This is a genomic window from Maribacter sp. 4G9, from assembly GCF_002742265.1.
Classification (GTDB): Bacteria; Bacteroidota; Bacteroidia; order Flavobacteriales; family Flavobacteriaceae; genus Maribacter.
This window is the reverse complement of sequence record NZ_MDGL01000076.1, coordinates 1-57,671: the sequence shown is the minus strand read 5'-3', so window position 1 is coordinate 57,671 and position 57,671 is coordinate 1. Positions and strand designations below refer to the sequence as shown.

Sequence of the window (57,671 nt, the reverse complement as noted above, 5' to 3'; positions counted from 1 at the left end):
CAAGGCTTCCTTTCCACACAATAAAGTTCCATTCCCTGTTGTGGTAAGTACATCATTGGTCAAATAGGAAAGTACAGCATCGTTGTTGTATGTTTTAAGTGCCATATTGGATGCATTTCTAGCGGCCCTATTTTGTTCTTTTTCCGTTTGGGAGTAGAGTCTCGAGGAAAGTATTAGCATACACACTACGAGTAATGCCACAATTCTTGTTCTGTTCATCTGTGTTCCTGTTTTAAGATTACTTAACGACACTTAATTCAAGTTTAAAAATCGTGCGGCATTATCATAGAAAATACCCTCTTTATCCTTTTCGGTTAGGAACTCAAGGCTGTTTAGGAAATTGATTGATTTTTCAATGGCATAAGGCCACACCATTTGGTCCGACCCGAACATCACCCTGTCCAAATAACCCGCATGTTTTGCATTCTTTAGAAATTCCATAACCGTGCGCTGGGTATTGGGCTCCACCCAAAGCATTACGGCAATATCTGTATATAACTGGGGGTAATAGGCCATAAGCCGCAAAGCATGTTCATGCCACTCTTCCCCACCGTTGTGCATTAAATACATTCTCATCTTGGGATACTTTACCAAAACATCTTCGATCAAATATGGATCGCCCATACTCAACCTTGCTTTTGGGGACCAGGAATAAGTACCGCCAGGGTCGCCCCCACCAGTATGTACGGCAACGGGGATATCGTACTTTTCACAAATACGCAAATAAGGCTGCCAAATGGGATTGCTTAGTGTTGTACCACCGTAATACGCTCCAATTTCCCCAAAAACTTCAATTTCCTTATCCTTAACCATTTGCTCGAACTTAAGACTGTCCAAGCCATAATCATCGGGTGAAAAAATCAAGATCCCCTTGACTACCCGATCAGTGTCATCCTTTGCGGCCCATTCATCCACACTTTGGGGATTACCGCTCACCACAGCTTTCACAATATTCCATTTTTTAAATGCCTCGAACGTCTCAACGCGATGTTCTTCTGCATTTGCCGCACTTTTTTCACCGTAATGATCACTTGTGGGCTCACGTTCACCAAAATCGGATTCGGAATACGAATGAATGTGCATATCAATAATTCTGGTCTGGGAGAATGCGAGTGAAAACTGTACTATGGAAGCCAGTAGTATAAAAATGGGTCTTTTCATGATGGTTGGTCTATTTTGTTACCGAACAATTATATATGCGCATACGTACGCCAGTATCTTTTTGAGGGTAAGTTCCTTAAAACTCCCACAAAAAATTTGTTTGAGCAAGGAAAAGGGGAAATATGTGGGTTCTACTACGCTCACCCACCTAAAGCGACTCTCCATCGACTGAGCTCAGGGCTGGCTGCTCAATCACCTATTTGTAATCATCTTTTTAAGCAACGAAATTTGACCCAGATGATAATAGCTATGCTCTATGACACCTTCGATATTCCGTACATAGGTACCGTATTTTTCGTCCACAAATTTGGAGTTCAGTGTGTTTTCGGAAAGACGGGAAACTTCATTGACAAATGTCTCCGCATTCTTAATAAAATCATTTTTCAGGCTTTCCCAATCCCTTTCAGATTCAATTTTTGGGTGGTCAAAACTATAGGCGTCCCGTATCTCAAGATTCCCGCCCTTGAATACATTTATAATACCGGCTAGATAATAATTCACATGAAAGGTCAGCGCGGCAATCGAATTCAATCCAGCTATCTTTTGCATGGCCTGTTCCCAGGTTACATCCTCTAATAGCTCCTTGTAATTGGTATTTGCAATCCAGCGTCCGCTTAACAGTACTTCCGTTAGTCTACCCGCCAATTCTTTATTCCGTGCCATGCTATGATTAATATTTTTCCCAATAGGCTAGTATGCACATTTTATATAACCTGCTTTAACTACCCATATAGCGACTAAAATTCCTATAAATTATCTATTTCGGCAAGAAAAAGGGGAAATATGTGCCTTTGGCTACGCTCAGGCACCAAGAACATATTTGTCTAATGATAAAAATAGGCCGGAGGGTGAGCGTAGTCGAACCCTAAGGTAATATGTGCCTTAGACTCCCCTTCAACGGCGCTCACAGTGCAATAGGATGCAACTTTAACTAAACCTACTGCTTGATTATTTAATCCACTTTGATCTTTGCTCCGTAGAAGGCGTTTATCAAGTAAAGGATATTAATAAGAGGACCGATCATCAAGGCCTGTTGCCAATCTATGATATCCATATAGGTGATAAAAAAGGTTAAAAATGTTATTCCAGAGAGCACGATTGCGGTCCATTTCAACCATTTTTTCAAATACGTATCGCTTATATACAATTTTAGTAACCCACCTAGGAATATGAGGTTTCCAAAAACAAACACCACCGTCGCCATTTGATTTGCCATCTCCGACATTTCAAAAGTGGTGTTTTGATAGCCACCAAGCATAATGGGGTATGTGGTAAGTAGTATCAGCTGCCCCACCGAAATAATTGCCCAGCTAACTTCTTTCAACTTAAAGGCAAAATACAGGGCACCGATAGCGATTAGGGTCATAAATAGAAATTCTGCCTTCCAATGCATTCCATATATCTGCCAGTTATCATTGACGTATTCGTGCCTTTCCACTGGATCTAGGGGAGCCTTGCTGGACAAATAGATATAAATCCCAATCGTGATATTAATCATAACGGAACCAATAATCCAAAGTAGTTTTCCAAGTTTCATAAAGTATGTTTTTATTGAAGGTTGTTATTTTTTTAATTCGGCCTCCACTAGAGCTATAAGTTCCTGGTTTCGGCTTTGTGTATCCAATATCAACTCATTTTGAACACCGATCATCATTTTTGTCCCGAATAGATCGGATAATAATTTTTTATCCGTGGCGATGTCCAATTCCTGTAAAGATGGCATCTTTGAGGAAACCCCCATCCAATTGGCTACAAACTCCTTTGTAAAAAATTTAGGGTAGGAATCATCTACTATTCTTCTGTTAACCACCATAATGCGATTCTGAATTCCCCCCAAATAATCATAGTTATAATATTCGGAAAATGCTTTTCTTAATTCGTTGTTGGCAATAAGATCAATGCTTTCTGCGGATAGCATATTGTTGAATGCGATACGAACGGGGTCGAACACTTCGTAGTAGGTAAAGTCGTTCGCATTTTTATTAAAAATTCGAAATCGATCTTCATTGGTAAGCGTGTCCACAAAAATCTGCAGCATTTCATCTACGAGTTGTATCTTGTTGACATTAAAATCTATTACAGCCTCCAATCGTAGGGAATCTTGTAGAAGGTTGCTACGAATCTCCTCTAGATAGGCCTTTTCCATTTTTTGGGTTTGTTTATCTATATTCCAATTATTAATCTGTAAAGCAATCAAAATCCCTATAACAACGAGAATAATTTCTCCAACGGCATATTTTAAGTACTTTCCAGTTTTTCCTTCGGAAAGTAAATTCAGTCTAATTTTTCTAAAGAATTTTGCCATGGGTCAGTGGTTGGTCAAATAAGTAGTGTTACCAATAGCAACATGGTGTAAAACAAAAATTTAAATACTGGGGAAGTACCTTAAAAATCCTACAAAAAATTGGTTCGGGCAAGAAAATAGGGAAATATGTGGTCTTGGCTCAAATCCTCCTTTGCAGTCCGTAATCATAGGGTTTATCTACCAATCTTTTTATAGTTGCCATTTGTCCGCAATGCCACATGGTATGCTTTATGTTCCAATCAATGGCCTCAAATTTGGTCTTGGCCACAGGGTGCGGCACTTTAGTCGGTTCCACGGGTTCCCATAAGTCGATTCCGGACAGGGAGTTTATGGCCTCTAGCGATTTGTTCTGCATCCGTTCCAAATCTAATTTAAGCTGTTCTGGAGTCCAATGACCTGCCATTTCTTGGGCAAAGGTATCGTAACCACATAATTTGGTATACGACCGTAAGTCCATTTGATCCAGCAGCTCGGGCAAATGTCCTACCGTGGTCATGATGGAATGGTAGTAGATACTCACCACCAAATGACCTATTTGCCAACAAAAATTTGAACCTAAAACTTCCGGGATGATTTCCCATTTCTCAGCGGGAACGGAGTCCATCAGTCTATGCGTCCAGTCATAGGCGGTTTCCGTTTGTTTATTGAGGATTGCTATTTCGGTCATCGGGTATATTTTGGATCGTTTCTTCAAAAATATACAAACAATACAATAACTAACTTGGCCCTTTAATGGTTTTTTCCCAGATTAGCTGTACAACAAAAAAAGAACCTATATGAAGGCTCTTTTAATTTTCTATAATATTCTTCTCCTTACTTTTTTAAAAAAGAAATCAAGATATCGTTCAACTCCTTGGAATGGGTAAGGTTCAAGCCATGGGGTGCTCCTTTGATCACTTCATAGGTATTGTCCTTTATTCCCTTGGCCGCCTGTTCCGCTGAGGTCTCAATGGGCACGGTCTCATCCGCATCGCCATGAACGATCAAGGTAGGTACGTTTACATTTTTTAGTTCGGGTCTAAAGTCGGTATGCATCCAAGCCAAAGCGGTTTGTATGGTAGCTCGTGGTGATGCGTGGGAAGCTATGATGAAATCATATTCCAACTGTCCTTCGCTTACCTTATTCTTATTATCATCGTAATTGTAAAAGCCTTTATGGAAGTTCTTCAAGAAACCTACACGGTCCTTTTGAAGACCTTCCTTGATATTGTCCAAGACGTTTTCGGGTACCCCCGCCGGATTATCATCCTTTTTCTTGACCAACGGAACAATGGAGCTGATCAAGGCCGCTTTCGCTATTTTCTTGCTTCCATAATCCGTTAAATATCGGACCACTTCTCCGCCTCCCATGGAGAATCCGACAATTACAACATTATCCAATTCCAGGCCTTCAATAAGGGTATCCAAATCGCTTGCCAATGCGGAATAATCATAGTCTCCCCAAGGGGCCGAGGAAATTCCAAATCCCCTTCGGTCATAGGATATACAACGGTACCCCTCTTCAACGATCTTCCAAACCTGTTGCTCCCAGGATTTTCGGCTCAGGGGCCATCCGTGAATTAATATCACCGGTTGTCCTTCACCATAGTCCTCATAGAATATATCGACAGCTTCTTTTGCTTTTTTATTTGTTATAAATGGCATCTTAATTTTTTTTAAGTTCCATCGAATTTACCTTTCCTTTGCCAAACACCTTGACGCTTTTAATTTGATTGTTGCCTGAATCCATGTTTTGCTAACTTTACACTATGTACACTCCCAACCATTACAAAAACGAGGACATTTCCCAAGTACGGGATTTCATAAAAAACAATGGTTTTGGAATCTTGATCAATCAGGTCCTTGGAAAACCATGGGCCACCCATATTCCTATGGAATTGGTTACCGATACACATGGAACCGATTTTTTGGTCAGCCATATTTCCAAAGCCAACCCGCAGTGGAGGCATTTTACCGATACAGACACAGTGCTTTGTATCTTTAACGGACCACATTCCTATGTCTCCTCCTCATGGTATGCCGATGAAGAAGTACCCACTTGGAACTATATCGCCGTGCATGTCTACGGTCGAATCCGTATCTTATCGGAAGAAGAAGTTCTGGCCTCCATGCATACATTGGTGGACAAATATGAAAAGGATTCCAAGCATTCCATTTCATTGCACGATATGTCCGATAAAACCATGGCGCAGATTAGGGGCGTTGTGGGATTTAAGATAAGGATAACGGATATCCAGGCAACTTATAAATTATCCCAAGGTAGGGAACACGACCATGCCAAGATAATATCGGAGTTAAAGGAACGGGATGCCGGGGCTAAAGCGATTGCCCAAAACATGGAAAAAAAGAAGTAACAATGCAAAAGCGCGGTATACATTTGGTTTTGCTGTACCTATTCCTATGGGTAGCAACGTTTGTGTATTTCCTGGTCCGGTTTTCCCGAAGAAACGAAAGCCTTTCTGAATATATCTCCTTTTTCTTTGAACTGGCTTCCCGCAAGTTCATCCTCATAGGTTTCCACATCCTTTTTCTGCTTTGTTGCTTGCTTTATTTTGTAGTTGTTCATTTTGTAAATGTGGGCCGAAAAAAAGGCAGTCGTACCGCGTGGCGCCAATTATCATTCCGATTTTTATTGCCCGTCGTTTTTCTGGTTGTCGGGTTTAAAACGGTGGTCTTCATCAATGCCAATGAGGGACATGATTTTCAATGGGATGCTAAGGCCATGAACACATCCGGGAAGGCAAATCATTATTATGAAATTGACAATAAGCACAGGGGCGCTAGCGTTTTTGGTTGGTCGGACGACAATACCGAAGCGATAAACAACTTGATAAGGGCCAATGTGGAATGGGTGGCCGTCGTTCCCTTTTTACATCAGGAAAACGAAAAGACAACCCAAATGGAAGTCCCTGAATCTATGAAAACTTATGGCCGAAGGGATTCCAGCATCGTGAGGGCCATCAATGACCTGCACGACAGAGGTTTGCACGTGCATTTAAAACCGCATTTATGGATGAACGAAGGTTGGCGGGCCAACATCCAATTAAAGGATGACCGTGAATGGGATCTCTGGTTTGAAAGTTACCGCAAAAACATGCTCAAGTACGCCAAAATAGCTCAAGAAACGAACTCTGAACTTTTCTGTGTGGGAACGGAACTAAAAACTTCCATCAAGAAACAACCCCAAAAATGGAGGTCGCTTATTACCGAAATCCTTACTCTATATGATGGCAAACTCACCTACGCCGCCAATTGGCATGACGAATACGAACATATCCAATTTTGGGACCAGCTGGATTATATTGGCATACAGGCCTATTTCCCACTTACAAAAGAGGAACATCCCAATTTGGAAAGCATCGAAAAAGGCTGGGACAAACATTTGGCCGCTTTGGAGGCCGTACACAAAAAATACGGCAAACCCGTCCTCTTCACGGAGGTGGGCTATAAAAGCACTCCCGATGCCACTATAAAACCGTGGGAATGGGGTTCCTATTTTAATAAGTATACCATGAAGAAATCGGACCGAACCCAGCAACTGGCCTATGAGGCCATGTTCAAAAAGAATTGGGACAAACCTTGGTTCGCAGGTTTATATATATGGGAATGGCAAAATAGAACTACTCCCGAAAGTGCAAAAACTGACCTTGATTTCTCCCCTCGTTACAAACCTGCCGAAAACGTGATTGCCAAGTGGTTTGGCACGTACCCCTCCCACCAAAAACCTTGAATTTCTTGGTTTACATCGCATGTAGTTCATCGAATTTATGCTACTATTGATCTTAAGGTTCTTAGATTTTTACACCTTTGTACTGCCCAACTTTTTAAAATAACCGATTTTCCAAAAAATAAAGGGAAAACATTAAACATTTTAAAATGAAAACAAATCTTATCTTCGCCCTACTCGCATGTACCCTATTTTTAGCTACTAGTTGTTCAGATGACTCCCCAAACATGGATGGAACGGGGAGGCTACGTGTACAAATGGTCGATGCCCCATTCCCTTTTGATCAAGTTGCCGAAGCCAATGTAACCGTATTCAAAATCGATGTAAGATTAAAAAAAGGGGAAATCATTACGGAAGACGATGAAACGACCGATGCGGAAGAAATGGACGATCCTTTCGTAGTCCTCATGGAGGAGGAAATCCCACTAAACCTATTGGATCTGGTAAACGGAACTACAGCCAGCCTAGCCGATTTAGAAGTACCTGCCGGCACCTATGATTTGGTAAGGGTCTATGTAAAAGGTGTAAACGTGGTTCTTATGGATGGAACTGAATATGACCTAAAAGTGCCAAGTGGAGCACAAACAGGAATTAAAGTATTCATAAAACCAGGGCTTACCATAGTAGGTGGCCTGTCTGCTGATCTATTGCTTGACTTTGATGTGAACAGATCCTTTGTTACCAAAGGAAATACCAAGGTAGCCGGGGGCATTACCGGGTTTAATTTTAAACCCGTTATCAAAGCCTCCAACATGTCTACGGCAGGAACCCTTAAAGGGAACGTTTCCGCGCTTGTGGAAGAAGCTCCTTTGGGACAGGAAGGTGCATTGGTAGAGATATTTAATGAAACCGATACCTTGACGACCTTTTCCGATATAGATGGGAATTATTTGATTATGGGAATTCCGGCCGGTAGCTATAGAACCACTTCTGGTTTGGAGGGTTATGTTCAAAGCGATACCATATCCGCAGAAATAAATGCTGCCAACAATACGGTTCAGGATTTCATCCTAGACGCCCAAGTCGTGGTAGAAGAAGGCAATTAAGCTCCCTGAAAATATGAAGATACAAGGAGCTGTCTAAAAAGTCCTAATTCCATTCAAATGTCACATCGAGCGCAGTCGAGATGCATCAAAAATAAATAAGTTATATGCTCTACTCTAGTTTATCTTGAGCAGATCCGGAATGCTCCAATTGACAAAAAAGGACTTTTTAGACAGCCTCTCTTTATTTCCTAATGCTCCTAGATCAACTTTCCTTAAGTGATTTCATATCGATAACGAATCGATATTTAACATCGGACTTCTGAAGTCGGTCATAGGCTTCGTTGATATCCTGGATGTTAATCATTTCTATATCGCAAACCACGTTATGTTCCCCACAAAAGTCGAGCATTTCCTGGGTTTCCTTAATACCCCCGATCAAAGATCCGGCAATACGCTTTCGTCCCATGATCAAACTTCCACCATGTAAGGGATCCAGAGGTTCCACTGCACCAACAATAACCATCGTGGCATCCCTTTTTAAAAGATTGGTATACGGATTCATATCGTGTCCTACGGGTATCGTGTTCAATAAAAAATCAAAGCTACTGGCATGCTTTTTCATCTCCTCGTCGTTTTTGGAAATCAAGACCTCATCAGCCCCCAATTTCTTGGCATCCTCGCTTTTATTGGGAGAAGTAGTGATCATCACCGTATGAGCGCCCATGGCATGTGCGAACTTAACACCCATATGGCCCAATCCGCCCAATCCAATGACACCTACCTTGTCTCCTTTTTTAATTTTCCAATGCGCCAAGGGGGAATATGTAGTGATACCGGCGCAAAGCAAGGGAGCTGCTGCCTTAGGGTCTAAATTTGTGGGGATTTTAAGAACAAAGTCCTTATCCACTACGATACTTTCGGAATACCCGCCAAAAGTATGCCCGCCTAAATGTTTGTCCTCACCGTTGTAGGTAAAGGTGGCCCCATTTTCACAAAATTGTTCCAGATCGTCCTTGCAAGCCCCACAAGTCTTACACGAATCAACCAAACAGCCAACGCCAACCAAATCACCTTCTTCAAAATTCGAAACATTGCTGCCTACTTCCAACACCTTACCAATGATTTCATGACCAGGCACCACAGGGTATACAGAATTTTTCCAATCATTTCGTACTTGGTGTAAATCACTATGACATACCCCACAATACAGAATGTCTATTTTAACATCATCAGGTTGTACGTCCCTCCTATCAATATCAAAGGGTTTTAAGTCCGCTTCCTTTGAAGAAGCTGCATATGCTTTTATAGTTGTCATTTTCTTGTTCTTTAGATATTTAACAAAGATTAAAAGAATAAAAGGAACTTCTTGACCTATATGCTAAAATCATGAATTCATTATATCAAATTTAAGTCTCGACAATTGCAAATAATTTGTTAATTTAAGAGGACACTAACCAGCTAACCTTCAAATTACATGAAATGGTTCGTCTACGGTATTTTTTGAGTCAAGCTCTAAAACCTTATCAAGTTGATGGTGTGCTGCCCAATCTTATGTTATTGTTCCCAAGGGTATTTATGGGGTTTTTATTGGCCTTTATTTTTTCCAATGAGCTCTTGGGAACCCCATGGTCAGATGAGGGGTTGCAGTTTTTGCAGGTGGCACCCTGGTTTGTGGAAAAAGTATCGGATTTTGGCATGCCCTTTAGTCTTATGCCCAAGGCTTTTGCCTGGTCGGCAGCTATTACAACGGCCTTGGGCGGTATTTTATTGATTTTGGGGATGAACACTAGAATAACGTGCTTTTTCATTGTTTGTACTAAGTTCATCACTATCCTATTTAGGGCATGGGACGGCAGTTGGGATATTCTTCCTGTCTTTAGTATCTTTTGTTTCGGCCTATTTTTTATGGGTTTTGGCGCGGGTAAGTATAGTTTAGATTATTATATCGTGAACCGTTTTCATCTTGGGTAAATAATAAATAAAGATAAATCCCATAGCTATTAAACCGTCTAAAAAAAGCGGGTATTTTGACCATCGACACGAGGGTGGCAATTATTTACCTATAGGTAACGTACCACATTAACTTTTTAAAAAAAATCGTTTTTAAAAGTTTTTCATTTGGTATACTTATGCCGATATCCTAAATTTAGGATACACTAACCTAAGTATCATTTTAACCCAATGAAATATGGTCTGTGTGCTTTGCGAATACAAGAAAATTCTTAGGCCGTTTGATGTTAATGGCTTTATTCCCAACCTGATTTTAATATTTCCCAGAGTACTCATGGGATATTTTTTGGCCTTCAAATATGCCCCGAACAAGTTTGGCACCCCTTGGACACCGGATTATATGAATTTATCTATGTTCGAAGTATCCAAGGAATTTGTGGACCATATAGCATTTCAAGGTTTTCCATTTGACACTATGCCCTTTCTTTTTGCGTGGTCCATAGGTTTTATGGAAGCCGTTGGCGGACTTTTGCTCATTATTGGACTGAATACCCGCGTCACTTCGTTTTTTGTATTCCTGACCATGGCAATGGGTATATTTTTTAGAAAATGGGACGGCTCCTGGGATATCCTGCCCGTCTTTCTATTTTTTTGCATGGGTATGTTCTATATGGGTTTTGGGGCTGGCAGATATAGTCTGGATTACCGTTTGTCCCAATATGTCCTTTAAAGATTGTTCAACTGGTTGCTTTTGCTATCCTGACTGATGGTCCAAAAGAAGCCAACAAAAAAGAAGGTATCGGCATTGGGCCGTATGGTCCGCCTTTCAAAAACACCTAAATCATTTGGAGAATTGGCATATTGGTACCCATTGACATTGTTAAAACCTGCCACATTACTAATGGAAAAATAGAGGATTTTTTGTTGGGACAGAAGGTAGGCCCAATTGATGCTCAAGTTATTGAAGGATTTCGTCCTTTCACTTAAAAATTCGGTCTTATTGGGATCGTTATAGGGCCTTCCGGAACCATAATTATAGGAAAACCCCACTTGGGAACGCCAATCCTCGACCCAATATTTGGTGACGAGGGAAAAGCTGTGTTTTGGCGCAAAGTTTGGCGTGGCCCTTTCCCTAAAATTTCGGTAATCCCTTTCAGTGTCCAAATAGGAATAGGACACCCAATAATCTAGATTGTAAATACTTTTATTGTCCCGCCAGAAAAGGTCCAATCCTGCAGCATAGCCACCGCCATTGTTGTTGAAAACGGAATTGAATTGGGGCATTTCCGTATCGAACTTGACCAATCCTTGATAATTCTTATAATACGCTTCTGCCCTAAAGGTTTTCCCATTATCCAAATATTGATAGTTGAGAATGTAGTGTGAAGTCTTTTCAGATTCCAGGTTTTGGTCAAATTTCAAGTATTCCGCCCAAGGGTTCTGATAGAAGTCCCCAAAAGCCAAGGAAAACTGTCCCTTACCCCCACTTTTATAGGCCAATGAGAATCGGGGTGACAGCGCTGTCTGTTCCAAAAGCCTGCTGTGTTCCACGCGCCCCCCGAGTTTCATGGCAAACCGATTGCTAAAATAGACATCGGTTTCTGCAAAACCGGCCCATAATCCATCGGTAAAACCATAGGGGAACGAATCTATTCCGGCACTGCGGAAGGTTTCATCAAAGTCTTGTACAAAATATTCCGTACCAAAATTCAATTGCAGTCTATTCGTAAAGTTCTTTCCCATTTTGGCCTTTAGGTGAACGGCCGTCTCACGGGAATCTATGTCGTTGTTCAGCACAATCACATCGTTGGTATCATTGGAAATACTGACCCCTGTGGAAAGCGTCCATTCTTTCTCGAAAAAGTTCTTGTAGGAGGCGTTTAGATACAGATTGTTGTTTTGAAGGCGAAAATCCACAAATTCGTCAAAGTTGATATCGGCCTGGGCGATATCCAGATTGGAATGATTGAATCCTGTATAGAGCTTGAATATACTTTTGTCTCCCAAACTTCGAAACACTGCCTCCCCGGAATTGGATTCAAATGGTTTGTTCCATCGCATGTCCTGATCGGAAGGTACCAACACTTGATAGGGGGCCAAGTTGATATAATTGGCATTGATGCTCAGGGATTCTTGGCCCCATATTTCGGTATGCCCCAATCCTCCACCTACGGACATAAGGGAAATATCCGTTTTTTCCTGTTCTGGGATATCCGTTGTATTCAGTAAAAGCACACTCGAAAGCGCCTGACCGTATTCCGCGGAATATCCTCCGGTACTAAAGGTTATCCCCTTGAACAAAAAAGGAGAGAATCTGCCCCGTGTGGGAATGTTGTTCGCAGTAGCATTGAAAGGTTGAAAAACCCGCAGACCGTCAATAAACACTTGGGTCTCACCGGCAGCCCCTCCCCTAACGAACAACCTACCATCCTCATTTACCGTACTGGTACCTGGAAGGGTTTGCAATGCGGCGACAAAATCGCCTGCCGCCCCGGCCGTTGTTACGATATCCAGTGGTTTTAAAACGGACACCTTTGAATTATCACCCGCCTGAAAACTTCCTGCGGTCAAGGTAACGCCCGTTAATTCGTTTAACGCCTCATATAAAGTAATCTTAAGGTCCTTAAAAAATGAAACATCCCCTGCTTGCGAAAATGGTTCAAAGGAAAGCATGGAAACCAACAGGTTTTGCGTACCGGTTTCCGTGGTCTCAAAGCTGAAATTTCCCTGGGCATCCGTAGAGGCACCATCATAAGTGCCTTCCAAATAGACATTGGCCCCTTCTATGGGATGGTTCCTTGTATCCAGCACCACCCCAGAAACGACCGTTTGTGCATTGGTGGCTATGGTGATACAAATAAATAGAAACTGATAGAAAATTCTCATGGTGTTTTATTCCGATTGATTATGGAACAAAACTCCTCCAATAGAAATGGATGTCAAATTTAGGCTGACCGAATTGTGGAAAAAGTACCTTGAATTGAAGTCAAAAAGTAATGTTACAACTCAGTCCAAAAATTCCACAATTGGGTAGATGTATTTTTCTTGATGCTTGGATATACTGCAATTTTGGGACATCAAATAACTATAAAAATCACAGACATGAAAAAAATGGGAATTATTTTAGGATTGGTAATAACAAGTGTATTGACCGGATATGCCCAAGAAAAAAAGGGCGTCAACGTAACCGTAACCATTGAGAACGTATTGTCCAACGAAGGTCAAATCATTGGCTCCCTGCATACTGCCGATACCTTTATGAAAGGAGCCGGCATCCAGAACAAAAGTGTGGATGCCACCACCGGGGAAGTGACCCTTACATTTTCGGACGTGGAACCCGGAACTTTTGCCTTAATGTTGATGCACGATGCCAACGGAAATCAAAGAATGGATTTTGAACCTACCGGCATGCCCAAGGAAAGTTATGCCACCACGGGAGAAATGACCTTTGGCCCACCAAGTTTTGATGGTTCCAAATTTGAAGTAGCCGATACCGATTTGGAATTCAGGATACGGTTCTAGAACAAAGCAGCGATCATTAACGAAAAGACTTCCAATTGGAGGTCTTTTTTTTATGGAATGAATTTCCTAATTTTAAATGGATAACCTGGATGTACCTTCCTATGCCAACCATGATTAAGGCTTTCGATTTTGAGGGCTATGTTGCCCATTTCCCATTAGAAATACAGGAGCAATTACGGGTACTTCAAAAACTGGTCAAAGAAACCGCTCCACAGGCCGTAGAAGGAATAAGTTATGGAATGCCAGCGTACAAACTAAACGGGAAGCCTTTGGTATACTTCGCAGCGCAGAAAAAGCATTTTGGGTTTTATGGCACGCCTTCCGCGCATGCGGCATTCGAGACAGAATTGGCAGCATATAAAAAAGGGAAAGGATCCGTTCAATTTCCCTTTGACGAAGAACTCCCTTTGGGGCTCATAAAAAAAATGGTCCGTTATAAAGTTCGGGAACTAAGTAACTGACCATTTCGCAGGCTTTCTATACATTAAATTTCTTCTGCCAGCCAAGCCTTCATCTTCCAAACGGTTTTTTCTGTTCCGTAATGAAATCACTAATCATAGATTTGGTTCCTTCATCATCAGCCTCGTCCGATGATTTTAAAATACTTCTTTCTATGGTTAGCAATTCCTTTAACGAATTGACAATCAAACGAATTGCTTCATCATCCTTGATAATATTCTTGCCTACAGGTACCGAAGCCCTATCAATGTAGTACTCGAAAGTATGCATAGGAACACCGCCCAAGGTTAATATTCGCTCTGCCAGCATATCTACTTTAGCGGTTGCATCGGTATATAACTCTTCAAACTTTAAGTGCAAGTCAAAGAATCTTTTGCCCCTAATATTCCAATGAATTCCACGGAAGTTTTGATATTACCTTTGAAAATTGGCCAAAAGCAAATTTAAATCCTTACTAATCTCTTCAGATTTGTGGGTTCCTAAACCAATACTATTTAATTTCATATCTGTGTATTTATATATTAAGTTGTCGATTACATTACTAAGTATAAAGATATCGAATAAAAATAACGACAGTCATAAATAATATTGATAGTTTTAATACCTTTAGCATCAAAATCGTTAGCATGACAATTACCCAATTAAGATACGTATTGGCAGTTGCCGAATATCAAAACTTCACCTTGGCGGCCGAGAAAAGTTTTGTGACCCAACCCACTTTAAGTATGCAGGTACAAAAGCTTGAGGATGAATTGGATGTACAAATATTCGACCGCGGAAAAAAACCGATTACGGTCACCGAAGTAGGCCAAAAAATTGTGGCCCAAGCAAAGAATATCGTAAACGAAGCCAACAGGATAAAGGATATTGTAGATCAGGAAAAAGGCTATATAGGAGGTGATTACACCTTGGGTATCATTCCTACCATCATGCCCACCCTTTTACCCATGTTTCTAAAAACATTTATCAACAAATACCCCAAGGTAAACCTCATCATTAAGGAACAAAACACGGAAACCCTTATTGATAACCTGCAGGACGGTCATTTAGATGCCGCCATTGCCGCCACACCCTTGGAGGTGGACACCATCATAGAAAGGCCTTTGTATTATGAGCCATTTGTTGGTTACGTTCCAAAAAACCATCGATTGGGTACTTTTTCCACACTTGAGGTAGAAGATCTTGACGTTTCCGATATCCTATTATTACAGGACGGGCATTGTTTTAGGGAAGGTGTTTTGAATCTTTGTAAAGCTCCAAAAAAACTGGGGGCCGACCACTTTCAGCTGCAGAGTGGAAGTTTTGAGACCTTGATCAATCTTTCCAACGAAGGCCTTGGCATGACCCTTCTACCCTTCTTAAATACATTGGAATTGGAAGCCGATAAAAAGCAAAATCTCAAATACTTCAAGGAACCCTCCCCGGCCCGGGAGGTAAGTCTGATCTATCATAAAAGTGAACTCAAAATCCAGATTACGGAGGCATTGAGGGATGTTATCTCCTCCGTTGTAAGAGGTGCGATTGCTTTTCAGGACGTTAAGATCATTAGTCCTCTAAACAAGTAAAATCAATTTACGCTGACATCTATGAAAGTGGCATAACACCAAGTCATAAAAAAAGCCACTTTTCAGTGGCTTTTTACTTATGCTTTAAGATACATTAAACTAGACTTAAGCTCTGGTTTATCCATTACAAAATTTTCCAACCAGACCTTTAATTCAGCTACCTCCTCCGGTAGCAATCTCTCAAGGGCTTTTCTAAGCTCCTTGTAAAACAATTTGGCATCAAAACTAACCTTCTGGAGCACCGTTTTACTGTACTCCAACATTGTTCTCTTCATCTAAACACGTTTTTAAATTAGTTGTTGTGTAAATTTAAACCCCAAAGCCTGTATAATATTGTGGTCAAAAAGTTAAATTCAAATAAAAAATGTTAAACCACCACACTATGTGACTCGATGAAATATACTAAAAACTAAGTTTATATCCTAAAATATTGGTTAACAACACGATACCTATTTATTAAATGCAAAAAATATCTATATTATTGCTGGTCACAGCCCTTGTATTCAGTTGCGCAAGCGTAAAACAAAGAACTCGAAAATCAATTGATGCAACATTGTATTCTTCGTTTTACGATACTCAATTTACAGGGTTCTTGGTTTTAGACCCTATCGCTAAGGATACACTCTATGATTACAATAGCGATAAATATTTTACCCCGGCCAGCAATACAAAAATATTCACCTTATACACGGCCTTAAAAACCTTGCCCAAGCATGTGCCCGCCCTTAATTACACGCATCAAAACGACACCCTATATTTTGAGGGAACTGGCGATCCTTCCTTTTTGCATCATTATCTACAGGATAGCACGGCCTATTCCTTTCTAGAAAAAAGTAGCAATCTGGCATTCTCTCATGCTAATTTTCAGGATACCCATATGGGTCCGGGTTGGTCCTGGGACGATTTTGCGTGGTACTATTCCCCGGAGCGAAGTGCTTTCCCCCTTTTCGGAAATACAGTCTTAATCCAACAAACACCAAATTTCAAAGTTTCCCCGGATTATTTTAAAGACAGTGTGGTACAGGTTCAAAATACATGGAACCGTGAAAAAGACAAGAACATTTTCTATTTTGATACTACCGAAAGGGATTCCTTGGAAATTCCCTTTAAAACAGAAACACACACCGTTAAAAATATTTTGGAGCGACTGTTTTCAAAGTCGGTCACCCTAATCGATAAAATGCCCCAGGGCAAGAAAGGAACGCTCTACGGAATTGATACCGATTCCCTATATGTGAGATTGATGCATGAAAGCGATAACTTCATTGCCGAACAACTGCTCATAATGGCATCTGGAATACTGACGGATACCTTGAACTCAGAAAATGCCCGAAACCATATCTTGAAAAACCATTTAAAGGACCTCCCCCAGCAGCCACGATGGGTGGACGGTTCAGGATTATCGCGGTACAATCTATTCACACCGCAATCCATGGTATATGTTTTAAATCTGCTTTACAAGGAAGTGCCTGAAGAACGTCTTTTTAGTATTTTTCCTACCGGAGGTGTTTCGGGAACGGTTGAATCTTGGTACGGGGGCAAAGAGGAACCCTATATCTTTGCGAAATCGGGAAGTCTAAGTAATAACTATTGTTTAAGTGGTTATCTAAGGACCAGAAAAGGAAAGTTGCTAATCTTCAGTTTTATGAACAATCACTTTAGGCATTCTTCATCGGAAGTAAAGGAACGAATGCAATCAATTTTCGAGGCGATACGGGAAGGGTATTAGGTGTTCGTTGTTGGTTGTTGGTTGTTGGTTGTTGGTAATAAAATTAACTATTAACTCTTATCAAATTATTAGTTTGCGCATATTGCAGCAGCATGACGGTCTTGGCATCACAGATTTCGCCATTAGCCATCATCTGTAACGCATTTTCAAAGGGCATTTCCAAAACTTCGATATTTTCAGTTTCATCGTCCGCACCGCCTCCTGCTTCAACCTTCATGGCGTCTTGATACTCCCCAATGAACAAATAGAGCTTCTGGGTTACGGAACCCGGACACATGTACGTGACCAATACCTGTTCTACTTCAGTAAGTTGATACCCAGTTTCTTCCAATATTTCCTTTAAAATACACTCCTTGGGCGTGAGTCCGTCCAATAGACCGGCACAAACTTCCACCATCATTCCATCCGTATTGTCATTTACATACGTAGGCATTCTAAATTGACGGGTAAGCACCACGGTTCCTTTCCGGGTATTGTATAAAAGTACGGCTGCCCCATCGCCACAATCATAGGATTCCCGTTTTTGAACCTCCCAACTACCATCAAACTTTTGATATTCAAAAGTGTATTTGTTGAGGGTGTACCAATTATCAGAAAGAATTTGGTGGTCTATATTTTTAATTCTACTGTTTTCCATGTGCTAAATTTAACGAACATAATCCGCATAAATTGCTATCTTTCCCAACAAGACCAAACCTGTTTTTTTAGGCTATGAAAACCAAATATGGCCATTGGCTGTTATTTTTCCTGTTAACTTTTTCTGTATCAGCGCAGGACTTGGGCGAACGATATATTTCAGCTTGGAAGGCATTTTACCCTTCCAAAGCACTGGAAGCGGGTATGCGACCTTCTGTATTTCATTATGAGGACCTATCAGAAAATACGATTGCCCAATGGCTAGAATTCAACGAACAAATCCTGACCTTACTTTCCCAACCCAATGCCCAAATTGATCCTATTGACAGGAGATTACTAAGGGTTCAGGCCCAATCTGAAGTTGATACGTGGAAGAACCTAAGCAAGCATACCACTTCTCTCAATCTGTACGCGGAACTTATTTCGGACGCAATCCCTACGGTCATAAAAGCCAATTATCTTCTGGACCATGAGAAAGATGACATTATGTGCAATCGGTTTGTATCCATAGAAAAATTGGCATCGGCTGCGCAAAAAAATCTAAAAAACGTTTCAAAAGACGATTTGGAACAAGGCCTTGAAAATGTATCGAAATCCCTAACATATCTGACTCAGGGTGACTTCAAAAATAGAGGTCAGAATTCAATTTCGAGGGAATGCCCTGCGATGGATTCCGCTATACAAAGTATGGAGTCCTTAAAAGCATTTGTGCTGGAAAAATTTGAGGACAACACGTTACCTGAGACATCTATTCTAGGAAAACAGGAATATGACCGAAGGTTAAAATTGTATACGGACAGCGATCTAACTTCAACCGAATTGGCCGAAATGGCCTTGAACGAAATTGGGACGGTTCGTGATTTAATGGCTGAGGTATCAAAACAATACCTTCTTGAGACCTATCCCACTAAAAATCTTCCTAAAACCGACTTGGAGATTATTGGTTTGGCCTTAGTTGATATGGAAAAAGACGCTCCCTTGAACAGTGCCGACTACCTTCAATTTTGGCAACAACTGGCCGATAGTGCCGTCGCATTCATTCAAAAAAACAATATTGCCACCTTACCCAAAAATCAGACCTTACGTATTCAAACTGCACCGGAGAGCGCTGGTCCCGCAGCACGTATCGGCTGGGTGGCGAGTGCGCCGCCATTCGACCCCAATCCCATGACTACGCTCAACTTACCTTCCATTCCTGATACCCTGCCGCAACAGGAACAAGTGGATTTTTGGGCTTCTTTCAACAAGCCTTTTAACCGTATGATTGTTATCCATGAACTTTTCCCAGGGCATTACATGCAATTGAAAATCAGCCGGGAAACGCCGCATAGACTAAGGTTGCTTTTCCCATATGGCATTTTCATTGAAGGTTGGGCCACTTTTACTGAAAAAGTGCTATTGGATGCCGGGTGGGAAGCTGAAAATAAACTAACCCTTTTGGCACACTTGCGCAAACGCCTGGAAAATGCAAATCGGGCATACACATCCGTGCAAGTGCATTGTAACGGGTGGAACCAAGATCAAGTTTTAGAATTCTCGACCGAAACTTCCTTATTGGCACCACAGTTCGCCAAAAGTCTTTGGGGACGAATCATAAACAGTCCCTTGCAGCTTACCTCCTACTATTTGGGAGGAGCCCAATTCACGCAATTACTAAAAACCGAAAAGGAACGTTTGGGCGACAATTTCGATTTGAAATATTTTATGGATACCATTATGAAGGCAGGACCTATACCCATTGATGAATTTTATGACATTTTTAAAAATACAAGCCCCAATTAATCCATGAAACGAATAGAATTACAACCCGGATATACCATTTCAAGGGTGATCAAAGGTGGATGGCACTTGGCGGGAGGTCACGGAAATATCTCAGAAGAACAAGCCTTGGTCGATATGCGTCATTTCGTAAAAGCGGGTATAACCACGTTCGATTGTGCCGATATTTATACAGGGGTAGAAGAACTCATCGGCAAGTTTAGAAAAAAATATAAGGATCAATTCCGTTCGGGAGAATTGTCACCGATTCAAGTGCACACCAAATATGTTCCGGACTACAATGCCCTGGCAACGCTCAAGAAAGAGGATACGATCCGGATAATTGACCGTTCGCTCAAACGCCTTGGTGTAGAACAATTGGATTTGGTACAATTCGCTTGGTGGGATTATCAATTCCCGAAATATTTAGAAACTGCAGTCCACCTTTCGGAATTGCAAAAAAGCGGAAAAATACGATTTCTAGGAGTTACTAATTTTGATACGAAGCACATTCAGGAAATGCTGGATGCCGGTGTAACCATCGCATCCAATCAAGTGCAATATTCCGTACTGGACCATCGGGTGGAAAAGAATATGACCGCGCTGGCCAAAGAACACAACATTCCCTATCTCTGCTACGGCACCGTGGCAGGTGGGTTCCTGAGTGACCGTTATCTGAACGCACCCGACCCTGTACCCCCTTATGAAAATCGTTCCCTGACCAAATACAGATTGATCATTGATGAATTTGGAGGTTATGAACTTTTTCAAGAGGCACTTCAGGTCCTTAGAACGATTGCCGACCAATACCAGGTAGGTATCGCTGAAGTTGCTTGTAACTATATTTTACAAAAACAAATGGTGGGTGGTATCATCGTTGGCGCAAGAAACCGTAATCATCTAGAGAGTCTACAGAAATTGGACAGTTTTACCTTAAACCAGAATGACCTTGTCAAAATAGAATCAATTGTTTCCCGAAGCAAAGGCCCCAACGGTCCCTTTTATGAATTGGAACGCGATAAGACCGGCAAACATGGTTCCATTATGAAATATAACCTTAACGAAGACTAAGTTTGAAACTTGACGAAACACAGGAAGCCCTTCCAAAAATCGAATTCTATGGTGGCACCTTAGGGACCTTGTTGCCCTTTTTCGTTTTCGTTTCCGGAGTGATTGGCATTGCCCTCTCCGGTGCTCCGGACGAGCGTGGATTTTGGCCCATTTTAATATTGGCCTTGGGTTTAGGTCTTTTGCTTTGTAAGGATAAAACCGCATTTTCCGAAGTCGTCATTGCTGGAATGTCCCAAAAAATAGTGATGATCATGATCACCGCTTGGATCTTGGCATCTATTATAGGAGTCCTTATGACACTTACGGGTTTTGTGGAAGCCTTGATCTGGCTTACCGATCAAGTAAAACTTTCGGGCCCAGGTTTTATAATCGCTACGTTCATCATTTGTTGTATCGTTTCCTTGTCTACGGGTTCAAGTTTCGCAACCATATTGATTTGTAGTCCGCTGCTCTACCCTACTGGAGGTGTTTTAGGAGCACATCTACCTTCCTTGGCAGGGGCCATTATTGGCGGAGCCACCTTTGGGGATTTTATCGCTCCTATTTCAGACACGACCATTGCCAGCGCCCTAAGTCAAGATGCCAAAATCGGTACAACCATAAAAAGCCGATTGAAATATGTTTTTCCTGCGGCATTGTTTGCTTTGGTCTCCTATGGTGTGATGGCCTACAACAACGTAGGTTCAAGTATTGCTGATATAGGTGGGTTGGGCAATCCGAAAGGACTCCCTATGTTATTGGTGCCCGCATTCATCATCTATCTTTTCCTGAAAGGAAAACATCTTTTGCACGGACTCTTATTTGGGTTACTTTTTGGAACAGTTTTGAGTCTAGTATTTGGACTTTTACCATTCGATAGGGTCATTGTCCTGGATATCGAAAATTTCACCACCAAAAGTTTTGTTATCGATGGTATCAACAGGGCTGTAGGACTTAGTTTTTTTACCATACTCTTAATGGGCCTGGTAGCTACGTTAAAGGCCAGTGGAATTATGAACCGTTTGGTGGATTTTGCCGCTACCAAAGCAAAAACCGAAAAGCATGCCGAAGGTTGGATCGTTACGGTCATGAGTATGGCCTTGTTATTGACTACCCACAGCATTGTCGCTATTTTAATGGTCGCCGACTTTACAAAAAAAACAGGTGAACGGTTAGGGGTATCTAAAATTAGACGCGCCAATCTCTTAAGCTTGATCGCCTGTATATTCCCGTTTTTGATGCCCTATTTTATACCTGTAATATTAATGGCCAATATGACCAAAACCGGCCAAGAATATGATATTCCACAAGTAAGTCCGTTAGAGGTAGGATTGTTCAATTTTATGTCTTGGGGCCTACTAATAATGGTTGTAATAACCTTAACTTTTGGTTGGGGTAAGTTTAATGAATGAAAAAATAAAAATGGAAAAAGAGAATACGTTGAGGGATGATCAATTTGAACTCTATGATTTAACCGTTGTCGTTGAGAACATTGGCGGTAACTGCACCTGTAATATGAAAGTTGGCGATAAATTTTACCTAAAAGGCGGAAAACTGTCCATGCCCGATACCGCCGATTTTTGTCTGTACGCCCTACAATCCACCATACCCCTCTTACCCACCAAACAGCGAAAAAATCATCCGGCCGACTGGATGGAAACCGATGCGCGAGTCGTCTGCCCAGATCCTGAGTGCAAACTGGTCATGCGAATAGATCGTGATAACCTGAGGGTTCTAAACCACGATGATGTGAGCCCGATTAAATGGGAAAAATAATGCCTGATAAGTAGAAAGTAAAAAATCCTATAGACTCCAGCGATTTCCTACTTCCGATAATGGCTTACAAGCTTCGTATCCGCCCGGAATGGGGTCATAACTCAAAACGTTTTCCCCTATTTTCTCGGATGTAAAATAAGCCCAAATAGCCATGGATTTCATCGATCTGTAAAAACCTACAGGTTGCTGGTCCCCTACCGTAGTTCCCCAAACACCGGGATTGAACTTTGGTGCTTTTGCCTCCTCTTCCTTTAACATCGCCACCTTATCGGCTTCGCTCAATGCATGAAAGGTCGATCCATATTTCTCCTTGCTAGTCGCGTTGAATTCCGCAATGGCATTGCGCATATTTTGTTGTCCTTCGGCATCATACGTTTGGGCAACAACTTTGTCTATGAACATATCGGCCTTTACATCCAATCCACCAGGGGTATCGGTAGTTGGTAAAATAGTATCTATTAAAGCGGAAATGGTCTTGGCTTCGTCCTCGGTAAAGAACTCAGGTTGCCAATCCAGCCTTGTTTCATTTTTACAGGATTGTAAAAGGGAAAAAAGGGATGGCATCGCAATCGTTGCCCCTGCCAATAGGCCCGCTTTCTTAAGTGCTTTTCTTCTATCCATGATTTTAGATATTAAATTTTTTCAATTCGGATACGGCATGGTCCGCCGCTCTGGCCGTTATGGCCATATAGGTCAATGACGGGTTTACACAAGACGAGGAAGTCATACACGCGCCATCCGTTACAAAGACGTTTTTGGCCGCATGTACCTGATTAAATCCATTAAGCACGGACGTTTTTGGGTCCCTACCCATTCTTGCAGTTCCCATTTCATGTACTCCATATCCTGGCGGGTGTTCCTTATCAAAGCCCATCACATCCTTGAGACCGACTTTTTCCAGCATTTCCACAGCGTCCTCCTGAATCTGCTTGTTCAATGCCTTTTCATTCTCCTTAAATTCGGCATCAATTGTCAAGGTGGGCTGTCCCCATTTGTCCAATACATCGTGATTAAGGCTTATTTTATTTTCATGGTATGGTAAACATTCCGCAAAACCGGTGATAAAGAACTCCCAACCGCCCGGCTTCAATATACTGTCCTTAAAGTCGGCCCCAAAGGACTCCTCATTTGCCGGGTTTCCACCGCGATAACCGCCACCCTGATAACCAAATCCACGAAGGAATTTATCGGATTTGGTCTTTTCATCGATATTTACATATCTAGGTATATAAATACCATTTGGTCTCCTACCCTTATAATATTTATCCTCAAAACCATCAACCTTACCTATGGCACCAACCCTGTAGGTATGGTCCATAAGGTTGTGGCCCAATTCACCACTATCGTTACCCAATCCGTTTTCAAAACGCTTGGATTTGGAATTCATTAAAATATGAGCCGTACTCAAAGTAGACGCATTCACAAAGATAATTTTTGAATTGTATTCAATTACTTCACTCGTTTCCGCATCAATGATACGAACTCCCGTGGCCTTCCCTTTGGCATCGTCATAAATAACTTCTTGCACAATGGAATAGGGCCGGATGGTCAAATTTCCCGTAGCGTTGGCCGCAGGCAAGGTTACCGCATTACTACTAAAGTAGGCTCCGTAAGGACACCCCCTACTACATCGATTACGGTTTTGGCACTGTCCCCTTCCATTATGAGGCTGGGTCAAATGCGCAACCCTACCAATAATCATGTTTCTACCTTCAAAATTCTTTTCTATTCGTTCCTTGACATGTTTTTCCACACAGTTCAGTTCCATGGGAGGAAGAAAATGACTATCGGGCAATTGTGGCAATCCTAAGGCTTCCCCACTAATTCCAGCAAATTTCTCCACGTAAGTGTACCAAGGTTCTATATCCTTGTATCGTATAGGCCAATCAACGCCATGGCCATCTTTTGCATTGGCCTCAAAGTCCAAATCGCTCCAACGATAGGTCTGTTTACCCCAAAGAAGCGATTTGCCCCCCATTTGATGACCCCTCAACCATAAAAATGGTTTCTCTTCCGTGTACGGATTGGCTTCATCATCCGCCCAAAAATGTTCGGTATCCTTGCCCACCCATCCGGAACGGATATTCTTATAATGCTTCTTTTTTTCTTCGGGAGTGAGACCTCCGCGGTATTCCATGTCCCAAGGATCCCAATTCATGGTAGGGTAATCCACCACATGCTCCACGATAGGACCTCTTTCCAGCACCAACGTCTTGAGTCCTTTTTCACAGAGTTCCTTTGCTGCCCATCCACCACTGATTCCTGATCCTACCACTATGGCGTCGTAGGTCATGTCTTTTTTTGCGTCTATATTAAAATTGGCCATAAAAAATTATAAAATTAACCCTTTAAAGATAGGGTTATTCGAGGATATGACAAGAGCATGCCTATCCATCAAACAAAAATTAGTAGTATTTTTAACGAAACTTAAGATACCCTTATGAAAAAAATTTTCCTCTTATTTGTCCTTTCCTTTTTTGTTTTTCAAGGATGCAAAAACCTATCCAAAAATAAAGAAGAAGAACAAGAGCTGCCAAAAATCGCCATTACCGGTATCGGTATTGAATCCAGTACCTTTTCTCCTGCACAAACCGAGGAAGCCGCTTTTCATGCTAGAATAGGAGATTCCATTTTCGGGCGTTATTCTTTTTTTGATGCCCAAAGCGATATTCGCCAACGGGCCGATTGGGTACCAACGCTTCTAGGCAAATCTATTCCTGGTGGTATTGTTACTAGGGAGGCCTATGAATCCATGGTAGAAAAAACCTTGAAAATGCTAAAAGAAAATGGACCTTACGACGGTATTTGGTTCGATATCCACGGGGCCATGAGCGTCGTTGGTCTGGAGGATGCCGAGGGTGACTTAATAACACGTATCCGAGAGGTAGTTGGCCCTGACGTTTTAATTTCAACCTCCATGGATTTACATGGAAACGTATCGGAAACCTTGGCCAAACATAGCGATTTAATTACCTGCTATAGAATGGCACCGCATGAAGATGCTTTGGAATCCAAAGAGCGTTCCATACGCCTCCTTTTGGAACGCTTGGAAAATGGTAAAGGAAAACCCGCCTATAAAGCATGGATTCCGGTTCCTATTTTGTTGCCCGGGGAAAAAACCAGTACCCGCATAGAGCCTGGGAAAAGTCTATATGCCAAAGTTCCAGAAGTCGCGGACCAAGAGGGCGTCATAGATGCCGCCATTTGGATAGGCTATGCCTGGGCAGATGAACCTAGAAACCATGCCGTGGTTATGGTTACAGGGGATGATAAGGAAAAGGTGACCCAAGGAGCCGAAAAATTGGCAAATGCCTTTTGGGAAGTTCGGAATGAGTTTGAATTTGTAGCCCCTGTGGGTACGCTGGAAGAAAGTTTGGCGTTGGCGCTTAAGAGTGGTAAAAAACCTTTCATAATCAGTGACATGGGCGATAATCCCACGGCCGGTGGTGCAGGCGACGTCACATGGACATTGCAACAGATTTTAAATCGGCCCGAGTTTAAATCCGAAAATGGTCCTTCCCTTATCTATGCTTCTATACCAGGGCCCGAATTGGTAGAAAAAGCCCTGGATGTCGGTGTTGGTAATAAGGTAACTGCCAAAGTTGGCGCTGCGGTGGATGACCGATTTGCCCCACCTCTGGAAATCACCGGAACAATCGAAGTAATAAAAGAGGGAGACCGAGATGCCGAAGTGGAAGTTGTGGTTAAGGTAGGAAGCGTACATGTAATAGTTACTAAAAAAAGAAAACCATATCACCTAAAAAATGATTTCACTGATTTGGGTCTGAAGCCCACGGAATCAGATATAGTCGTAGTAAAGATTGGCTATTTGGTTCCCGAATTGTATGATATGCGTGGTGATTGGATCATGGCACTAACCCCTGGAGGTGTGGACCAAGATTTGGAACGATTGGGGTATAAGAATATCAAGCGTCCCATGTTTCCCTTGGATGCAGATATGGAAACGCCGGATTTGAGTGCAAGATTAATTCCGGCCTCCAGCGAATAGCATTTAAACCGTAATGGCCTTGTTGAGATATGTTCGGAAGGGAAGCATTTCTTTATAGACACCGAAAACCTTTTCGTTAAAATTATCTTGAAACAGCAAGGTATTATCAAATTTTGTCATCACCGCAAAGGTTTTCTGCTTGAGCAAATCGATATGGGGGTGGTCTTCGGAAAAACCTTTGGGAGGCCTTGTGAGTTTTACATCCTCAACCAGACTACCGAATGTCCTTTTAAAAGATGGTTTTTGGAGAAGGGCTTTTAGTTCCTCTCCATTATAATCAATGGCATCGCGGACACTGGCCAATCTTTTGGAATCTGGTCGCCAAAGACCGCCGGCGAACATGGATTCCTCCATCCCAATTTCGATATAAAAATCACCCGTATGGGGTCTCTTATCCAAACCGGCACCAAAATGGTCCTTATAAATGGGTCGGTTAGGGTGAAACAATAAATTGTTATTAATTCTGTTGATTCCCTTTTTGCCCGGGGTATCGTAGTAATCGTCGTATTCCTGCAACAACTGCCCATTCAACATATCCAACCAGTCGATGAACTCATCCCTGACCGAATGGTACCACTTTCTATGGGCATCCATCCATTCCTTACTGTTGTTTTTGTTTAGTTCTTGGAGAAAGATTGTTAGGTTTTTGAAATCCACTTTGTGTTGTTGGTTGTTCGTTGTTCGTTATTGGTTGTTGGCATTTTGGCTAAGCGCCATGCGCTCAACGCCATTCACGAATCTATAATTGTTTATTGTTAAATTCTAATTGCTAATTGCTAAGAGCTAAGAGCTAAAAATAACAACTCTGCACTCAACACTCTGAATTCTAAACTAAAAAAAACTTGAACTTTAAAACCTATTATCCCCATCCAATAAATTGCCTAAACCACCTAAAATACTTCCTTCCCCTTTATCCTTTCCCCCTCTGGGTATGGCTGCCAGTACACGACCTGCCAAGCGGCTGAACGGCAGCGATTGAATATACACCGTTCCAGGTCCACGTAGTGTGGCAAAAAACAATCCTTCTCCTCCAAATACCGTATTACGGATACCACCTACAAATTCGATGTCATAGTCAACATCCTTGGTAAACCCAACGATGCAACCCGTATCCACTTTTAACACCTCACCAGGCCCCAAGGTCTTCTTGGCCAAGGTACCACCTGCATGTACAAAGGTCATTCCGTCACCTTCCAATTTTTGCATGATGAAGCCCTCGCCTCCAAAGAGTCCGCGCCCCAGTCTTTTTGAGAATTCAATGCCTACGGATACGCCTTTGGCCGCACATAGGAAAGCGTCCTTTTGACAAATGAACCTACCGCCTAGTTCGGACAAATCAATAGGGACAATTTTACCGGGATAAGGTGATGCAAAGCTTACCTTCTTCTTACCCTGACCAATATTCAAAAAAGCCGTCATAAAAAGGCTCTCCCCGGTAAGCATACGTTTTCCTGCGGAGAAAATCTTTCCCAATACGCTGTTGTCCTGATTGCTACCGTCCCCAAAAATGGTGTTCATTTTTATGTCGGTGTCCATCATCATAAAGCTTCCTGCCTCGGCCACAACGGCCTCCTGGGGATCAAGCTCTATCTCCACATATTGCATTTCCTCGCCAAAAATCTCGTAATCTATTTCGTGTGCGTTCATTTTTTGATTTGTTTTTTGTTGATAGTTATTAGTTGACGGTTTTAGGATTTTGTTACAGAAGATACTTTATAGAATCCAAGAAGTACATTATAAAAATAATTCTGTGAGGATTCTTTAGCTAACGACAAAGATTATCAAGCAAGAAGTTTGCAATCTATTGCTTCAACTTTACCGTCCACTCAAACTCAAAAGTGCTCACCACTACCCCATCGGTATTGACACCTACGGATTTCATCCAGACGGTTTGCCCTTCCCCAGTTGCCATCGTTTTCTCCAATGCCTCCTTGATTAAGTGGCCGTCCTCACAGGTAAAGGTGATTTTTCCCGTGGCCTTTTTTGAAAAATTGGCCTTATTATTGGCCACAAGCATGGAAATTTTTTTACCTGTGGCATTAATTTGATCGATCATCATGGCCCCTGTAGAAAGTTCTGCGGCCATTCCCTGAACGGCCCAAAACATGGAATTAAACGGATTTTGATTGAACCATTTATGTTTTACGGTCACAACAGCTTTCTGTTGGTCCAAATGTCTCAAACGTACGCCGCACCACCAGGCAGAAGGCAACTTAAAAAAAGTAAACGTATTGAATTTACTAGTACTAACGGCCATTTTCATTCTATTTATTTCTTAAATGTATTGATAAAAATCAATATCCTAAAATGTTAATATAATGTTAAATATTAGTACTATGTGTTGCATAGTACCTTCTTTTAGACATATATTTGCATAGTAAGTTATTATGCTATCAATGTATATCGTTAAAGCACAGTAGCTAATATTTCATCAATCAAAGAACGAACCATGACAGAATCATTATCCAAACACGAAAGAAATTTATCCGCATTGATCCATGCGAGTACGTTCTCTAAATTCTTTATTCCGTTCGGGAATTTTATTGTGCCATTGATTTTATGGACGGCCAATAAAAAGGAGTATGAGTTTGTGGACCATAACGGAAAACAGGCCCTCAATTTTCAAATCAGCCTCCTACTCTATTCTATAATCCTTGGAATAATCAGTATTCCTTTTTTCATTGGCTTTTTCCCAAATATTTTTGATTTTGACTTTTTGGGATTTGGCCATTTGAACAACTGGAACAATCTAAACTTTCACATAGATAGTGATGATTTTAGGTTTGGAACTTGGTTGTTGCCCGTGGGGATTTCCGGACTACTGCAGGGAGCATTGTTCGTAGTGAACATTATCTACACCATTTTGGCGACCATAAGAACCAACGAAGGACAAACATTTCAATACCCCCTAACCATAAAATTTATTAAATAATGACCCTATTAAAAATTATCATATACGTCGTGGTTGCCTTCTTTTCCAGCTTGGCATTTGGACAGGTCTCCAAAGACTCTGAATTATACAAGACCATTTTGGAACTGGACAAGACCTACTTCACCGCTTATAATGAATGTGATATGGATACCCAAGAAGCATTCTATGATGAAGACTTGGAATTTTATCATGACAAGGGCGGTTTGGCTACGGACAAGGTTGCACTTTTGGAAAGTATCAAAAAAAATATTTGTGGAAAAGTAAACCGAACCCTAATTGAGGAAAGTGTGGAAATCCACGACATTCCCGGTTTTGGGGCTGTGCAGATAGGCCTGCATAGCTTTTTTAACAAGGAGGAACCCAATGCCGTATCCAAACCATCAAAATTTATTTCAATATGGAAAAAGACAGACGACCGTTGGCTTATGCACAGGGTTATAAGTTTACATTAAAATAAAAAAGGGTATTCATCACACCCTTATGAGTTTACTAATCAATCAAAAATCAATCAAGGATGTTTATTCATCGATCAAAAAACGAACCGTTAACCCATGCAGACCACAACAACGCGGACAGAGCAATCTCCTCTTGGTAGGTGGCCGCATAAAAAAGAAAAAGACATTATGAATGTAGAAAATACAAAAGCGCAGATGCGTAAGGGAGTCTTGGAGTACTGCATCCTGTCCATTTTAAACGGACAAGACAAGTACGCCTCTGAAATCCTGGATACGCTTAAAGATGCCAAAATGCTGGTAGTGGAAGGAACCATTTACCCGCTATTGACTCGGTTAAAAAATGCAGGGCTTCTCAATTATCGTTGGGAGGAATCCACATCTGGACCACCAAGAAAATACTATACCCTAACAGAGACCGGTAAACTTTTCCTAAAGGAATTGGATACCACCTGGGATGAATTGAGAAAAGCCACTAATCTGGTAACCAACACAAAAAACAGCTAACAATGAACAAGACAGTAAATATAAATCTAGCGAATACGCTCTTCCATATAGATGAGGATGCGTACAACAAAATGCGTAGGTATTTGGAGAGTGTGAAACGCTCCTTTGCCAATACGCCAGGGAGTGACGAGATTTTGGCCGATATCGAAGCCAGGATTGCAGAGCTCTTTTACGAAAAATTGGAAAACGAAAGACAAGTAATCACCCAGAAACAAGTAGACGAGGTAATTGCCATCATGGGACAGCCCGAAGACTATATGGTTGATGAAGATATTTTTGAGGACGAACCAAAAACGAAAACCACGGGTCCGGCCCCACGGGTAAAGAAACTGTATCGCGACACGGAGCAAAAATATGTTGCCGGTGTTTCTTCCGGTCTGGCACACTATCTTGGAATAGATCCGTTATGGATCCGTATTCTTTGGGTCTTCTTGACCATAGGATCAGGGGGTGGATTTATTCTACTTTACGGTCTGCTTTGGATATTGATTCCAGAGGCGACCACTACGGCCCAAAAACTGGATATGCGTGGTGAGGCCGTAAATATTAGCAATATTGAGCGTAAGGTCAAAGAGGGTTTTGAGGACGTTGCGGATCGTGTAAAAAGTGTTGACTACGAAAAGGTAGGCAATACCGTCAAAAAAGGAGGAAAGACATTTTTTGATACGCTTGGGGACATTATCATGTTCCTTTTCAAGATCTTTGGAAAATTTATAGGCATCTTACTGATCATTATAGGTGCCTCTACTTTGATCGGTTTGTTCGTAGGATTGATTTCCGTAGGTATCCTGGATATGGTCAACGTACCGGGAATAGACTTCTACAACGTAATCAACTCCAGCAACATGCCCATCTGGTTGGTTTCCCTATTGGCCTTTTTCGCCATAGGAATCCCATTCTTTTTCCTGCTGTATTTAGGTTTGAAGATTTTGGTAAACAATCTAAAATCCATTGGTAATATTGCCAAGTTCAGTCTTTTGGGACTTTGGTTGATATCCATCATATTATTGGTCATATTCGGAGTTAGGGAAGCTGCGGCTCATGCATACTCCGGCAGTACCACATCGGAAAGGGAAATATACTTTGAAAGCCCCGTTGATACTTTGAATATAAGCTTGGCTACTTTTGATTATAACAGGGACCGTGAAATGCATATGGGCAATATGATCATTACCCATGATGATAACGGCGAAAAGAATTTAGTATCCGAAGATGTTAGGTTCAGGATTAGAAAATCCACTGATTCCATTATTAGGGTCGAAATCCGCAAAGAAGCCAACGGACCGTCATTTGCACGGGCCAAGGAAACTGCAGAGGCCATTGAATATGATTACACTCTACAAGGTAACGGGATTATGTTCAACAATTATCTACAGATTCCTGGAAACAGTAAGTTCAATGATCAGGAAGTTAGGGTAAATCTATTTGTTCCTATAGGCACCGTGCTCACCTATGATCGTGGAGAAGGTCGCAGCTGGGTCATGAGGGCGGATACCGATAGGAATACCAACGATTTGGACGGATATACCTGGGAAATGGGGAGTGACAATGAGCTAAAGTGCTTGGATTGCCCCGCCGAAATGGAATATGATGAAGATTCCAACAATAGGGTACGCATCAATGAGGACGGTATTGACATCAATATCAATGACACGGATGGTGAATCCTTCAAAATGAAAATCGATGAAAACGGTGTGCGGATCAATGCCAAGGACAACGATGCCGAAAAGGTGGATATCAATATCGATGCAAATGGCAGCACCATTGACATCAAGGCCCAGGACGGCGATACCACCATGCGAAAGACGATATCACAAAATTAACGGGGTAATTACAATTCGGGAAGGGAAAACGACAACTCGGTAGAAAACATTTAAACAAGACTTACAAATAATACAATTTTACATCATCAAAAACAACAATCTAAAAACGACCATCATGACAACACTAGTTAGAGTAACCATCGCATTTGTTCTTGCATTATTCCTAAGCTCCTGTGGCTTCGACGTTAACTTTGGGGACTTTGGAACGGGAAAGGCCGGTAACGGCATAGTAGTGGAAGAAACCAGGGAAGTAACGGAAGATTTCAATGTAGTACATGCTTCGGAAGGTATACAGGTCTATGTAACACAGGCATCGGACTATTCCATTTCCGTAGAAGGGGATGAAAATATCATTGACCTCATCGGAACCGATATCCGAAATGGAAAACTGAAAATCCATGCCATAGAGAACATCGGCAGGGCCACCAAAAAGGTGTTTGTTTCCTTACCTACCATTACCTCTTTGGAAAGTTCCAGCGGGGCACACCTGACCTCCCAAAACCTGATAGCGGGAGATAACATCAATGTTGATTCCAGTAGCGGTTCCATTTTGAACATTGAGGTAAACGCCGATCACTTGGAAATTGACGCGAGCAGTGGTGCCAATATTGAAATCACCGGAAATGCCAAGGAAGTATATGTGGATGGCAGCAGCGGTGCCAACATTAGGGCAAAGGACCTCGTTACAGAGGAGTGCCGTGCGGAGGCCAGCAGTGGATCCAATATTAGCGTTAATGTGTCCGATCTTCTTACAGCGGATGCCAGTAGCGGGGGAAACATTTCCTACAAGGGCGATCCAACGGTTAAAAAGAACAAATCGGTTTCCGGCAGTGTCCATAAATATTAAGGGTAAATCAATAACCTTTCGATTTAAGAACCCATTGAAAAATCAATGGGTTTTTCTTTGCATTTCTACCGATTTGGTTTTGGAATCCTGAATGGTCTTTTGCATCTTAGTAGAAAGTTTTAATTCATGCAGATACAGCTACAAAAGCATACATTGGCCTTACGGCACACCTTTAGTATTTCTAGGGAATCCCATGATTTTCAGGATACCTTGATTGTTGGATTGAGCCTAAACGGACATACAGGGTTTGGTGAGGCCACAAGCAATCCGTATTACAAAATAACCGTGGAAAGCATGATGTCCGAGATTGAGGCTGTACAAAAGGAACTAGAGGCCTACGATTTTAGTGATCCGGAGACATTCCACGATTTCCTAAAAGCCAAAGGCCTCTCCAATTTCGCATTGTGTGCCATGGACTTAGCGGCCCATGACCTTTATGGAAAATTGAAAGGAAAACCATTATATGAACTTTGGGGAACGCAAAAAGATCGGTATCCGCTTACCAATTACACCATTGGTATTGCACCTGTTGATGAAATGGTCTCAAAAATGATAGAAATGCCTTGGCCCATCTATAAAATCAAATTGGGAACGGAAGACGATGTGGCCATTGTAAGGGAACTAAGAAAACATACGGATGCTATTTTTAGGATCGATGCCAATTGTGCTTGGACCGCTGAAGAAACAACACAGAATGCCCCGCTATTAAAAGAATTGGGCGTAGAGTTCTTGGAGCAACCCTTAAAGGCAGATGATTGGGAAGGTATGGAAAAGGTAGTGCATCAAAGCGTACTCCCTATTATTGCCGATGAAAGCTGTATTGTTGAAGCCGATGTGGAAAAATGCGCCCTGCATTTTAATGGAATCAACATTAAGCTTACCAAGTGCGGTGGCCTTACCCCCGCCCTGCGTATGATAAGAAAAGGAAAGGAGCTAGGCTTAAAAGTTATGGTAGGCTGTATGACGGAATCTACCGTAGGGATTTCGGCCATAGCCCAATTATTGCCACAATTGGATTATGTAGACATGGATGGGGCCTTACTTTTGAAGAAGGATATTGCAAAAGGGGTGGAAATTCAAGAAAACGGTAAGGTCATTTTTCCGGAACTGGCCGGAAGTGGCGTAACGCTGATATAAATTCTATGGCATTTTTTATCGATTCTTTCCCGGGCAGGGAACTAATTTATGAGGGACAAAAGTACCTGTACTTTGGCGGTACTTCCTATCTGGGGCTTCAGGACTATGCCCCCTTTCAGGAGCTATTTATACAAAACATTAGAAAATACGGTACCAATTACAGTGCTTCCAGAAAATCCAACGTCAGATTTTCCATATACCATTTGGCTGAGGACTATCTTTCCGATCTGGTAGGTAGTGAGGCGTGTATCACACAATCCTCCGGGTATTTGGCGGGACAGTTTTTATCGGATTACATACACAAAAAGTCCTGTAAGCCCTTTTTTGCCCCCAATACCCATTCCGCCTTATTTAGAAACAAGGTAAAAAATTATGTGACCTATGCCAGTTTGAATATTGCACTGAGAAATTACTTGAACGAACCCAACGCAAAGACTCCGGTATTGTTCATGGACGCCATAGATTTCTCGGGAGGCGGATTTCCAGATTTTGAAAGTTTGAAAATTCTACCCCTTACCGATATCATTTTGGTAGCGGACGATTCCCATGGCATTGGAGTAATTGGAAAAAACGGCAGCGGTATCTATCGTTCCTTGCAGGAACTGAACCCCAAAAAGTTATTCGTATGTTGCTCTTTGGGAAAGGGCTTCGGTATACAGGCGGGAGCCATTTTTGGAAACAGGGAAGACCTGCTGCAAATGGAAAACACCGCATTTTACGGAGGCGCCAGTCCCGCAAGTCCCGCTGCCATGGCCACATTCTTGGAGGCGGCACCTATCTATATGGAAAGGAGAAGGAACCTACATGCCAACTTGGACTATTTTTTGGAAAAAATGGAGACATTGAAGCATTATAGGTATATGAAAGGACATCCAACATTTACCTTTTTAAATCCTGAATTGGTGGCCTATTTGGAAAAAAATCAAGTCATAGTGACCAATTTCAACTATCCAAATGAAAGTTCGGAAACCATGAGCCGTATTGTGATTACCGCCTCACATCTCAGACCGGATATCGATTCCCTAACAAATGCACTGAACAATTTTAAACGTTAAACCTTATCCAGACGATACTGATAATTCCATAATTATTCTATTTAATTATTGTTAAATTCTTAATAATTTTTTGTACCTTTTATGGTATTAATAACCATTAAATGATTTGGCCATGAAAAAAATTATTGGGTCGGTTTTTTTGATGTTTCTATTGGTTACCCTTACCAGTATTACCTCCACAAAACTGCAAACCCAGAATTCCTTAGAGGGAACCTGGGAGCTTATCAACAGATATAATTATGATGAACAAGGTGTTTCGGACACTTTGCAGAACATAAATGGATATCGGCAAGTAAAGATTTACAGCAAGGGCAAAGTAATGTGGACGCGCTATTCACCGGACGATCCAGTGGAATGGTTCGGCTACGGATCATACACGAATACGGAAAACGAACTGGAAGAACGGTTGGAATTTGCTTCCGCCGAGATGATGAAAGTACAGGACACCGTTAAAGTATTTAAGTTTGAACTAGTATTGGAAGAAAACAATTACAGCCAGATAACCTTGGACGATGACGGAAATAGGGTCTACTCGGAAAATTATAAGAGAATCGATTAAAAAAAAGGCATATTTATAAATTAAAAAAGCGCCTTGAAGGCGCTTTCTCTTTATGTTGCTTCTATTTATGCTCAAATATTATAGTTATCCGCAATGCTTTCCGCTACGGAGCCAATAGTGGCAAGGTATCGTTCCGCATCCAGGGCTGCCATACAGCCTGTACCCGCAGCCGTTACGGCCTGTCTATATTCCTTATCCTGTGCGTCACCAGAAGCAAAAACCCCAGGAATATTGGTTTTGGTGGATTTACCCTTGGTAACGATATATCCGGTTTCGTCCATATCCAACTGTCCCTTGAAAATATCCGTATTGGGTTTATGTCCAATAGCAATGAACAAACCTGTAATGGCAATCTCTTCCTTTTCCCCTGTTTGGTTGTTCACCATTCTAAGACCTTCAACCACTTGGTCTCCCAGCACTTCGTCTACCTCGGTATTATATTTAATCTCGATGTTCTTGAGACTCTGAACCCTGTGCTGCATAGCTTTTGAGGCCCTCATAAAATCCTTTCGCACCAACATGGTCACCTTGTTACAGATATTCGCCAAATACGAGGCCTCCTCGGCCGCCGTATCCCCTGCACCCACAATGGCGACGTCCTGTCCCTTATAGAAAAATCCGTCACAAACGGCACAGGCGGAAACTCCGCCGCCACGTAGTCTCTGTTCACTTGGAATGTTTAAATATTTGGCCGAAGCCCCTGTGGAGATTATTACGGTCTCGGCCTCGATTATCTTATCATTGTCCACGGTAATTTTGTGTATATCGCCCTCTTTTTTTCCGAATTCCGCCTTGGTAACCATCCCGATGCGTACATCGGTTCCAAAACGCTCCGCTTGTTGCTGTAACTGCACCATCATGGAAGGTCCGTCTATTCCTTCTGGATAGCCGGGGAAGTTATCTACCTCCGTGGTCGTGGTTAGTTGCCCGCCTGGCTCCATTCCCGTATACAGGACGGGTTTTAAATCCGCTCTGGCAGCATAAATGGCCGCAGTATATCCTGCAGGTCCGGAACCTATTATCAATGTTTTTACTCGCTCTATTGCTTCCGACATAGTTTTAATCTTGAAATTGTATTACAAAAGTAGGTTTTTGGACAAAAAACTTACATGGAAGTTATTAAAAGTTTTCACCGTTTTGTATTCTCTTAATAAGAAAAAAATGAGTCCGTAGAGGTCTAATTTGTCAACATATCTATGGAAGCCACGGTTCTAAAACCAGTGTGCTCCAGGGAGGAATCCATACTGGAACCCATTCTTGCGGAAACCCTGTAACTGGCACAGTAGGATGCGCTGCACAAAAAGGACCCACCTTTAATTACCTTCTCCTTGGCATAGGGATTATTGGGGGTAAAGGGGTTTGTAGCACCCTGGGGATTTTTTTGAACTTCACCCGTAGTGTTCACTTCCTTATAGTAATTGGTATTGTACCAATCACTTGTCCACTCCCATACATTGCCCGCCATGTCATACAATCCATAATCGTTAGGTGGATACGACTTTACGGGAGCCCTTAATTCGAACCCATCCGTTTTGGTGTTTGTAACAGGAAATTCACCTTCCCAGGTATTCGCCTTTTCCTGCAGGACCGAGAAATCATCGCCCCAAAAATATGTGGTACCCTTCTTCCCCGCCCTAGCGGCCAACTCCCACTCTGCCTCGGTGGGCAAACGTCTTCCGGCCCATTCGCAATAGGCCAAAGCATCCTCAAAGGATATTTGTACCACCGGGTAGTCGTCCTTTCCCTCAATGGAACTATCGGGTCCATTGGGGTGCCTCCAATCCGCACCTATGGTCCAATGCCACCATTGAGAAAAATCATAAAGATTGGGCACCGATGTTTTTGTTTTTTTGAAAGTCAAAGCTCCCGGTTGTAATACTGAATCATGGGGTTTCTCCGTACCTTCCGGCACCTGTTTTTTTAACTCCTCCCAGTCGATGGCTCGTTCTGCCGTTGTGATATAACCCGTTTCGGCGACAAATTTTTTGAATTGGGCATTGGTGACTTCGGTGATGTCCATAAAAAAACCATCGACCAAAACATCTATGGCCGGCTTTTCATGTTGCATGGCCATCTTATCCTGGGGGACGGCACCTTGTTTCAGCTCCCCGCCCGGAATCCAAACCATCCCCTCTGGAGCCGAAAGGTTTTGGGGTTTTTCTTTCAGTACATTTTTATCGGTTTCCGAAGTTTTGTAAGGTATATCTTCAGATTTTGGGCCTTCCGGATTTTTATTTGCATCCTGTTTACACCCTAATAAGCAAAACCCTATTATCACCCCTGTAAAAACCTTGAGCAATTTCTGCATTTTTAAATAATTAGCTATTTGTAAAACTACATCTTATGATGAGACAAGACAATAATTGTAAGTCTTTGGACAAAAAAACACCTAGCAAAGCCAGGTGTCCATTTTCCATAATTAGAACAAAAATCCTAATTACCTTTCTTATAATCCTCAAGGAACTTGGCCAAACCACTATCTGTCAATGGATGTTTTAATAAGCCCTTAATGGCGGACAAAGGACCGGTCATTACATCTGCTCCTATTTTGGCACAATCCAACACGTGCATTACGTGCCTTACGGATGCTGCCAATATTTCTGTCTCGAAACCATAGTTATCATAGATCAATCGAATGTCCGATATCAAACCTAGACCATCCGTAGAAATATCGTCCAAACGGCCAATAAATGGGGATACGTAAGTGGCTCCAGCTTTTGCGGCCAGTAAGGCCTGTCCGGCAGAGAATACCAAGGTTACATTGGTCTTGATTCCCTTGTCCGAAAAATACTTACACGCTTTTACACCATCGGCTATCATAGGAAGCTTAACGACAATTTGTGGATTTAAAGCCGCCAATTTCTCTCCTTCCTCGACCATTCCGTCAAAATCCGTTGAAATGACCTCGGCACTTACATGTCCGTCTACCAAATCACATATTTTTTTGTAGTGATTGAGGATATTTTCGGCACCTGTAATACCTTCTTTGGCCATTAGGGAAGGGTTTGTGGTAACACCATCCAATACCCCCATATCCTGGGCCTCCCTTATTTCATCTAAGTTTGCTGTATCTATAAAAAATTTCATTTTCTTTCTGTTTTACTTGTTTAAAAATTCTATTACTTCCGTATATACCTGATCTCCCGTAAAACCAAATTTTTCGTCCAAAACTGTCGCCGGAGCGGAATATCCAAAGTGTTCAAGTCCAAACACCTTACCATTGGGACCTGCCAAAGCTTCGAGATTAATGGGTAAACCGGCAGTCAATCCAAAAACAGGTTTATTGCCGGGAATGACTTTTTCCTGATATTCCTTTGATTGCTGTCTAAAAATTCCTTCGGATGGAATCGAGGCAATATTGACTTTAAGACCTTTCTTTTCCTCCAAAAGTTTTGATGCATCCACTAAGGTAGATACTTCTGAACCATTGGCAATCAGGATAATATCTGGGTCATTGACTTCCTGCACCAGATATCCGCCTTTTTCTGCACCCAGTGCTTCTTCATAGCGATTACCGGATTGTGCGGGCACATCTTTTATATTCTGTCTGGACAGTATTAGTCCCGTAGGAGTCTTTTTATTTTCCATGGCCATTTTCCAAGCCACATTGGTTTCTTGGGAATCCGCTGGGCGCAGGGCAACAAAGCTTTGCTCATGACTATGGTTTTTCAATTTTTCCAATAAACGTATCTGGGCTTCCTGTTCAATAGGCTGGTGCGTTGGACCATCCTCCCCAACCCTAAAGGCATCGTGGGACCAAACAAATTTGACCGGTAATTCCTGGATAGCACTCAAACGAATTGCGGGCTTCATATAATCCGAGAATACGAAGAACGTAGCTACTACGGGAATAATTCCCCCATGAAGGGCAATTCCGTTGGCAATGGCCGCCATGGTCAACTCAGCTACCCCGGCCTGTAAAAAAGCACCGGAGAAATCTCCTTTCTTAAGAATGGAGGTCTTTTTAAGAAAACCATCTGTTTTATCACTGTTGGATAAATCTGCGGAAGAAACGATCATGTTTTCCACGTTTTCTGCTAAATAGGCCAAAACATTGGATGACGCGGCCCTTGTAGCCTGACCATCCTTCTGGGCGATGGAACCAAAATCCAACTCCGGCAATTTGCCATCGAAAAAACTATCCAATTTGCTGGAAAGCTCCATGTTCTCAACCCTCCAGGCATCGATTTCCTTTTTCTTTGCATGCGCATCCGCTCTTTTTCTTCCAAGAACATCCTCATAAAACTCAGCCACATTCCTAAAGATGTCAAAGGGATTGTCAACGTCCGCCCCCAAGTTTTTCAGGGTCATTTCGTAATCGGCTCCCGTATCGCCTATAGGTTTACCATGCAGTTCCGTATGCCCTTCATAGGATTCACCATCAGCGGTAACACAACCTTTACCCATGATGGTTTGGCCAATTATCAGCGTTGGCTTCTCGGTCTCGGCATTGGCATCTGCCAGGGCCTTTCTAATTTGGTCATGGTCATGGCCGTCAATGGTCACCACTTTCCATCCCCAAGCTTCGTATTTTTTGGCCGTATCCTCAGAGGTTACTTCATCGGTCTTGGATGAAAGCTGTACATCGTTGGCATCATAGAACATAATGAAATTGTTCAGGCCTAAATGTCCTGCAATACGCCCGGCACCTTGTGAAATTTCCTCTTGAACGCCACCGTCGGAAATAAATCCATAGATCTTGTGGTTCATCCAATCCCCAAAACGGGCCTGTAAAAACTTCGCTGCAATGGCGGCACCAACGCCCATGGTATGTCCTTGTCCCAAAGGTCCGGATGTATTTTCAATGCCCCTGGCCACATCCACTTCGGGATGTCCCGGTGTTACCGACTCCCATTGCCTAAAATTTGCAATATCCTCCTTTTTGTAACTTCCCAACAAGTAATATTGCGCATACATTAAGGTAGAAAGGTGACCCGCATCCATAAAAAATCGGTCACGAAACGGCCAATGCATATCCGCAGGATCGTAATTAAAGAATTCTGAATACAATATATGCATGAAATCGGCCCCACCCATAGGTCCTCCGGGGTGTCCTGAATTTGCCTTTTCCACCATGGCCACGGCCAATGCCCTAATATTATCCGCTGCCAATTGATCTATTTGTTGGTTCATGTATTAAAAGGTTGTTTGAATTTTTACATTTACTTTTAAACTTGTCGCCACAAAGATACCCCATTTAGCGCGCTATTTAAAATTAATATTCCATATATCACAATTATTACGTGTGAAATAAACATTTAAAAATCATTGTTGAAATTTGTATTTTTTTAACACCATAACCCAAAAAAATGGCATTAAAAAAACCCACAAAAAGTGGGTTTCATTAAAATGATCAGGTCCCTTTATTGCTGCGCCATCTCCAAATTGATAACCAAATCCACCTCGTTTCCAACGGCGGCACTCTCTTCTCCCACACCAAATTCCGTTCTATCAAGGGTGCCGGACAATTTTAATCCAGCTTTAAGCTTTTGACTGCGCTGATCCGTAATAACTCCGTTGACCTTACCATCTAAAGTGACTGTTTTGGTAACTCCATGTAAGGTTAGGTCTCCTGTCAATTTAAACGTGTTGTCACCTGTTTTTTCAACTGATTTACTTTTGAAGGTCATAGTGGGATGTGCTTCTACGTCAAAGAAATCGGCACTTTTCAAATGACCGTCCCTTCTTTCATTGTCCGTATCTATACTCGCTGTATTAATACTTACATCAAAAGAGGGGTCCATAAAAGTATCGCCGGCGGTAGCAGTAATATCAAAGTCGTCAAAATTTCCGTCTACAGTGGATATTAAAAGGTGTGTAATTTCAAAACCGATTTTTGAGTGCGCTTTGTCCACAGTCCATGTAGACTGAGCAGAAAGAAAGGAGCAAAAGACTAAGGCTAATAGGGATAGATTGTTTTTCATAATCATGTTAGATATTAGTTGTTATTTTAATTATCTATTATGACCACGTATCCTATCAATGGTTTAATGGAAATCTGTTAAACTTTTCATAAAAAAATGTTTTTATACTACTAATAACCAACATTTTAACCAAAAATATATCCTACTTAAAACGATAGAATCAATACCTACACAATTTCAATTTTAAAATAGTAACTTTAAACGATGACGTAATAATATTTGTGAAGCTTGTACCTGCATCAAAAATAGTATTGATAGTCCAATTTTTGAACCGTAATCGTCAGATTGTTTTCCTATTATGACCGAATAAGCAAACTCCCAACAAACCCTTCAAAATACATGTATGAAAAAAATTAAACGTTCCTTGATGGTATTTTTACTTTGTTTCTCGATTGCACATGCGCAACGTGATTTTAGCGATGTTGAAATAACTTCGGAAAAACTGACCGAAAACGTTTACGTACTTTTTGGTGCCGGAGGCAACATTGGCCTTGCCATTGGACAGGATGCCGCCTACCTCATCGATGACCAATTTGGCCCTCTCACGGAAAAAATTGTCGCCCATGTCCAAACAATAACGGACAAGCCTATCAATTTTGTGCTCAACACACATATGCACGGTGATCATACGGGTGGCAACGAAAATTTGGCGAATGCCGGTGCCATGATCATTGCCCATGAGAACGTAAGAAAGCGTATGGCAGGAGCCGAAGAACCTCAGCCCAAGGAAGCTTGGCCAGTTGTTACCTTTAACGACAAAATGACTTTATACCTAAAAAATGGAAAAAGTGTGCATGCCATGCATGTTAATCCCGCCCATACTGATGGGGACACCTATTATTACTTTCCCGATGACAATGTTATCCATATGGGAGACAATTTTTTTAGCGGTCGCTACCCTTATATCGATTTGGGTTCTGGTGGTGATATTGATGGGTTGATATCGAATACAAAAATGGCTTTGGAACTTATTGATGACGATACAAAAATCATCCCTGGCCACGGGGCCGTTTCCTCTAAGTCCGATTTAAACGAGTATACGGAAATTTTGATTACCTTAAGGGAACGTATCAAGGAAGCCAGAGGTTCTGGAAAATCTTTGGAGGAAGTGCAAAAAATGGGAGTGTCAAAAGAATGGGACGCGACCCACGGACAAGGTTTCATCAATGCGGACAGAATTGTGGAATTCATTTATAAATCGGCCGATTAAAATACCAGTACCATGAAAAAATTACGAAAAGAGGACATCAAACAGGAAGTTTTTGACCTATACGACGACTACGCCCACAACAGGGTAAGCAGAAGACTGTTCCTAGATAAGCTATCTACCTATGCCGTTGGCGGAATCACGGTGTCCTCCTTGCTTGGTTTCATCTCGCCGGATTATGTCAAAAAAATACAGATTAAGGCCGATGACCCCAATCTAAAATCGGAATACATCAATTACGATTCCCCTAAAGGTGGTGGTTCCATAAAAGCACTGCTTTTAAGACCTGCGGATGCGAAGGAGCAACTTCCGGGTATCGTGGTCGTACATGAAAACAGGGGCTTGAACCCCCATATTGAAGATGTAGGCAGACGGGCCGGATTGGCGGGATTCATCTCCATTGCTCCGGATGCCCTTACTCCATTGGGCGGTTATCCCGGTAATGACGATGATGGCAGGGAACTACAAAGAAAACGGGACAGGGATGGCATGCTGCAAGATTTTATCGCTGCCTTTGAGTACCTTAAAAACCATCCGGAATGCAACGGAAAAGTAGGGGTTGTTGGCTTCTGTTTTGGCGGATGGATTTCAAACATGATGGCCGTAAAGGTGCCGGACCTTGGTGCCGCCGTACCCTTTTATGGAGGTCAGCCCACGGAAGATATCGATAAAATAAATGCCCCTCTATTGCTGCATTTTGGCGAATTGGATAAACGCGTGAATGAAGGTTGGCCGGCTTATGAAAATGCGTTGAAGGAACATGGTAAAAAATATGAGGCGTTTATCTACGAAAATGCCAACCATGGATTCCATAATGACACCACTCCAAGGTATGACCGTGAAGCGGCCGAATTGGCTTGGAAAAGGACTATAGATTTTTTTAATAAACATTTGGCCTAATCGATACGGGCAATATCTACGGATACTTTAAGCTTGCTTTTTCCACTACCATAGACCACTCCCTTTAACGGTGGTACGTCATAATAGTCCCTACCCCACCCCACCACAATATGCTGGTCCTTGGGTATTTGATTATTGGTAGGATCAAAATCCACCCATCCAAAACCTGGAATGAAGACGGAGAACCATGCATGGGAAGCATCCGCACCTATGAGTTTTTCCTTGCCCGGTGGCGGAAGTGTCTCAATATATCCGCTTACATAGCGGGCAGGAAGTCCAACAGAGCGTATACAGGCAATAGCAATTTGGGCGAAATCCTGGCAAACTCCCTTTTTCTCTTTCATAACCTCTTCCACGGGCGTGGAAATACTAGTAAAACCGGAAACAAAATCAAAATCGGTATAAATACGCTGCATTAGTTCATGTGCGGCATCAAAAACGGACCGATCTCCCCTAAATGAAAGCTCTGCATATTCCTTGATATACTTATCGGTACGTCGTATGAATATGGATTCCAAAACAAACTGTTTGGCATCCATAACGATGGGATCATTTCCCCTTAGGGCATGAAGTGCCTCGTCCATGGTAATATTCCTGCTGGCATCGGAAAAAAAGGAATCATAAATGGCCCCATAATGTCTTATAATCTTACTCTTGGTAGTGACCTTAAGCGTATCGTGCTCCGTTTGTATGGAGAATCGGGTGATATAATTGCCAAAAAAATCGATGCGTTCTGTAATCTCGGCGGGTTTGGGACTTATATTTATTTTATAGTCCAATAATTCCTGTCCTTCCGACTTTCTTGGCCGTAACGTGGCAATATTATGGCAGTAATTGACCGGGGCATTGTACTTATAGGTGGTGGTATGTGTTACGTTAAAAACCATGATCAAATTGGAAAAGACTGGGTGAACATTTGGGTTTGTCTATCCGTGTGGTTAAAATAGGTACCCGTTAAGGATTGGGAGGTTTTATACAACAGATCCGATAGCTCACCAAGCAAGGTATCCAAGTCTTCCCTCACCACATCGTTCTTTGACTTGGTCATACATAATTTGGAGGACTCGGATAGGCGTAACTTGGAAAATACACTAAAGACGTATTTCTGGTAACTAGTCAATTGCTGATCTTTTCTGGAATGCGGCAATCTAGCTATGTCCTTTTGCAGTCTTTTGATCATAAAGGTAAGGGATCTGGCATATTCCACATCCAAAATCACCAAATCCAGCACATGCTCCAATTGAATATGGGACCTATAGCTGTATCTATAGATATTCAAACTTTCATGGCTGGTAAGAAGATATTCCAATAGATCATATTCTACTTGTGGTTCATATTTTATGGCCAACAGGGAACGGCACTTTGATATGGTCAACATACTTTGTTCCAATTGCAGACCAATGAAGTAAAGCAAAAGACCTTGTTTCACCATAATGCTTTCCTCGATAAGCCCCATGAAAGCAATCAATCGGGTTATCAATTGATTAAGAACTTTAAGTATTCTCAAAATGGAAGGATTTTCCTCCTCTTGGAAATTTTGCCATAGTTTTTGGATATTCTCAAAGACCCGCCACATATCCGAGGACCATAGGTTTCGAATGGAATAATAAGAATGACTGAACATGCCAATTGTGTGAGCCAAACTACCTACCCTATTTTTATCCCGTATGACGGAAAGCATTTCTTCATAGGGACTATCCATGGCAGGATGCCCCTCCTTGTTTTTATCGGTGAAGCCGGGATAGGTACCCGTTAAGTGGGTTACCGTTTTTAAAAGAACCTGAAGTTTTAGGGCCTCCGGTTTTTCATCCCTATTCTGAACCATGGCCATTTGGCGCATTACCGTTCTAATAAATCGGGCATTTACCAAGGTACGGCCCACATAGCGACCGGCCCAAAAAAGATTTTCCGCCGTTAAACTGGGTAAATCGTCCAATCCGGATATGGCTATGGCGGACTTCTGTTCCCAGTTCTTATTCTTATCCTCTCTAACAACTTGGTCTTCAACCACCCAAAAATCCTTACTGGTCCCTCCCCTTTGATTGGATACACGTACGGTTTTACTGTCCGGAGCCACTCGCACCAATCCTCCTGGCATAACACGGTATTGGTCGCCCGAAGCAATGGAAAAGGCCCGCGTAACCACATTCCTAGGTTCCAAAATATTCCCCGATAAATTTGGAGCGGTAGAAAAATTGATTTGTTCCTGGGCCACAAATCTATAGGGACGCTCCAATATCTGCGCCTTTAGGGATTCCAAATCCTTATCGTTCAAAAACTTGCCAAAATAGATACTTTCCCTATTGGTCCTATCGATACGCTTTACCACCAAATTGGAAAGGTTGTTGAGTACATAATTCTTTTCCTTTTCCTGCCCGCACCACCAGGATGCAATTTGTGGCAGGATCAATTCCTCATTTAAAAAGTATTTGGCAATGGCGTGCATGAAAGGTATCAAACCGGGATTTTCGATTACACCACTCCCTACAGGATTAATGACCGATACATTTTTTCTTCGGACTACATCCAGAAGTCCCGCAACACCTAAATGGGAATCCTCCCTAAGCTCCAATGGGTCTGAAAAAGCATCGTCTACCCGCCTCAAAACCACATCGATCCTTTTTAACCCTTGGAGGGATTTCATCCATAGGAACCCATCGCGAACCACCAAATCATTTCCCTGTACAAGAGGGTATCCCAAGAAGGAGGCCAGGTAAGCGTGTTCAAAATAGGTTTCATTATGTGAACCCGGGGTCAAGATAACGATGTTGGGATTGTCCTTTTTACGAGGTGCGGCATCGATCAACATTTGATGGAATTCCTTAAAAAAAGTAGATAAACGGGTGACGTTCATCTTTGCGTACATTTCTGGAAGTGTTCTACTCGTAGTGGATCGGTTTTCGAGTGCATAACCCATACCAGAGGGTGCTTCGGTCCTATCGTTCACCACCCACAAACGTCCGTCCGTTCCCCGGGCCAAATCCGCTGCATAAATGGAAAGAAGCTTATTCGTATTATATTCGATTCCATCGCATTGACGAAGAAAACCTCTATGCCCGTAAATTATTTCATGAGGAATGATTCCGTCCTTTATCAACCTTCGGTCGCCATAGGCATCCTTCAGTACCAGGTTCAGTAACTCGGCACGTTGCTTTAGTCCGGCCTCCACGTTTTGCCATTCATTTAGATGCATTACCAGGGGAACCACATTCAGGTTCCAAGGCCTATGCATTCCTTGGGGATCATTATATACATTGTAGGTGACCCCATTTTCTAGCAGCAACCAATCAATATCCTTTTGGCGTCCAGAAAGTGCATTTTCTCCTAATTTATCAAAACCGGTGAACAGTTTTTTCCAATAGGTCTTTACATCATTGTTCTCGTTGAACAACTCATCGTTTCCAAATTTGGTAGTGTAGGTATTTAACCAGCTCGCCTTCGTAGTTATTGACATTAAATTCTGCTAATTACTTCTTTCTTAAATCCGTTACATGAGGATATTCAGGATTTATGGGTATCTCCTTATAGGCAAAAGTATTCGAAGCAACCTTAGGTTGTACAATTCTACCTGCAAAATTTGTTGAAGGAGTCATTTCTATCGGTGTTACTTCTCCTTGGGTATGTCCAAACTCCCAAAAACGGTTGATTCTTCTGGACTCCGCCTCATAACTATTCACGGGATAGGTATCGTAAGAACGTCCTCCCGGATGGGAAACAAAGTAGGTACAGCCCCCAATGGATTTCTTGTTCCAGTCATCCACAATATCGAAAACCAAAGGTGTATCAACACTTATGGTGGGATGAAGGGCGGACCAAGGTTGCCATGCCTTGAAACGTACACCTGCAACATATTCCCCTTTGGTTCCAGTTGGACTCAATTCCACCTTTATGCCATTGCATGTTAGGGTGTAACGTTGCTCCGTAAAGTTCTTCAATTTTACCTGAACCCTTTCCAAGGAAGAGTCCACATACCGTGCCGTTCCCCTTCCGGACATCTCTTCACCAAGTACGTTCCAAGGCTCAATGGCCATTCTCAGTTCCAATTGTATTCCATTGATTTCTACCATGCCATACAGGGGAAAACGGAACTCGAAAAATGGGTCGAACCAATCCAACTTAAAAGAGTAGCCGGCATCATTCAATTGATCCACAATATCCTTGATATCCTCCTTTACATAATGTTCCAACAGGAATTTATCATGCAGTTCCGTACCCCATCGTACCAAGTCATGTTTATAAGGTTTTTTCCAAAACCAGGACACCAAGGTACGCACCAACAACATCTGCATGAGGCTCATTTGAGCGTGTGGCGGCATGTCAAAGGCACGAAGTTCCAAAATACCCAACCTACCTGAGGAAGAATCTGGAGAATATAGTTTATCGATACAGAATTCCGCCCTGTGGGTATTTCCCGTAATATCGGTCAATAAATGTCTAAAAAGTCGGTCTGTCAACCAAAATGGCACTTCTTTGTCCTCAGGGATTTGAGAAAAAGCGATTTCCAATTCGTATAAATTTTCCAAGCGCGCCTCGTCCACCCTAGGTGCCTGACTCGTGGGGCCAATGAACGCTCCGGAAAAGAGGTAGGAAAGCCCTGGATGATGTTGCCAAAAGGTCAGTAAGCTCCTCAATAATTGTGGGTTTCGCAATAGCGGACTATCAGCAGGCGTAGTTCCTCCTAAAGTAACGTGATTACCTCCGCCGGTACCCGTATGCTTACCATCCAACATAAACTTTTCCGTACCCAAGCGCGACTTCTTGGCCTCCTCGTACAGTTTTAGGGTATTTTCGGTCAGTTCTTTCCAATTAGCGGCGGGATGTACATTCACCTCTATAACACCGGGATCCGGAGTCACTTTTAATACTTCCAATCTATTGTCCCTAGGAGGCTCATAACCTTCCAATATAACCGGTATGTTGAGTTCCTTGGCGGTGGCCTCGATACTCGCTACCAAATCCAAAAAATCATCTGCACTATCCAGCGGGGGCAAGAACAAGAACAATTTTGAGTCCCGAACTTCTGCGCAGATCGCCGTTCTAACATAAGGCTGATTTTTAGTTTTCTGATTGAAATTACCATCCATACGTTCCTTCAAATCAGCGGCATACGGTTTTAAGGATGGTTTGGGTTCAAAGAGTTCAGGTTCTGCCGTGGGTTCTGATGGAACATCAGGGTGTTTTGGTAAGGACTCCAAGGGCAATCGCAATCCAATGGGCGAGTTCCCTGGGCTTAAGAACAAATGTGTGCCCCTAAATTCCCACGAATTGGTTATCCATCGATCACCCTTTTTGTTCAAGGGCATTACATGCCCTACTGTTTTACCAACCCCTTGTTCCAAAACTTCACTAAGCTTCTTTCGCCAGGCAGTATCCTTTTCATTATACTCGTTGGGGTCAATATCAATAGGTAATTTTCTTTCTTCCCACAGAAAATAAAAGGCATCTTCATAGGCTGGCATAATGGAGTCCTTTGGACATTTCAAAAAACCCGCCAAGGTTCCTAAAAATTCTGAGGTAATATTTTCTGTGAGCTTGTATTCTTTGGTAAAAGACGCCAATAGTTCCGTATCCTTCCAAATGGTCTCCCCATCCTTTCGCCAATGGATACCGATCAACCATCGGGGTAAGGGTTCCCCCGGATACCACTTTCCCTGGGCATGGTGCAACATGCCTCCTTTGCCAAATACTTCCAATAAACGCTGGGACAACGAACTTGCCAATTGGCGCTTATGATCGCCATCCGCGGCCGTATTCCATTCCTCAGATTCCATATCATCTATGGAAACAAATGTGGGTTCACCCCCCATCGTTAAGCGCACATCATTTTGTTGCAACTCCTCCTCTACCTTAAAACCTAAATCATAAATGGCCTGCCACTGTTCTTCCGTGTACGGTTTGGTTACGCGGGGTGATTCAAAAATTCGGGTTACTGAATTCTCGAACTCAAATTGGGTTTCACAGGGATCCGTCAGTCCATAGACCGGAGCAGCACTTTCAAAGGATGGCGTACAAGCGAGTGGAATATGTCCTTCGCCCGCTAAAAGACCGGAAGTGGCATCCAATCCGATCCAACCGGCCCCGGGTAGATATACTTCGGCCCAAGCGTGCAGATCGGTGAAATCCGCTTCAGGTCCGGACGGCCCGTCCAAGGATTTTTCATCGGCCTTCAATTGTACCAAATATCCGGATACAAAACGCGCCGCCAATCCAAGATGCCTAAGGGTTTGGACCAGCAACCAGGCAAAGTCCCTGCAGGAGCCCAATTTTTTATTCAACGTTTCCTCACAGGTCTGCACCCCGGGCTCCATACGGATGGTATAATTAAGATAGTTGTATAGGCTTTGGTTAAGGCCGGTCAAAAAATCGATACTGCGCCTTGGCGTCCTATCAATCTTCAATAACCATTCTTGTAACAAGGGCCCATCTTCCGTAGTTTCAAGATAGGGCAACAGCTCCTTTTTAAGTTCCGGTTTGTAGGTAAATGGGAAATTCTCGACCGATTCCTCCACAAAAAAATCAAAGGGGTTGATGGTCTTCATATCTGCAATGATTTCCACGTCTATGGACAGTTCGTCCGTTTTTTCAGGAAAGACCAACCGTGCCAGATAATTACCAAAGGGGTCTTGTTGCCAATTAAAAAAATGGTTCTCCGGTTTTATCTTTATGGAATAAGCTTCAATAGGTGTCCTGCTATGCGGTGCGGGTCTTAAACGGAATATATGTGGAGACAGACTAACCCTTCTGTCATATATATATCTAGTACTATGTTTGATTGCAACTTTTAAAGCCATAAACTCATTTATTTCAAGCCTAACTAAGATAAAAACTTAATTGCCAAATATCGATTTTTAAAGTGCTTTCCTATTTATTTTTATCCATATAATAGTTCTTGAGACATTTTTTGAATTAATCATAATTTGTATCACAGTAGTTATACTAATACATCTTTGTTAAAATTTTGAATGGTTATCTTGTAAAGCCAAATTCTTGCCTTTATTATTATTTTGAATTCATGATGACCTAAGGAACGTATTTAAAATAACCCAAAAAAATTACATTCGTGAAAACAACATTAGCACTTACGGTAACCGCTTTATCAATTTCCTTAGTGGGTTTTGCCCAAGAACCGGACTGGGAAAAAATGTATAAGGAATCCCAAAAAACGGAGGTCTACCAACCCGTTCCTCCCAAAGTGGTTCCCGGGAATATTTTTGGCGAGGCACCATCGGATGCCATTATCCTTTTTGATGGAACCGATTTGGACAAGTGGACCTATGACAATCCGAAAAATCCAGAATCCTGGAAATTAGGGGATGGTATCTTGACCGTTGACAAAAAAGCAGGTGGTCTCACTACAAAGGGCTCCTACATGGATTACCAACTACATTTGGAATATCGTATTCCCAAAGGTATTACAGGCGAGGGACAAAGCAGGGGGAATAGCGGCATTTTTTTGGCCTATTTAGGCCTTGATGAAAGCGGGTTGTTTGAGGAAGGATATGAAATCCAAATATTGGACAATTACAATAACGAAACATACGTAAATGGGCAGGTGGGATCTATGTACAAACAATCCATTCCCTTGGCAAATGCCGCAAAGGCACCTGGTGAATGGCAGACCTATGATATTGTCTGGAAAGTCCCTCGTTTTAAAGAAGATGGCAGTATAGCGTCACCCGCCAGCGTTACCGCCCTGCACAATGGTGTTTTGGTACAAAATAATTATCAATTAAAAGGCATTACACCTTGGATAGGTCCACCAAGTTATCGAAAGCATGGTGCTTCCCCTATCCGCCTCCAATCACATGGAGACCCCAATGAACCGATAAGTTTTAGAAATATATGGCTCAGGGAGCTATAACATGTAAATAATTACGCTATGTCCGAACCGAAAAAACATCGCATCTACACCATGTCGTTTGCAGGCGTGTATCCCCATTATATTGCCAAAGCCGAAAAAAAAGGGAGAACAAAAGAAGAAGTGGACACCATTATTTTTTGGTTAACAGGTTATGATAGGGATTCATTGGAAAAAATAATCGCGAATAAAATAAACTTTGAGGCATTTTTCAAAGACGCCCCTAGACTCAATCCAAATGTTTCCAAAATCACCGGTGTCATATGTGGATACCGCGTGGAGGAAATTGAGGACAAACTGATGCAAAAAGTACGCTATCTGGATAAATTGGTGGATGAACTCGCCAAGGGTAAAGCCATGGACAAGATTTTGAGGAAATAGGGAAATTGGGATGCGTGAACCGATTTAGATTCCTAGTTTTCCATGAAGATTGGGGTCGAATTCTAAATTTCCTGCCGTAACCTCTGTAACAAAAGTTACCCAGATAACGGTTTATATAGTTTATTTTTGCAGTAAAATACACAGTATGTTCGGCAAAGGTTCCAAATTGTACAGTATTCTTTTTTTAAAATGCCCCAGATGCCATGAAGGGGCTTTTCTAGAGGCGAACCCCTATAAATTGAGTAACTTCAATAAAGTGAAGGAGCATTGTCCCAAATGCACTCTTAAGTACAGTATAGAACCCAGTTTTTATTATGGCAGTATGTATGTTTCCTATGCCGTAGGCGTAGCGGTTGCCGTGGCGGTATATGTTCTAACGTTGCTTTTGGGTCTTGACCTGAGTATTTTGGGAATATTTGGGGCCATAGTGACCGTTTTGGTCCTGACCATGCCCTGGATTGCGGCCGTTTCAAAGTCGATCTGGGCAAATTTTTTCTTCAACTATAATAAGGAAATTGCCGATAAGGTTAAATAATCTCATCAATGATACAGGAACTTACAGAAAGTTATGGGACTATTTTTGAAAAGGACCTCATCAATGAAATCGCACAGGTAGGGACCTTTAAAGAGGTTCCAGAAGGATACAAACTCATCGAAATTGGCGACTATATCAAAGGAATGCCCCTTTTGATTTCTGGAGCCATCAAAATCCTTCGAGAAGATAATGACGGCGATGAATTGTTATTATATTATCTGGAAAAAGGGGATACTTGCTCTATGACCATGGCCTGCTGCATGGGCGATTCAAAAAGTGAAATCAGGGCAATAACGGAAACCGATAGCAAACTAATTATGGTTCCAATGCAAAAAATGGAGGAATGGACCGTAAAGTATAAAACTTGGCGAAATTTTGTTTTTAACAGCTATCATGAACGATTGAAGGAACTGTTGAGTACCTTGGATAGCATTGCATTTGATAAAATGGATGCCCGCTTGATCAGTTACCTTAAGGAAAAAGCCAGGATCAATAAGGGAGACATTATTCACAATACCCACCAAGAAATAGCTTATGAACTGCATAGTTCCAGGGTGGTGATTTCCAGACTGCTAAAAAAGCTGGAACAGATGGGTTCCATTGAATTACATCGCAACTACATAAAAATATTGGATTTATAATCCTTTGTAACCAATGTTACTGCACGGCTTCCGTGGGTGTCATAGCTTCGCACTATAATTGAAAAACCCACATGGAAGTGCTCCACATATTTGGTTACATCAGCGCATTGATCATTGGAATATCCTTAGGCCTTATTGGTGGTGGCGGTTCCATTTTGGCCGTACCCGTTCTCGCCTACCTATTTTCCGTAAATGAAAAAGTGGCTACGGCCTATTCGCTTTTTATAGTTGGGGCCAGTGCCCTTGTGGGCGGATGGAAACAACACCTTAAGGGCTATGTTGATTGGAGGACTGCCCTTGTGTTTGGCATACCGGCAATTGTTGGGGTAACCTTGGTTAGACATTATCTAGTTCCCGTATTACCGGACGTTTTATTTGAAATGGACGGTTTTCAATTTACCCGTCGTATGGGTATGTTTGGGCTGTTCGCCTTTTTGATGATACCGGCCGCATACTCCATGTTGAGAACAAAAAAGGAAGTCCCCAAAAAAGTAGGTGGAGAGGTTAAATATAACTACCCGCTCATCTTGGCCGAAGGCCTGCTGGTTGGAGGCATTACTGGATTAATTGGTGCCGGAGGAGGTTTTTTGATCATTCCGGCCCTTGTCATTTTGGCCAATGTAGAAATGAAGGTCGCCGTGGGCACCTCCTTGATAATCATAGCGGTAAAATCTTTGATGGGATTTTTTTTGGGGGATGCCTTGACCATGGAAATTAATTGGCTTTTCCTCTTCATTTTTACCGGTCTCTCTTTTTTAGGAATCTTTATAGGTAGTTATATTGGAAACTACATCGATGGCAATAAATTAAAGAAGGGCTTCGGATATTTTATACTGGTCATGGCCGTTTTCATTTTTTATATGGAGTTTTTTACCGTTCCATAAATCGCACTTTCTGCAAATTTCAAACCTTTCCGTATTCATCAGGTTTTTCGTGTTCCTTATGTAACAAAAGTCACTGTGTATATTTTTTGGAATGGGTACTTTTAAAAAGTGAACCATTAAAATCAGCGATTATGAAAGTAGAACAAATTTATACAGGGTGCTTGGCACATGCGGCATATTACATTGAAAGTAAAGGCGAAGCTGCCGTATTTGACCCCCTACGTGAAGTTCAGCCCTATTTGGACCGGGCAAAAAAGGACAATGCCAAGATCAAATATGTTTTTGAGACCCATTTCCATGCGGACTTTGTAAGCGGGCACTTGGACCTTCAGAAAAAAGCAGGAGCTGAAATCGTATTTGGGCCAGGAGCCAAACCTGCTTATAAGGCTATTACCGCAGAGGACAATCAAATCTTTGAGGTTGGGGATTATAAGGTAAAGGTAATACACACGCCAGGTCATACTATGGAAAGTACCACCTACCTTTTAATCGATGAACAGGGCCATGAACATGGTATTATCACCGGCGACACCCTGTTTATTGGTGATGTTGGTAGACCCGATTTGGCACAGCATGTAGTATCAGAATTGACCGAGGAAAAATTGGCGGGCCATTTGTACGATTCCCTCCGAAACAAAATCATGCCCTTAAGCGATCACCTTATTGTGTACCCTAACCATGGCGCAGGTTCCGCTTGCGGCAAAATGATGAGCAAGGAAACTACCGATACGTTAGGGAATCAAAAAAAAGTAAATTATGCTCTCCGGGCCGATATGACCAAAGAGGAATTCATCAAGGAATTGCTTACGGGACTAACCACCCCACCAGGATATTTCCCCAAAAATGTTTTGATGAACATTAAGGGATATGAGAGTCTGGACAATATCATGGACCGAGCCACTACCCCATACTCCCCTGAGGCCTTTGAGGCCGTAGCCAATGAGACAGGGGCCTTGGTATTGGATACGAGGGATGCGGCCGATTTTGCAAAGGGCTTTATTCCCAACAGTATCAATATTGGTTTGGAAGGAAGTTTTGCCCAATGGGTTGGTGAAATGATTCCGGATATTAAACAGGAAATTCTTTTGGTGACCCACGAAGGAAAAGAGGAAGAGGCCATCACCCGTTTATCCAGGGTTGGTTATGACAATACGGTAGGCTTTTTAAAAGGTGGCTTTGAATCTTGGAAGGAAGCTGGGAAGGAATATGAAATGGTCAACCGCATTTCGGCCAATGAACTTGAAAAGGCCATGAATGACGAAAGGCCATTGATCATAGACGTTCGCAAAAAGAGCGAGTATGATTCCGAGCATCTACTTGGTGCCATCAACATCCCACTTAATGAAATAAACCAACATTTGGCAGAATTTCCAAAGGACACAACTTTTGTCCTGCATTGCGCCGGTGGCTATAGAAGTATGATTGCCGCATCTATACTGAAACAACGTGGATGGCAGGATTTCGCGGATGTAGAAGGTGGCTTTGCGGATCTTTCCAAAACAAAACTTCCTAAGTCGGATTATGTATGTCCGTCCACAATGTTATAATCCATTTAAATTCAAGATAAAGCCCCTTTTTAGGGGCTTTTTTGTATCCGGTAAATGTAACCTTTGTTACCAATTTAGTAATTTACAATTAGTAGTTTTGTATTCAATTAAAACTGTGTACCTATGAAAGTAGAACAAATTTATACGGGTTGCCTGGCCCAGGGAGCTTATTATATAGAGAGCAAAGGTGAGGTGGCCATTATCGACCCGTTAAGGGAGGTAAAGCCCTATTTAAATAGGGCCAAATTGGACGATGCAAAAATCAAGTATATTTTTGAAACACATTTTCATGCCGACTTCGTGAGCGGTCACGTTACCTTGGCCAAGGAGACCGGGGCACCTATTGTATTTGGTCCTAATGCCAATCCCAATTTTGAAGCCATTATTGCAGAGGACAATCAGGAATTCAAACTGGGTGAGATAACCATAAAGGTACTTCATACTCCTGGGCATACCATGGAAAGTACCACCTATCTTTTAAAGGACAAAGATGGAAAGGACCATGCCATTTTTAGTGGCGACACCTTGTTCCTGGGTGATGTTGGCAGACCGGACCTAGCACAAAAAATGGGTGTTTTGACAGAAAAAGACCTTGCCGGGTTCCTATACGATAGCCTTCGGGAAAAAATTATGCCCCTAGCGGATGATGTTATCGTGTATCCTGCCCATGGCGCAGGTTCGGCCTGTGGAAAGAATATGATGAAGGAAACTGTGGATACCTTGGGCAATCAAAAGAAAATGAACTACGCCCTTAGGGCAGATATGACCAAAGAGGAATTCATAAAAGAAGTTACGGACGGCTTACTGCCACCCCCACAATACTTCCCTCTAAACGTAAAAATGAACAAGGAGGGCTATGAGGATATAGAACAGGTGCTTGAAAGGGGCACTAGGGCCTTGTCACCAAAAGCCTTTGAAGTGGCCGCGAATGAAACAGGTGCCATTGTGCTGGATGTGCGTAATGCTGCCGATTTTGCCAAGGGACATATCCCCAGGTCCATATTCATAGGTCTTGATGGAAGCTTTGCACCTTGGGTAGGTGCCTTGATCGCAGATGTGCAACAACCCATTTTATTGGTCGCCCCAAAAGGACTGGAAGAGGAAGCCGTAACCAGGTTATCCAGGGTAGGTTTTGACAATACTCTTGGATATTTGGAAGGCGGATTCGAGGCCTGGAAAAAGGCCTCCATGGAATATGATACCGTAAGCCAGGTGGATGCTGAAGAATTAAAGACAGAACTGGAGAATGACAATGCACGCGTATTCGATGTTCGAAAAAATAGTGAATACCTATCCGAACATGTGCTGGAAGCGCATAACACGCCCTTGGATTATTTGAACGATCATCTATCCGAATTTCCGGAAAAGGAAACCTTTTACGTGCATTGTGCTGGTGGTTATAGGAGCATGATAGCCGCTTCCATACTTAAAAGTAGGGGCATCCATAATTTGATCGATGTAAAGGGTGGTTTTAAGGCCATCAATGAGGCAGGAATACCGGTTTCTGAATATGTTTGCCCATCTACCCTATAAAATTTTGTAATTTCATGAAACGAGCATTTATAAATTTTAAATATTTTTTCACAAGAGTTACTGTTTGAAATTTTTAATGCGAGAACGAGTGCAAAAAGTGGTTGCCCCGATAGCCATCGGGATTTAAATTTTATAATTAACCCGAGTTTCCTAAAAAGAAGGAGCATAATGAGTTTGTAATTTTATGGTGCGAACTATAAAACATCTCAAAATGCTCCAGGACAAAGTTATAGCAATATATTGTTTGGTCGACGACCTATTGAAAGAAATGAACCATAGCGAACACAATAACAGGAAATTCACGGACGGACAGGTA

The 57,671-nt window shown here is 42.2% G+C and carries 56 protein-coding genes and 1 pseudogene (1 of these 57 running past the window's edge); 31 read left to right on the top strand and 26 right to left on the bottom strand.

The window, feature by feature from the left end:
* The 7 genes from BFP75_RS10170 to BFP75_RS10140 form a co-directional block, all read right to left on the bottom strand.
* Positions 1-219, bottom strand: partial view of a DUF4440 domain-containing protein gene (locus BFP75_RS10170; protein ID WP_206073538.1) — the 5' end (the start) only. Its footprint begins 228 nt before the window's first position; the window shows 219 of its 447 coding nt (coding positions 1-219); it begins with the start codon at positions 217-219; its stop codon lies beyond the left edge, outside the window.
* A gap of 33 nt (positions 220-252) precedes the next feature.
* Positions 253-1,161, bottom strand: coding sequence for an amidohydrolase family protein (locus BFP75_RS10165; RefSeq protein WP_099545249.1), 909 nt, complete (start codon positions 1,159-1,161; stop codon positions 253-255).
* Between the two features lie 192 nt (positions 1,162-1,353).
* Entirely contained in the window at positions 1,354-1,824 is a 471-nt protein-coding gene (locus tag BFP75_RS10160; protein WP_099545248.1) for a DinB family protein, read from the bottom strand.
* A gap of 289 nt (positions 1,825-2,113) precedes the next feature.
* Positions 2,114-2,698 carry a hypothetical protein gene (locus BFP75_RS10155; RefSeq protein WP_099545246.1) on the bottom strand — a complete coding sequence of 195 codons (585 nt, stop codon included), beginning with the start codon at positions 2,696-2,698 and terminating at the stop codon, positions 2,114-2,116.
* A gap of 24 nt (positions 2,699-2,722) precedes the next feature.
* Positions 2,723-3,466, bottom strand: coding sequence for a DUF6090 family protein (locus BFP75_RS10150; protein WP_099545245.1), 744 nt, complete (start codon positions 3,464-3,466; stop codon positions 2,723-2,725).
* A gap of 139 nt (positions 3,467-3,605) precedes the next feature.
* Positions 3,606-4,133 carry a DinB family protein gene (locus BFP75_RS10145; protein ID WP_099545243.1) on the bottom strand — a complete coding sequence of 176 codons (528 nt, stop codon included), beginning with the start codon at positions 4,131-4,133 and terminating at the stop codon, positions 3,606-3,608.
* Positions 4,134-4,279: 146 nt separating this feature from the next.
* Positions 4,280-5,110, bottom strand: coding sequence for an alpha/beta fold hydrolase (locus tag BFP75_RS10140; protein WP_099545241.1), 831 nt, complete (start codon positions 5,108-5,110; stop codon positions 4,280-4,282).
* Between the two features lie 104 nt (positions 5,111-5,214).
* On the opposite strand from BFP75_RS10140, the gene BFP75_RS10135 reads away from it, so the two are divergent.
* Complete coding sequence (locus tag BFP75_RS10135; protein WP_099545240.1) at positions 5,215-5,820, top strand: FMN-binding negative transcriptional regulator; 606 nt, start codon at positions 5,215-5,217, stop codon at positions 5,818-5,820.
* Positions 5,821-5,864: 44 nt separating this feature from the next.
* Here the strand turns inward: BFP75_RS10135 and BFP75_RS21805 are convergent, their stop codons facing one another.
* The gene (locus BFP75_RS21805; protein ID WP_165776572.1) at positions 5,865-6,032 is read right to left on the bottom strand and encodes a hypothetical protein; all 168 of its coding nucleotides are present in this window, start codon (positions 6,030-6,032) and stop codon (positions 5,865-5,867) included.
* Positions 6,033-6,041: 9 nt separating this feature from the next.
* On the opposite strand from BFP75_RS21805, the gene BFP75_RS10130 reads away from it, so the two are divergent.
* Both BFP75_RS10130 and BFP75_RS10125 read left to right on the top strand, forming a co-directional pair.
* The gene (locus BFP75_RS10130) at positions 6,042-7,196 is read left to right on the top strand and encodes a glycoside hydrolase family 113 (protein ID WP_123803384.1); all 1,155 of its coding nucleotides are present in this window, start codon (positions 6,042-6,044) and stop codon (positions 7,194-7,196) included.
* Positions 7,197-7,342: 146 nt separating this feature from the next.
* On the top strand, positions 7,343-8,239 hold the full coding sequence (locus BFP75_RS10125; protein WP_099545236.1) for a DUF4382 domain-containing protein: 897 nt from the start codon (positions 7,343-7,345) through the stop codon (positions 8,237-8,239).
* Positions 8,240-8,441: 202 nt separating this feature from the next.
* Here the strand turns inward: BFP75_RS10125 and BFP75_RS10120 are convergent, their stop codons facing one another.
* On the bottom strand, positions 8,442-9,494 hold the full coding sequence (locus BFP75_RS10120) for an NAD(P)-dependent alcohol dehydrogenase (protein ID WP_099545234.1): 1,053 nt from the start codon (positions 9,492-9,494) through the stop codon (positions 8,442-8,444).
* A gap of 164 nt (positions 9,495-9,658) precedes the next feature.
* Between BFP75_RS10120 and BFP75_RS10115 the strand changes: the two genes are divergently transcribed.
* Together BFP75_RS10115 and BFP75_RS10110 are read left to right on the top strand one after the other, a co-directional pair.
* A complete protein-coding gene (locus tag BFP75_RS10115; protein WP_099545232.1) occupies positions 9,659-10,150 on the top strand; it encodes a DoxX family protein in 492 nt (163 codons plus the stop codon).
* A 226-nt stretch (positions 10,151-10,376) separates the two neighbouring features.
* Positions 10,377-10,859 carry a DoxX family protein gene (locus tag BFP75_RS10110; RefSeq protein WP_165776571.1) on the top strand — a complete coding sequence of 161 codons (483 nt, stop codon included), beginning with the start codon at positions 10,377-10,379 and terminating at the stop codon, positions 10,857-10,859.
* On the opposite strand, the gene BFP75_RS10105 is transcribed toward BFP75_RS10110, so the two are convergent.
* Positions 10,856-13,015 (bottom strand): TonB-dependent receptor, encoded by a 2,160-nt coding sequence (locus BFP75_RS10105; protein ID WP_099545229.1) that lies wholly within the window; start codon positions 13,013-13,015, stop codon positions 10,856-10,858. The two genes, BFP75_RS10110 and BFP75_RS10105, sit on opposite strands and share 4 nt — an antisense overlap.
* A 216-nt stretch (positions 13,016-13,231) precedes the next feature.
* Here BFP75_RS10105 and BFP75_RS10100 point away from each other — a divergent pair, with 216 nt between their 5' ends.
* The gene (locus tag BFP75_RS10100) at positions 13,232-13,651 is read left to right on the top strand and encodes a DUF2141 domain-containing protein (RefSeq protein ID WP_099545263.1); all 420 of its coding nucleotides are present in this window, start codon (positions 13,232-13,234) and stop codon (positions 13,649-13,651) included.
* 89 nt (positions 13,652-13,740) lie between these two features.
* A complete protein-coding gene (locus BFP75_RS10095; RefSeq protein WP_206073537.1) occupies positions 13,741-14,112 on the top strand; it encodes an iron chaperone in 372 nt (123 codons plus the stop codon).
* 23 nt (positions 14,113-14,135) lie between these two features.
* Here the strand turns inward: BFP75_RS10095 and BFP75_RS10090 are convergent.
* Positions 14,136-14,614 (bottom strand): annotated as a pseudogene (locus tag BFP75_RS10090) (Dps family protein).
* A gap of 122 nt (positions 14,615-14,736) precedes the next feature.
* Between BFP75_RS10090 and BFP75_RS10085 the strand changes: the two are divergent.
* Positions 14,737-15,675 (top strand): LysR substrate-binding domain-containing protein, encoded by a 939-nt coding sequence (locus BFP75_RS10085; RefSeq protein ID WP_099545228.1) that lies wholly within the window; start codon positions 14,737-14,739, stop codon positions 15,673-15,675.
* Positions 15,676-15,752: 77 nt separating this feature from the next.
* Here the strand turns inward: BFP75_RS10085 and BFP75_RS10080 are convergent, their stop codons facing one another.
* A complete protein-coding gene (locus BFP75_RS10080; protein ID WP_099545226.1) occupies positions 15,753-15,950 on the bottom strand; it encodes a hypothetical protein in 198 nt (65 codons plus the stop codon).
* Between the two features lie 185 nt (positions 15,951-16,135).
* Between BFP75_RS10080 and BFP75_RS10075 the strand changes: the two genes are divergently transcribed.
* Complete coding sequence (locus BFP75_RS10075; protein WP_099545225.1) at positions 16,136-17,404, top strand: D-alanyl-D-alanine carboxypeptidase/D-alanyl-D-alanine-endopeptidase; 1,269 nt, start codon at positions 16,136-16,138, stop codon at positions 17,402-17,404.
* A gap of 43 nt (positions 17,405-17,447) precedes the next feature.
* Here BFP75_RS10075 and BFP75_RS10070 read toward each other — a convergent pair whose 3' ends face one another.
* Positions 17,448-18,041, bottom strand: a complete 594-nt coding sequence (locus BFP75_RS10070) for an NUDIX domain-containing protein (RefSeq protein WP_099545223.1) — start codon at positions 18,039-18,041, stop codon at positions 17,448-17,450.
* 74 nt (positions 18,042-18,115) lie between these two features.
* Between BFP75_RS10070 and BFP75_RS10065 the strand changes: the two genes are divergently transcribed.
* Genes BFP75_RS10065 through BFP75_RS10050 form a run of 4 tightly spaced genes read left to right on the top strand, consistent with a single transcriptional unit; the run spans position 18,116 to position 22,624 of the window.
* On the top strand, positions 18,116-19,822 hold the full coding sequence (locus BFP75_RS10065) for a DUF885 family protein (RefSeq protein WP_099545222.1): 1,707 nt from the start codon (positions 18,116-18,118) through the stop codon (positions 19,820-19,822).
* Between the two features lie 3 nt (positions 19,823-19,825).
* Positions 19,826-20,869 carry an aldo/keto reductase gene (locus BFP75_RS10060; RefSeq protein WP_099545220.1) on the top strand — a complete coding sequence of 348 codons (1,044 nt, stop codon included), beginning with the start codon at positions 19,826-19,828 and terminating at the stop codon, positions 20,867-20,869.
* A 2-nt stretch (positions 20,870-20,871) separates the two neighbouring features.
* Positions 20,872-22,260, top strand: a complete 1,389-nt coding sequence (locus tag BFP75_RS10055; RefSeq protein WP_099545219.1) for a Na+/H+ antiporter NhaC family protein — start codon at positions 20,872-20,874, stop codon at positions 22,258-22,260.
* Positions 22,261-22,270: 10 nt separating this feature from the next.
* Positions 22,271-22,624, top strand: coding sequence for a TIGR04076 family protein (locus BFP75_RS10050; RefSeq protein WP_206073536.1), 354 nt, complete (start codon positions 22,271-22,273; stop codon positions 22,622-22,624).
* Between the two features lie 27 nt (positions 22,625-22,651).
* Here the strand turns inward: BFP75_RS10050 and BFP75_RS10045 are convergent, their stop codons facing one another.
* Both BFP75_RS10045 and BFP75_RS10040 read right to left on the bottom strand, forming a co-directional pair.
* Positions 22,652-23,245, bottom strand: a complete 594-nt coding sequence (locus tag BFP75_RS10045) for a gluconate 2-dehydrogenase subunit 3 family protein (protein ID WP_099545217.1) — start codon at positions 23,243-23,245, stop codon at positions 22,652-22,654.
* Between the two features lie 4 nt (positions 23,246-23,249).
* Positions 23,250-24,950, bottom strand: coding sequence for a GMC oxidoreductase (locus BFP75_RS10040; protein ID WP_099545216.1), 1,701 nt, complete (start codon positions 24,948-24,950; stop codon positions 23,250-23,252).
* A 114-nt stretch (positions 24,951-25,064) separates the two neighbouring features.
* On the opposite strand from BFP75_RS10040, the gene BFP75_RS10035 reads away from it, so the two are divergent.
* Positions 25,065-26,633, top strand: a complete 1,569-nt coding sequence (locus BFP75_RS10035; protein ID WP_099545214.1) for a M81 family metallopeptidase — start codon at positions 25,065-25,067, stop codon at positions 26,631-26,633.
* Between the two features lie 3 nt (positions 26,634-26,636).
* On the opposite strand, the gene BFP75_RS10030 is transcribed toward BFP75_RS10035, so the two are convergent.
* The 3 genes from BFP75_RS10030 to BFP75_RS10020 all read right to left on the bottom strand — a co-directional run bounded on the left by BFP75_RS10030 (position 26,637) and on the right by BFP75_RS10020 (position 28,890).
* Positions 26,637-27,290, bottom strand: a complete 654-nt coding sequence (locus BFP75_RS10030) for a DUF2461 domain-containing protein (protein WP_099545212.1) — start codon at positions 27,288-27,290, stop codon at positions 26,637-26,639.
* A gap of 192 nt (positions 27,291-27,482) precedes the next feature.
* The gene (locus BFP75_RS10025; protein ID WP_099545211.1) at positions 27,483-28,280 is read right to left on the bottom strand and encodes a TIGR00266 family protein; all 798 of its coding nucleotides are present in this window, start codon (positions 28,278-28,280) and stop codon (positions 27,483-27,485) included.
* A gap of 154 nt (positions 28,281-28,434) precedes the next feature.
* Positions 28,435-28,890, bottom strand: a complete 456-nt coding sequence (locus tag BFP75_RS10020; protein ID WP_099545257.1) for a DUF4442 domain-containing protein — start codon at positions 28,888-28,890, stop codon at positions 28,435-28,437.
* Positions 28,891-29,082: 192 nt separating this feature from the next.
* On the opposite strand from BFP75_RS10020, the gene BFP75_RS10015 reads away from it, so the two are divergent.
* The 8 genes from BFP75_RS10015 to BFP75_RS09980 all read left to right on the top strand — a co-directional run bounded on the left by BFP75_RS10015 (position 29,083) and on the right by BFP75_RS09980 (position 35,945).
* Complete coding sequence (locus BFP75_RS10015) at positions 29,083-29,565, top strand: DUF4870 domain-containing protein (protein ID WP_099545209.1); 483 nt, start codon at positions 29,083-29,085, stop codon at positions 29,563-29,565.
* Positions 29,565-30,017, top strand: a complete 453-nt coding sequence (locus BFP75_RS10010; protein WP_099545207.1) for a nuclear transport factor 2 family protein — start codon at positions 29,565-29,567, stop codon at positions 30,015-30,017. The genes BFP75_RS10015 and BFP75_RS10010 overlap by 1 nt, the downstream gene beginning before the upstream one ends.
* Positions 30,018-30,188: 171 nt before the next feature.
* Complete coding sequence (locus tag BFP75_RS10005; protein WP_099545205.1) at positions 30,189-30,524, top strand: PadR family transcriptional regulator; 336 nt, start codon at positions 30,189-30,191, stop codon at positions 30,522-30,524.
* A gap of 2 nt (positions 30,525-30,526) precedes the next feature.
* On the top strand, positions 30,527-32,347 hold the full coding sequence (locus BFP75_RS10000; RefSeq protein ID WP_099545204.1) for a PspC domain-containing protein: 1,821 nt from the start codon (positions 30,527-30,529) through the stop codon (positions 32,345-32,347).
* A 115-nt stretch (positions 32,348-32,462) separates the two neighbouring features.
* Positions 32,463-33,194, top strand: coding sequence for a head GIN domain-containing protein (locus BFP75_RS09995; protein WP_099545202.1), 732 nt, complete (start codon positions 32,463-32,465; stop codon positions 33,192-33,194).
* Between the two features lie 126 nt (positions 33,195-33,320).
* Complete coding sequence (locus BFP75_RS09990; RefSeq protein ID WP_099545200.1) at positions 33,321-34,331, top strand: dipeptide epimerase; 1,011 nt, start codon at positions 33,321-33,323, stop codon at positions 34,329-34,331.
* A gap of 5 nt (positions 34,332-34,336) precedes the next feature.
* Positions 34,337-35,386, top strand: a complete 1,050-nt coding sequence (locus BFP75_RS09985) for an aminotransferase class I/II-fold pyridoxal phosphate-dependent enzyme (RefSeq protein WP_099545199.1) — start codon at positions 34,337-34,339, stop codon at positions 35,384-35,386.
* Positions 35,387-35,498: 112 nt separating this feature from the next.
* The gene (locus tag BFP75_RS09980; protein WP_099545197.1) at positions 35,499-35,945 is read left to right on the top strand and encodes a hypothetical protein; all 447 of its coding nucleotides are present in this window, start codon (positions 35,499-35,501) and stop codon (positions 35,943-35,945) included.
* Positions 35,946-36,016: 71 nt separating this feature from the next.
* Here BFP75_RS09980 and trxB read toward each other — a convergent pair whose 3' ends face one another.
* The 5 genes from trxB to BFP75_RS09955 all read right to left on the bottom strand — a co-directional run bounded on the left by trxB (position 36,017) and on the right by BFP75_RS09955 (position 41,869).
* Positions 36,017-37,000, bottom strand: a complete 984-nt coding sequence (gene trxB, locus BFP75_RS09975; RefSeq protein ID WP_099545195.1) for a thioredoxin-disulfide reductase — start codon at positions 36,998-37,000, stop codon at positions 36,017-36,019.
* Between the two features lie 122 nt (positions 37,001-37,122).
* Entirely contained in the window at positions 37,123-38,253 is a 1,131-nt protein-coding gene (locus BFP75_RS09970; protein WP_099545193.1) for a formylglycine-generating enzyme family protein, read from the bottom strand.
* 125 nt (positions 38,254-38,378) lie between these two features.
* The gene (gene fsa, locus BFP75_RS09965) at positions 38,379-39,032 is read right to left on the bottom strand and encodes a fructose-6-phosphate aldolase (protein ID WP_099545192.1); all 654 of its coding nucleotides are present in this window, start codon (positions 39,030-39,032) and stop codon (positions 38,379-38,381) included.
* Positions 39,033-39,044: 12 nt separating this feature from the next.
* Positions 39,045-41,078, bottom strand: a complete 2,034-nt coding sequence (locus BFP75_RS09960) for a transketolase family protein (protein WP_099545189.1) — start codon at positions 41,076-41,078, stop codon at positions 39,045-39,047.
* 230 nt (positions 41,079-41,308) lie between these two features.
* On the bottom strand, positions 41,309-41,869 hold the full coding sequence (locus tag BFP75_RS09955; RefSeq protein WP_099545255.1) for a YceI family protein: 561 nt from the start codon (positions 41,867-41,869) through the stop codon (positions 41,309-41,311).
* A 343-nt stretch (positions 41,870-42,212) separates the two neighbouring features.
* Here BFP75_RS09955 and BFP75_RS09950 point away from each other — a divergent pair, with 343 nt between their 5' ends.
* Both BFP75_RS09950 and BFP75_RS09945 read left to right on the top strand, forming a co-directional pair.
* Entirely contained in the window at positions 42,213-43,079 is an 867-nt protein-coding gene (locus BFP75_RS09950; RefSeq protein WP_099545188.1) for an MBL fold metallo-hydrolase, read from the top strand.
* Positions 43,080-43,091: 12 nt separating this feature from the next.
* On the top strand, positions 43,092-43,976 hold the full coding sequence (locus BFP75_RS09945; RefSeq protein ID WP_099545186.1) for a dienelactone hydrolase family protein: 885 nt from the start codon (positions 43,092-43,094) through the stop codon (positions 43,974-43,976).
* On the opposite strand, the gene BFP75_RS09940 is transcribed toward BFP75_RS09945, so the two are convergent.
* From BFP75_RS09940 to BFP75_RS09930, 3 genes are read right to left on the bottom strand one after another with little or no spacing between them, the layout of a single operon-like run.
* Positions 43,973-44,863 carry a transglutaminase N-terminal domain-containing protein gene (locus BFP75_RS09940; RefSeq protein WP_099545185.1) on the bottom strand — a complete coding sequence of 297 codons (891 nt, stop codon included), beginning with the start codon at positions 44,861-44,863 and terminating at the stop codon, positions 43,973-43,975. The two genes, BFP75_RS09945 and BFP75_RS09940, sit on opposite strands and share 4 nt — an antisense overlap.
* A 2-nt stretch (positions 44,864-44,865) precedes the next feature.
* Positions 44,866-47,430, bottom strand: coding sequence for a circularly permuted type 2 ATP-grasp protein (locus tag BFP75_RS09935; RefSeq protein ID WP_099545183.1), 2,565 nt, complete (start codon positions 47,428-47,430; stop codon positions 44,866-44,868).
* 13 nt (positions 47,431-47,443) lie between these two features.
* Positions 47,444-50,767 (bottom strand): DUF2126 domain-containing protein, encoded by a 3,324-nt coding sequence (locus BFP75_RS09930; RefSeq protein WP_099545181.1) that lies wholly within the window; start codon positions 50,765-50,767, stop codon positions 47,444-47,446.
* 269 nt (positions 50,768-51,036) lie between these two features.
* Here BFP75_RS09930 and BFP75_RS09925 point away from each other — a divergent pair, with 269 nt between their 5' ends.
* The 7 genes from BFP75_RS09925 (at position 51,037) to BFP75_RS09895 (ending at position 57,355) form a co-directional block, all read left to right on the top strand.
* Positions 51,037-51,837 carry a DUF1080 domain-containing protein gene (locus BFP75_RS09925; RefSeq protein WP_206073535.1) on the top strand — a complete coding sequence of 267 codons (801 nt, stop codon included), beginning with the start codon at positions 51,037-51,039 and terminating at the stop codon, positions 51,835-51,837.
* An 18-nt stretch (positions 51,838-51,855) separates the two neighbouring features.
* Positions 51,856-52,215, top strand: coding sequence for a DUF2200 domain-containing protein (locus tag BFP75_RS09920; protein ID WP_099545180.1), 360 nt, complete (start codon positions 51,856-51,858; stop codon positions 52,213-52,215).
* A 145-nt stretch (positions 52,216-52,360) separates the two neighbouring features.
* Positions 52,361-52,750, top strand: a complete 390-nt coding sequence (locus BFP75_RS09915; protein WP_099545178.1) for a DUF983 domain-containing protein — start codon at positions 52,361-52,363, stop codon at positions 52,748-52,750.
* An 8-nt stretch (positions 52,751-52,758) separates the two neighbouring features.
* Entirely contained in the window at positions 52,759-53,391 is a 633-nt protein-coding gene (locus BFP75_RS09910; protein ID WP_099545176.1) for a Crp/Fnr family transcriptional regulator, read from the top strand.
* A 71-nt stretch (positions 53,392-53,462) separates the two neighbouring features.
* Positions 53,463-54,275, top strand: a complete 813-nt coding sequence (locus BFP75_RS09905; protein ID WP_099545175.1) for a sulfite exporter TauE/SafE family protein — start codon at positions 53,463-53,465, stop codon at positions 54,273-54,275.
* A 131-nt stretch (positions 54,276-54,406) separates the two neighbouring features.
* Positions 54,407-55,822 carry an MBL fold metallo-hydrolase gene (locus BFP75_RS09900; protein WP_099545173.1) on the top strand — a complete coding sequence of 472 codons (1,416 nt, stop codon included), beginning with the start codon at positions 54,407-54,409 and terminating at the stop codon, positions 55,820-55,822.
* 123 nt (positions 55,823-55,945) lie between these two features.
* On the top strand, positions 55,946-57,355 hold the full coding sequence (locus BFP75_RS09895; RefSeq protein WP_099545171.1) for an MBL fold metallo-hydrolase: 1,410 nt from the start codon (positions 55,946-55,948) through the stop codon (positions 57,353-57,355).
* Positions 57,356-57,671 lie beyond the last annotated feature (316 nt).

Excerpts from the sequence above, each read along its gene's own strand:
- BFP75_RS10165 (WP_099545249.1), bottom strand. The coding sequence starts at position 1,161 with ATGAAAAGACCCATTTTTATACTACTGGCTTCCATAGTACAGTTTTCA.
- BFP75_RS10160 (WP_099545248.1), bottom strand. The coding sequence starts at position 1,824 with ATGGCACGGAATAAAGAATTGGCGGGTAGACTAACGGAAGTACTGTTA.
- BFP75_RS10155 (WP_099545246.1), bottom strand. The coding sequence starts at position 2,698 with ATGAAACTTGGAAAACTACTTTGGATTATTGGTTCCGTTATGATTAAT.
- BFP75_RS10150 (WP_099545245.1), bottom strand. The coding sequence starts at position 3,466 with ATGGCAAAATTCTTTAGAAAAATTAGACTGAATTTACTTTCCGAAGGA.
- BFP75_RS10145 (WP_099545243.1), bottom strand. The coding sequence starts at position 4,133 with ATGACCGAAATAGCAATCCTCAATAAACAAACGGAAACCGCCTATGAC.
- BFP75_RS10140 (WP_099545241.1), bottom strand. The coding sequence starts at position 5,110 with ATGCCATTTATAACAAATAAAAAAGCAAAAGAAGCTGTCGATATATTC.
- BFP75_RS10135 (WP_099545240.1), top strand. The coding sequence starts at position 5,215 with ATGTACACTCCCAACCATTACAAAAACGAGGACATTTCCCAAGTACGG.
- BFP75_RS21805 (WP_165776572.1), bottom strand. The coding sequence starts at position 6,032 with ATGAACAACTACAAAATAAAGCAAGCAACAAAGCAGAAAAAGGATGTG.
- BFP75_RS10125 (WP_099545236.1), top strand. The coding sequence starts at position 7,343 with ATGAAAACAAATCTTATCTTCGCCCTACTCGCATGTACCCTATTTTTA.
- BFP75_RS10120 (WP_099545234.1), bottom strand. The coding sequence starts at position 9,494 with ATGACAACTATAAAAGCATATGCAGCTTCTTCAAAGGAAGCGGACTTA.
- BFP75_RS10115 (WP_099545232.1), top strand. The coding sequence starts at position 9,659 with ATGGTTCGTCTACGGTATTTTTTGAGTCAAGCTCTAAAACCTTATCAA.
- BFP75_RS10105 (WP_099545229.1), bottom strand. The coding sequence starts at position 13,015 with ATGAGAATTTTCTATCAGTTTCTATTTATTTGTATCACCATAGCCACC.
- BFP75_RS10100 (WP_099545263.1), top strand. The coding sequence starts at position 13,232 with ATGAAAAAAATGGGAATTATTTTAGGATTGGTAATAACAAGTGTATTG.
- BFP75_RS10095 (WP_206073537.1), top strand. The coding sequence starts at position 13,741 with ATGTACCTTCCTATGCCAACCATGATTAAGGCTTTCGATTTTGAGGGC.
- BFP75_RS10085 (WP_099545228.1), top strand. The coding sequence starts at position 14,737 with ATGACAATTACCCAATTAAGATACGTATTGGCAGTTGCCGAATATCAA.
- BFP75_RS10080 (WP_099545226.1), bottom strand. The coding sequence starts at position 15,950 with ATGAAGAGAACAATGTTGGAGTACAGTAAAACGGTGCTCCAGAAGGTT.
- BFP75_RS10075 (WP_099545225.1), top strand. The coding sequence starts at position 16,136 with ATGCAAAAAATATCTATATTATTGCTGGTCACAGCCCTTGTATTCAGT.
- BFP75_RS10070 (WP_099545223.1), bottom strand. The coding sequence starts at position 18,041 with ATGGAAAACAGTAGAATTAAAAATATAGACCACCAAATTCTTTCTGAT.
- BFP75_RS10065 (WP_099545222.1), top strand. The coding sequence starts at position 18,116 with ATGAAAACCAAATATGGCCATTGGCTGTTATTTTTCCTGTTAACTTTT.
- BFP75_RS10060 (WP_099545220.1), top strand. The coding sequence starts at position 19,826 with ATGAAACGAATAGAATTACAACCCGGATATACCATTTCAAGGGTGATC.
- BFP75_RS10050 (WP_206073536.1), top strand. The coding sequence starts at position 22,271 with ATGGAAAAAGAGAATACGTTGAGGGATGATCAATTTGAACTCTATGAT.
- BFP75_RS10045 (WP_099545217.1), bottom strand. The coding sequence starts at position 23,245 with ATGGATAGAAGAAAAGCACTTAAGAAAGCGGGCCTATTGGCAGGGGCA.
- BFP75_RS10040 (WP_099545216.1), bottom strand. The coding sequence starts at position 24,950 with ATGGCCAATTTTAATATAGACGCAAAAAAAGACATGACCTACGACGCC.
- BFP75_RS10035 (WP_099545214.1), top strand. The coding sequence starts at position 25,065 with ATGAAAAAAATTTTCCTCTTATTTGTCCTTTCCTTTTTTGTTTTTCAA.
- BFP75_RS10025 (WP_099545211.1), bottom strand. The coding sequence starts at position 28,280 with ATGAACGCACACGAAATAGATTACGAGATTTTTGGCGAGGAAATGCAA.
- BFP75_RS10020 (WP_099545257.1), bottom strand. The coding sequence starts at position 28,890 with ATGGCCGTTAGTACTAGTAAATTCAATACGTTTACTTTTTTTAAGTTG.
- BFP75_RS10015 (WP_099545209.1), top strand. The coding sequence starts at position 29,083 with ATGACAGAATCATTATCCAAACACGAAAGAAATTTATCCGCATTGATC.
- BFP75_RS10010 (WP_099545207.1), top strand. The coding sequence starts at position 29,565 with ATGACCCTATTAAAAATTATCATATACGTCGTGGTTGCCTTCTTTTCC.
- BFP75_RS10005 (WP_099545205.1), top strand. The coding sequence starts at position 30,189 with ATGAATGTAGAAAATACAAAAGCGCAGATGCGTAAGGGAGTCTTGGAG.
- BFP75_RS10000 (WP_099545204.1), top strand. The coding sequence starts at position 30,527 with ATGAACAAGACAGTAAATATAAATCTAGCGAATACGCTCTTCCATATA.
- BFP75_RS09995 (WP_099545202.1), top strand. The coding sequence starts at position 32,463 with ATGACAACACTAGTTAGAGTAACCATCGCATTTGTTCTTGCATTATTC.
- BFP75_RS09990 (WP_099545200.1), top strand. The coding sequence starts at position 33,321 with ATGCAGATACAGCTACAAAAGCATACATTGGCCTTACGGCACACCTTT.
- BFP75_RS09985 (WP_099545199.1), top strand. The coding sequence starts at position 34,337 with ATGGCATTTTTTATCGATTCTTTCCCGGGCAGGGAACTAATTTATGAG.
- BFP75_RS09980 (WP_099545197.1), top strand. The coding sequence starts at position 35,499 with ATGAAAAAAATTATTGGGTCGGTTTTTTTGATGTTTCTATTGGTTACC.
- trxB (WP_099545195.1), bottom strand. The coding sequence starts at position 37,000 with ATGTCGGAAGCAATAGAGCGAGTAAAAACATTGATAATAGGTTCCGGA.
- BFP75_RS09970 (WP_099545193.1), bottom strand. The coding sequence starts at position 38,253 with ATGCAGAAATTGCTCAAGGTTTTTACAGGGGTGATAATAGGGTTTTGC.
- fsa (WP_099545192.1), bottom strand. The coding sequence starts at position 39,032 with ATGAAATTTTTTATAGATACAGCAAACTTAGATGAAATAAGGGAGGCC.
- BFP75_RS09960 (WP_099545189.1), bottom strand. The coding sequence starts at position 41,078 with ATGAACCAACAAATAGATCAATTGGCAGCGGATAATATTAGGGCATTG.
- BFP75_RS09955 (WP_099545255.1), bottom strand. The coding sequence starts at position 41,869 with ATGAAAAACAATCTATCCCTATTAGCCTTAGTCTTTTGCTCCTTTCTT.
- BFP75_RS09950 (WP_099545188.1), top strand. The coding sequence starts at position 42,213 with ATGAAAAAAATTAAACGTTCCTTGATGGTATTTTTACTTTGTTTCTCG.
- BFP75_RS09945 (WP_099545186.1), top strand. The coding sequence starts at position 43,092 with ATGAAAAAATTACGAAAAGAGGACATCAAACAGGAAGTTTTTGACCTA.
- BFP75_RS09940 (WP_099545185.1), bottom strand. The coding sequence starts at position 44,863 with ATGGTTTTTAACGTAACACATACCACCACCTATAAGTACAATGCCCCG.
- BFP75_RS09935 (WP_099545183.1), bottom strand. The coding sequence starts at position 47,430 with ATGTCAATAACTACGAAGGCGAGCTGGTTAAATACCTACACTACCAAA.
- BFP75_RS09930 (WP_099545181.1), bottom strand. The coding sequence starts at position 50,767 with ATGGCTTTAAAAGTTGCAATCAAACATAGTACTAGATATATATATGAC.
- BFP75_RS09920 (WP_099545180.1), top strand. The coding sequence starts at position 51,856 with ATGTCCGAACCGAAAAAACATCGCATCTACACCATGTCGTTTGCAGGC.
- BFP75_RS09915 (WP_099545178.1), top strand. The coding sequence starts at position 52,361 with ATGTTCGGCAAAGGTTCCAAATTGTACAGTATTCTTTTTTTAAAATGC.
- BFP75_RS09910 (WP_099545176.1), top strand. The coding sequence starts at position 52,759 with ATGATACAGGAACTTACAGAAAGTTATGGGACTATTTTTGAAAAGGAC.
- BFP75_RS09905 (WP_099545175.1), top strand. The coding sequence starts at position 53,463 with ATGGAAGTGCTCCACATATTTGGTTACATCAGCGCATTGATCATTGGA.
- BFP75_RS09900 (WP_099545173.1), top strand. The coding sequence starts at position 54,407 with ATGAAAGTAGAACAAATTTATACAGGGTGCTTGGCACATGCGGCATAT.
- BFP75_RS09895 (WP_099545171.1), top strand. The coding sequence starts at position 55,946 with ATGAAAGTAGAACAAATTTATACGGGTTGCCTGGCCCAGGGAGCTTAT.